Origin of the sequence: Enterococcus sp. DIV1537a (assembly GCF_051712085.1) — a bacterium.
In the GTDB taxonomy this organism is placed as follows: domain Bacteria; phylum Bacillota; class Bacilli; order Lactobacillales; family Enterococcaceae; genus Enterococcus; species Enterococcus faecalis.
Window position 1 is genome coordinate 2,305,830 of sequence record NZ_JBIOOE010000001.1, and the last position, 57,671, is coordinate 2,363,500.

At 37.5% G+C, this 57,671-nt stretch carries 58 protein-coding genes, 1 tRNA gene, 2 pseudogenes and 2 riboswitches (2 of these 63 cut by a window edge); of the genes and pseudogenes, 9 read left to right on the forward strand and 52 right to left on the reverse strand.

Going from position 1 to position 57,671, the window contains the following annotated elements; all coding sequences use genetic code 11:
- From ahpC to IGJ41_RS11380, 13 genes are all read right to left on the reverse strand, one after another.
- Positions 1 to 45: the 5' end (the start) of an alkyl hydroperoxide reductase subunit C gene (gene ahpC, locus IGJ41_RS11320; protein WP_002367212.1), read on the reverse strand. Its footprint begins 519 nt before the window's first position; only the first 45 of its 564 coding nucleotides appear in the window; its start codon is at positions 43 to 45; the stop codon falls past the left edge of the window.
- Between the two features lie 240 nt (positions 46 to 285).
- On the reverse strand, positions 286 to 975 hold the full coding sequence (locus IGJ41_RS11325) for an O-methyltransferase (protein WP_002381418.1): 690 nt from the start codon (positions 973 to 975) through the stop codon (positions 286 to 288).
- A gap of 613 nt (positions 976 to 1,588) precedes the next feature.
- Positions 1,589 to 2,593 carry a lipoate--protein ligase gene (locus tag IGJ41_RS11330; protein WP_002356394.1) on the reverse strand — a complete coding sequence of 335 codons (1,005 nt, stop codon included), beginning with the start codon at positions 2,591 to 2,593 and terminating at the stop codon, positions 1,589 to 1,591.
- Positions 2,594 to 2,625: 32 nt separating this feature from the next.
- Positions 2,626 to 3,366 carry an MBL fold metallo-hydrolase gene (locus IGJ41_RS11335; RefSeq protein WP_002356393.1) on the reverse strand — a complete coding sequence of 247 codons (741 nt, stop codon included), beginning with the start codon at positions 3,364 to 3,366 and terminating at the stop codon, positions 2,626 to 2,628.
- A gap of 145 nt (positions 3,367 to 3,511) precedes the next feature.
- Entirely contained in the window at positions 3,512 to 4,303 is a 792-nt protein-coding gene (locus IGJ41_RS11340; protein WP_002381417.1) for a DUF975 family protein, read from the reverse strand.
- Positions 4,304 to 4,323: 20 nt separating this feature from the next.
- Entirely contained in the window at positions 4,324 to 5,406 is a 1,083-nt protein-coding gene (locus tag IGJ41_RS11345; protein ID WP_002367214.1) for a M42 family metallopeptidase, read from the reverse strand.
- 212 nt (positions 5,407 to 5,618) lie between these two features.
- Positions 5,619 to 6,893 (reverse strand): D-alanyl-lipoteichoic acid biosynthesis protein DltD, encoded by a 1,275-nt coding sequence (dltD, locus tag IGJ41_RS11350; protein ID WP_002381414.1) that lies wholly within the window; start codon positions 6,891 to 6,893, stop codon positions 5,619 to 5,621.
- Entirely contained in the window at positions 6,893 to 7,129 is a 237-nt protein-coding gene (gene dltC / locus IGJ41_RS11355; protein WP_002356389.1) for a D-alanine--poly(phosphoribitol) ligase subunit DltC, read from the reverse strand. Before dltC ends, dltD begins: the two co-directional genes overlap by 1 nt.
- Before the next feature lie 32 nt (positions 7,130 to 7,161).
- Entirely contained in the window at positions 7,162 to 8,367 is a 1,206-nt protein-coding gene (gene dltB, locus IGJ41_RS11360; RefSeq protein WP_002382500.1) for a D-alanyl-lipoteichoic acid biosynthesis protein DltB, read from the reverse strand.
- A complete protein-coding gene (gene dltA / locus IGJ41_RS11365; protein WP_173963684.1) occupies positions 8,364 to 9,884 on the reverse strand; it encodes a D-alanine--poly(phosphoribitol) ligase subunit DltA in 1,521 nt (506 codons plus the stop codon). The genes dltB and dltA overlap by 4 nt, the downstream gene beginning before the upstream one ends.
- A 14-nt stretch (positions 9,885 to 9,898) precedes the next feature.
- A complete protein-coding gene (locus IGJ41_RS11370; RefSeq protein ID WP_002356384.1) occupies positions 9,899 to 10,048 on the reverse strand; it encodes a teichoic acid D-Ala incorporation-associated protein DltX in 150 nt (49 codons plus the stop codon).
- A 203-nt stretch (positions 10,049 to 10,251) separates the two neighbouring features.
- Positions 10,252 to 12,348, reverse strand: coding sequence for an ABC transporter permease (locus IGJ41_RS11375; protein ID WP_153854408.1), 2,097 nt, complete (start codon positions 12,346 to 12,348; stop codon positions 10,252 to 10,254).
- Positions 12,338 to 13,105: an ABC transporter ATP-binding protein gene (locus IGJ41_RS11380; protein ID WP_002356382.1), complete on the reverse strand. Its 768-nt coding sequence runs from the start codon at positions 13,103 to 13,105 to the stop codon at positions 12,338 to 12,340. The genes IGJ41_RS11375 and IGJ41_RS11380 overlap by 11 nt, the downstream gene beginning before the upstream one ends.
- A gap of 405 nt (positions 13,106 to 13,510) precedes the next feature.
- On the opposite strand from IGJ41_RS11380, the gene nrdD reads away from it, so the two are divergent.
- Together nrdD and nrdG are read left to right on the forward strand one after the other, a co-directional pair.
- Positions 13,511 to 15,694: an anaerobic ribonucleoside-triphosphate reductase gene (nrdD, locus tag IGJ41_RS11385; protein ID WP_438714461.1), complete on the forward strand. Its 2,184-nt coding sequence runs from the start codon at positions 13,511 to 13,513 to the stop codon at positions 15,692 to 15,694.
- Between the two features lie 32 nt (positions 15,695 to 15,726).
- Complete coding sequence (gene nrdG, locus IGJ41_RS11390) at positions 15,727 to 16,323, forward strand: anaerobic ribonucleoside-triphosphate reductase activating protein (protein ID WP_153854407.1); 597 nt, start codon at positions 15,727 to 15,729, stop codon at positions 16,321 to 16,323.
- A gap of 44 nt (positions 16,324 to 16,367) precedes the next feature.
- Here the strand turns inward: nrdG and dinB are convergent, their stop codons facing one another.
- The 14 genes and pseudogenes from dinB to IGJ41_RS11460 all read right to left on the reverse strand — a co-directional run bounded on the left by dinB (position 16,368) and on the right by IGJ41_RS11460 (position 27,468).
- Positions 16,368 to 17,483, reverse strand: a complete 1,116-nt coding sequence (dinB, locus tag IGJ41_RS11395; protein ID WP_438714638.1) for a DNA polymerase IV — start codon at positions 17,481 to 17,483, stop codon at positions 16,368 to 16,370.
- Positions 17,484 to 17,611: 128 nt separating this feature from the next.
- Complete coding sequence (locus tag IGJ41_RS11400; RefSeq protein ID WP_002356377.1) at positions 17,612 to 18,370, reverse strand: ABC transporter permease; 759 nt, start codon at positions 18,368 to 18,370, stop codon at positions 17,612 to 17,614.
- Positions 18,354 to 19,016, reverse strand: a complete 663-nt coding sequence (locus IGJ41_RS11405) for an ABC transporter ATP-binding protein (protein ID WP_002359439.1) — start codon at positions 19,014 to 19,016, stop codon at positions 18,354 to 18,356. The genes IGJ41_RS11400 and IGJ41_RS11405 overlap by 17 nt, the downstream gene beginning before the upstream one ends.
- Before the next feature lie 14 nt (positions 19,017 to 19,030).
- Positions 19,031 to 19,903 carry a 16S rRNA (cytidine(1402)-2'-O)-methyltransferase gene (gene rsmI / locus IGJ41_RS11410; RefSeq protein WP_002359438.1) on the reverse strand — a complete coding sequence of 291 codons (873 nt, stop codon included), beginning with the start codon at positions 19,901 to 19,903 and terminating at the stop codon, positions 19,031 to 19,033.
- 111 nt (positions 19,904 to 20,014) lie between these two features.
- A complete protein-coding gene (locus IGJ41_RS11415; RefSeq protein ID WP_002356372.1) occupies positions 20,015 to 20,362 on the reverse strand; it encodes a DNA replication initiation control protein YabA in 348 nt (115 codons plus the stop codon).
- Positions 20,355 to 21,194, reverse strand: a complete 840-nt coding sequence (locus tag IGJ41_RS11420) for a PSP1 domain-containing protein (protein WP_002356371.1) — start codon at positions 21,192 to 21,194, stop codon at positions 20,355 to 20,357. The genes IGJ41_RS11415 and IGJ41_RS11420 overlap by 8 nt, the downstream gene beginning before the upstream one ends.
- A gap of 116 nt (positions 21,195 to 21,310) precedes the next feature.
- Entirely contained in the window at positions 21,311 to 22,261 is a 951-nt protein-coding gene (gene holB, locus IGJ41_RS11425) for a DNA polymerase III subunit delta' (RefSeq protein WP_002384059.1), read from the reverse strand.
- A gap of 1 nt (position 22,262) precedes the next feature.
- Positions 22,263 to 22,592, reverse strand: a complete 330-nt coding sequence (locus tag IGJ41_RS11430) for a cyclic-di-AMP receptor (protein ID WP_002356367.1) — start codon at positions 22,590 to 22,592, stop codon at positions 22,263 to 22,265.
- 19 nt (positions 22,593 to 22,611) lie between these two features.
- Positions 22,612 to 23,250 (reverse strand): dTMP kinase, encoded by a 639-nt coding sequence (gene tmk, locus IGJ41_RS11435; protein ID WP_002356366.1) that lies wholly within the window; start codon positions 23,248 to 23,250, stop codon positions 22,612 to 22,614.
- A gap of 207 nt (positions 23,251 to 23,457) precedes the next feature.
- Positions 23,458 to 24,054, reverse strand: a complete 597-nt coding sequence (recR, locus tag IGJ41_RS11440; protein WP_002356363.1) for a recombination mediator RecR — start codon at positions 24,052 to 24,054, stop codon at positions 23,458 to 23,460.
- A gap of 175 nt (positions 24,055 to 24,229) precedes the next feature.
- Positions 24,230 to 24,892, reverse strand: a complete 663-nt coding sequence (gene tenA, locus IGJ41_RS11445) for a thiaminase II (RefSeq protein WP_438714464.1) — start codon at positions 24,890 to 24,892, stop codon at positions 24,230 to 24,232.
- Between the two features lie 11 nt (positions 24,893 to 24,903).
- Positions 24,904 to 25,559 (reverse strand): annotated as a pseudogene (locus IGJ41_RS11450) (CbiQ family ECF transporter T component).
- Positions 25,550 to 26,908: an ABC transporter ATP-binding protein gene (locus IGJ41_RS11455; RefSeq protein WP_438714467.1), complete on the reverse strand. Its 1,359-nt coding sequence runs from the start codon at positions 26,906 to 26,908 to the stop codon at positions 25,550 to 25,552. The pseudogene IGJ41_RS11450 and the gene IGJ41_RS11455 overlap by 10 nt, the downstream one beginning before the upstream one ends.
- Positions 26,905 to 27,468, reverse strand: coding sequence for an ECF transporter S component (locus tag IGJ41_RS11460; RefSeq protein WP_153854190.1), 564 nt, complete (start codon positions 27,466 to 27,468; stop codon positions 26,905 to 26,907). The genes IGJ41_RS11455 and IGJ41_RS11460 overlap by 4 nt, the downstream gene beginning before the upstream one ends.
- Positions 27,469 to 27,572: 104 nt before the next feature.
- Positions 27,573 to 27,663, reverse strand: a riboswitch (TPP riboswitch).
- Between the two features lie 178 nt (positions 27,664 to 27,841).
- Here IGJ41_RS11460 and IGJ41_RS11465 point away from each other — a divergent pair.
- Both IGJ41_RS11465 and IGJ41_RS11470 read left to right on the forward strand, forming a co-directional pair.
- Positions 27,842 to 28,627, forward strand: coding sequence for a TraX family protein (locus IGJ41_RS11465; protein ID WP_002356353.1), 786 nt, complete (start codon positions 27,842 to 27,844; stop codon positions 28,625 to 28,627).
- A 163-nt stretch (positions 28,628 to 28,790) separates the two neighbouring features.
- Entirely contained in the window at positions 28,791 to 30,152 is a 1,362-nt protein-coding gene (locus tag IGJ41_RS11470; RefSeq protein ID WP_438714469.1) for an MFS transporter, read from the forward strand.
- Between the two features lie 68 nt (positions 30,153 to 30,220).
- Here IGJ41_RS11470 and IGJ41_RS11475 read toward each other — a convergent pair whose 3' ends face one another.
- Positions 30,221 to 31,393 (reverse strand): MFS transporter, encoded by a 1,173-nt coding sequence (locus IGJ41_RS11475; RefSeq protein ID WP_153854191.1) that lies wholly within the window; start codon positions 31,391 to 31,393, stop codon positions 30,221 to 30,223.
- 144 nt (positions 31,394 to 31,537) lie between these two features.
- Here IGJ41_RS11475 and IGJ41_RS11480 point away from each other — a divergent pair, with 144 nt between their 5' ends.
- The gene (locus tag IGJ41_RS11480; RefSeq protein WP_002356348.1) at positions 31,538 to 31,894 is read left to right on the forward strand and encodes a winged helix-turn-helix transcriptional regulator; all 357 of its coding nucleotides are present in this window, start codon (positions 31,538 to 31,540) and stop codon (positions 31,892 to 31,894) included.
- 93 nt (positions 31,895 to 31,987) lie between these two features.
- Here the strand turns inward: IGJ41_RS11480 and thiD are convergent, their stop codons facing one another.
- From thiD to galE, 8 genes are all read right to left on the reverse strand, one after another.
- Positions 31,988 to 32,818, reverse strand: a complete 831-nt coding sequence (gene thiD, locus IGJ41_RS11485; protein WP_104855892.1) for a bifunctional hydroxymethylpyrimidine kinase/phosphomethylpyrimidine kinase — start codon at positions 32,816 to 32,818, stop codon at positions 31,988 to 31,990.
- The gene (gene thiE, locus IGJ41_RS11490; RefSeq protein WP_002387208.1) at positions 32,815 to 33,450 is read right to left on the reverse strand and encodes a thiamine phosphate synthase; all 636 of its coding nucleotides are present in this window, start codon (positions 33,448 to 33,450) and stop codon (positions 32,815 to 32,817) included. Before thiE ends, thiD begins: the two co-directional genes overlap by 4 nt.
- Positions 33,447 to 34,265, reverse strand: coding sequence for a hydroxyethylthiazole kinase (locus tag IGJ41_RS11495; protein ID WP_438714472.1), 819 nt, complete (start codon positions 34,263 to 34,265; stop codon positions 33,447 to 33,449). Before IGJ41_RS11495 ends, thiE begins: the two co-directional genes overlap by 4 nt.
- Entirely contained in the window at positions 34,249 to 34,737 is a 489-nt protein-coding gene (thiW, locus tag IGJ41_RS11500) for an energy coupling factor transporter S component ThiW (RefSeq protein ID WP_002356342.1), read from the reverse strand. Before thiW ends, IGJ41_RS11495 begins: the two co-directional genes overlap by 17 nt.
- A 140-nt stretch (positions 34,738 to 34,877) precedes the next feature.
- Positions 34,878 to 34,966: riboswitch (TPP riboswitch) on the reverse strand.
- Positions 34,967 to 35,113: 147 nt separating this feature from the next.
- Complete coding sequence (locus IGJ41_RS11505; RefSeq protein WP_002384048.1) at positions 35,114 to 35,428, reverse strand: YbaB/EbfC family nucleoid-associated protein; 315 nt, start codon at positions 35,426 to 35,428, stop codon at positions 35,114 to 35,116.
- Positions 35,429 to 35,448: 20 nt separating this feature from the next.
- Positions 35,449 to 37,209: a DNA polymerase III subunit gamma/tau gene (dnaX, locus tag IGJ41_RS11510; protein ID WP_002356340.1), complete on the reverse strand. Its 1,761-nt coding sequence runs from the start codon at positions 37,207 to 37,209 to the stop codon at positions 35,449 to 35,451.
- A 71-nt stretch (positions 37,210 to 37,280) separates the two neighbouring features.
- Complete coding sequence (locus IGJ41_RS11515) at positions 37,281 to 38,531, reverse strand: UDP-glucose--hexose-1-phosphate uridylyltransferase (protein ID WP_173963686.1); 1,251 nt, start codon at positions 38,529 to 38,531, stop codon at positions 37,281 to 37,283.
- Positions 38,512 to 39,504: a UDP-glucose 4-epimerase GalE gene (galE, locus tag IGJ41_RS11520; RefSeq protein WP_002378649.1), complete on the reverse strand. Its 993-nt coding sequence runs from the start codon at positions 39,502 to 39,504 to the stop codon at positions 38,512 to 38,514. The genes IGJ41_RS11515 and galE overlap by 20 nt, the downstream gene beginning before the upstream one ends.
- Positions 39,505 to 39,771: 267 nt before the next feature.
- Here galE and IGJ41_RS11525 point away from each other — a divergent pair, with 267 nt between their 5' ends.
- Positions 39,772 to 39,939 (forward strand): DUF3042 family protein, encoded by a 168-nt coding sequence (locus IGJ41_RS11525; RefSeq protein ID WP_002356337.1) that lies wholly within the window; start codon positions 39,772 to 39,774, stop codon positions 39,937 to 39,939.
- A 162-nt stretch (positions 39,940 to 40,101) separates the two neighbouring features.
- Here IGJ41_RS11525 and IGJ41_RS11530 read toward each other — a convergent pair whose 3' ends face one another.
- From IGJ41_RS11530 to IGJ41_RS11565, 8 genes are all read right to left on the reverse strand, one after another.
- On the reverse strand, positions 40,102 to 41,940 hold the full coding sequence (locus tag IGJ41_RS11530) for an FAD/NAD(P)-binding protein (RefSeq protein WP_438714475.1): 1,839 nt from the start codon (positions 41,938 to 41,940) through the stop codon (positions 40,102 to 40,104).
- A 13-nt stretch (positions 41,941 to 41,953) separates the two neighbouring features.
- The gene (locus tag IGJ41_RS11535) at positions 41,954 to 42,304 is read right to left on the reverse strand and encodes a DUF488 domain-containing protein (RefSeq protein ID WP_002365077.1); all 351 of its coding nucleotides are present in this window, start codon (positions 42,302 to 42,304) and stop codon (positions 41,954 to 41,956) included.
- A 121-nt stretch (positions 42,305 to 42,425) separates the two neighbouring features.
- On the reverse strand, positions 42,426 to 42,824 hold the full coding sequence (locus IGJ41_RS11540; protein WP_002356334.1) for a rhodanese-like domain-containing protein: 399 nt from the start codon (positions 42,822 to 42,824) through the stop codon (positions 42,426 to 42,428).
- A 15-nt stretch (positions 42,825 to 42,839) separates the two neighbouring features.
- Complete coding sequence (locus tag IGJ41_RS11545; RefSeq protein ID WP_002356333.1) at positions 42,840 to 43,811, reverse strand: ROK family glucokinase; 972 nt, start codon at positions 43,809 to 43,811, stop codon at positions 42,840 to 42,842.
- A complete protein-coding gene (locus IGJ41_RS11550) occupies positions 43,812 to 44,030 on the reverse strand; it encodes a YqgQ family protein (protein WP_002356332.1) in 219 nt (72 codons plus the stop codon).
- Between the two features lie 17 nt (positions 44,031 to 44,047).
- Complete coding sequence (locus IGJ41_RS11555) at positions 44,048 to 44,758, reverse strand: rhomboid family intramembrane serine protease (RefSeq protein WP_002362481.1); 711 nt, start codon at positions 44,756 to 44,758, stop codon at positions 44,048 to 44,050.
- A 10-nt stretch (positions 44,759 to 44,768) separates the two neighbouring features.
- Entirely contained in the window at positions 44,769 to 45,311 is a 543-nt protein-coding gene (locus IGJ41_RS11560; protein ID WP_002397476.1) for a 5-formyltetrahydrofolate cyclo-ligase, read from the reverse strand.
- An 87-nt stretch (positions 45,312 to 45,398) separates the two neighbouring features.
- Entirely contained in the window at positions 45,399 to 46,169 is a 771-nt protein-coding gene (locus tag IGJ41_RS11565; protein WP_173961600.1) for an alpha/beta fold hydrolase, read from the reverse strand.
- A gap of 166 nt (positions 46,170 to 46,335) precedes the next feature.
- Here IGJ41_RS11565 and IGJ41_RS11570 point away from each other — a divergent pair, with 166 nt between their 5' ends.
- The 3 genes and pseudogenes from IGJ41_RS11570 to IGJ41_RS11580 form a co-directional block, all read left to right on the forward strand.
- Positions 46,336 to 46,911, forward strand: a complete 576-nt coding sequence (locus tag IGJ41_RS11570) for a DUF805 domain-containing protein (RefSeq protein WP_002356327.1) — start codon at positions 46,336 to 46,338, stop codon at positions 46,909 to 46,911.
- Between the two features lie 90 nt (positions 46,912 to 47,001).
- The gene (locus IGJ41_RS11575) at positions 47,002 to 48,555 is read left to right on the forward strand and encodes a hypothetical protein (protein ID WP_173961601.1); all 1,554 of its coding nucleotides are present in this window, start codon (positions 47,002 to 47,004) and stop codon (positions 48,553 to 48,555) included.
- A 252-nt stretch (positions 48,556 to 48,807) separates the two neighbouring features.
- Positions 48,808 to 48,988, forward strand: a pseudogene (locus IGJ41_RS11580) (glucosyltransferase domain-containing protein); the annotation flags it as partial.
- A 581-nt stretch (positions 48,989 to 49,569) separates the two neighbouring features.
- Here IGJ41_RS11580 and IGJ41_RS11585 read toward each other — a convergent pair.
- The 8 genes from IGJ41_RS11585 to thrS all read right to left on the reverse strand — a co-directional run.
- Positions 49,570 to 50,697: a lysozyme gene (locus tag IGJ41_RS11585; protein WP_002381389.1), complete on the reverse strand. Its 1,128-nt coding sequence runs from the start codon at positions 50,695 to 50,697 to the stop codon at positions 49,570 to 49,572.
- A gap of 92 nt (positions 50,698 to 50,789) precedes the next feature.
- Entirely contained in the window at positions 50,790 to 51,170 is a 381-nt protein-coding gene (locus IGJ41_RS11590; RefSeq protein WP_002362349.1) for a hypothetical protein, read from the reverse strand.
- A gap of 705 nt (positions 51,171 to 51,875) precedes the next feature.
- On the reverse strand, positions 51,876 to 52,940 hold the full coding sequence (locus IGJ41_RS11595) for an FUSC family protein (RefSeq protein WP_438714479.1): 1,065 nt from the start codon (positions 52,938 to 52,940) through the stop codon (positions 51,876 to 51,878).
- A 255-nt stretch (positions 52,941 to 53,195) separates the two neighbouring features.
- Positions 53,196 to 53,447, reverse strand: a complete 252-nt coding sequence (locus tag IGJ41_RS11600) for a hypothetical protein (protein ID WP_002393583.1) — start codon at positions 53,445 to 53,447, stop codon at positions 53,196 to 53,198.
- 89 nt (positions 53,448 to 53,536) lie between these two features.
- Positions 53,537 to 53,626: transfer RNA gene (locus tag IGJ41_RS11605), tRNA-Ser, on the reverse strand.
- Positions 53,627 to 53,721: 95 nt separating this feature from the next.
- Positions 53,722 to 53,871 carry a 50S ribosomal protein L33 gene (gene rpmG, locus IGJ41_RS11610; RefSeq protein WP_002356321.1) on the reverse strand — a complete coding sequence of 50 codons (150 nt, stop codon included), beginning with the start codon at positions 53,869 to 53,871 and terminating at the stop codon, positions 53,722 to 53,724.
- A 125-nt stretch (positions 53,872 to 53,996) separates the two neighbouring features.
- The gene (locus IGJ41_RS11615) at positions 53,997 to 56,132 is read right to left on the reverse strand and encodes a peptidoglycan D,D-transpeptidase FtsI family protein (protein ID WP_002359399.1); all 2,136 of its coding nucleotides are present in this window, start codon (positions 56,130 to 56,132) and stop codon (positions 53,997 to 53,999) included.
- Between the two features lie 164 nt (positions 56,133 to 56,296).
- Positions 56,297 to 57,671: the 3' portion of a threonine--tRNA ligase gene (thrS, locus tag IGJ41_RS11620; RefSeq protein WP_002359397.1), read on the reverse strand. The gene runs 563 nt beyond the window's last position; the window shows 1,375 of its 1,938 coding nt (coding positions 564–1,938); the start codon falls outside the window, past its right edge; its stop codon occupies positions 56,297 to 56,299.

Here is a 57,671-nt window from a genome sequence, read left to right on the forward strand (position 1 = left end):
GGCATCACATTCAAAGTCAAAAAGTTTTTGATTAATTAAATTCATTGTCGTTCCTCCTCTGTTTTTTTACTCTTTAAGGATAACAGTTTATAATTATTCCGTCAATAGAATAATTATAAACAAACAAGGTTTTATTAACACATAATACTGTCCTATTGAGAATTTTATGATTATCATTCTCAATTAGAAATAGTGAGATAACTTTTTAAATAACATAAAAAAGAAAGCGAATCATTAAAAGAACTTGCTTTTTAATGATTCGCTTTCTTTTTGTGAAGACATTCTTTAACTATCTAAAATAATCGTTTCTTTCTCTTTGGTAATTAAAATAACTCCATCACCAAGAGGAACTAAAGTAGAAGTTAAATCAGGATGCGCCATGACTACATCTAAAAATTGGTTTAATTTACGATGAATCGCTCGATTTTTTTTCGGTACTTCCTCAGCAGGGTCTAAAATTGTCCCAGCTTGAAATACATCATCCACCATTAAAACGCCGCCAACTGGCAGCAACCGTAAACATTCAGGTAAAAATTCAATGTATTTTGATTTGGCACTATCCATAAAAATAAAGTCATAAGGTCCTTCCAACGTTGGTAGAATCTCAGCTGCTTGTCCTTCTAAAAGAGTGACCTTTTCTTCTAAGTCTAGGCGTTGGTAGGTTTTCTTCGCTTTTTTTATCATTACGTCAAAACGATCAATCGTGGTCACGTGACCATCTTCACCAACAAATTGGGCCATCAAGCTTGAAGAAAAACCAATTGCTGCCCCGATTTCTAAAATATTTTTAGGCTTTAGTTGTCCTAGCAAAAATTGTAGAAAAACTACTGTTTCGTGCGGAATAATCGGCACCCCTGCTTCATTGGCTTCCGCCTCCACTGCACCTAATTCTCCGGGAAGTTTCTTTTGTTTTGTACGCATATACTCAACCAATTCTGGTTTAACGACTGGTCGATGCATCATTTCGTTTCTCATCACTTTCGCTCCTTTTCGTCCCTTTATTATACGAAGTCCTTGTTCCTCTGTAAAGGATTGAAATAGGATTCTTAGTATTTGTTTGAAAATAATCTACACATTCTTAACTTCCTAGCTAAGTGCGGATTACTTTTTGTAAGCACATTTTTTCTTTGTTTCCGCTATTTTTTATTAAGTTTTAATTAGAAAACGTCAAAAAGTAGCCCTCAAGAACATACTTATTGATTTTTTCTCGTTATTTCTTATAAAAATACTTCTACATATGTTAATATTTTCCCTTAAATCACTCTCAATTCTTGCTATTTCAAGCCCCAAAACAAGCCTATAACCTTGCTAAAATAAGAAACGTCAAATTTTACTACTTTGTCTGTAAAAATTTGGTATCACAAAAGAAAGGAAATCTTGTATACTCTTTACAGATAGTGATTTATAGTGAAGCACATAACCAAATTCCCGGACTTGACTTGGTTCAAGTACATATGCAGGCGAGCTATTTGATAGTTCCCTGATAAAAATCGTTTCGACGATTTTGCACATAGTACTACCTTTCTAAAAGCTAAAAATTATTTTTTAGCTAGAAAAAAGACAACCGTTTGAAACGGCTGTCTTTTTTTTAATAAATTAACCCAAGCAAATCTTCTTTTTCGATATTGCCAAAGTATTTTTTAACGTCAATTTGATCAATGGCTTCTTCTAAAGAAGCTTTATCATATTTCACGCCGGTTAAAATATCTTCAACATCTTTAATTTCACCAAGCCCAAAGAAGTCCCCAAAGATTTTAATTTCTTGAATGGCACCATCCGCCACATTCATTTTCATTTCAATTGAACCAATTGGGAAACGATGGCGACGTTCTAAGTTAAATGCAGGTGATTTACCATAATTCCAATCCCAATTGCGATAGTATTGCTCTGAAATTTTGTTAATAGCCGCCCAGTCTTGATCAGTTAATTCATACGTTTTAACTTGGTCGATCGAATCTACGCCGAAAATTTTCAAAAGAATTTCTTGGCGGAATTCTTCCGTTGTCATCTCTTGTTTATCTTCAGATAAAAATGGTTTAATGTTTGTTACCCGTGAACGAACAGACTTGATACCTTTAGATTCGATTTTATCTTTCCGTACTTTCAATGTATTTACAACTTCATCAATATCACTATCAAACATTAAGGTTCCATGTGCAAACATGCGGCCGTTGGTAGCGTACATCGCATTTCCTGAAAACTTCATATCATTAATCACTAGGTCATTGCGCCCTTTTAATTCGGCACCTTCAACGCCTAAGTCGTGCAATGCTTGAATAATTGGTTGGGTAACTTTCGCAAAATCACGGAAAGAGTTGCCGTCATCTGGCATAATAAAACTAAAATTCAAATTACCATGATCATGATAAACGGCGCCGCCGCCACTTAAGCGACGAACAACATGAATGCCGTGCTCATCTACATATTCTTTGTTAATTTCTTCAATTGTATTTTGGTTACGGCCAATAATGATTGACGGCTCGTTAATGTAAAATAAAAGGATGGGCTCATCTAAAGGCATTTCTGTTAACAAATATGTTTCAATTGCTAAATTCACTCGTGGATCATTATTTTCATTCGGTACAAAAATCACAATCGGTTCTCTCCCTTGGTATAGTTACTTTTTTAAATCTCAACTGTTAAATCTGGTTGGGCTAATGTCACTGGAATTTCCGTTCCAGCATAGTTTTGCGCTTCTTCACGTAGTTGTTCCAATGACCCATGTTGTGGTAAATGGGTCAACATCAATTGTTTGACTTGTGCGGCTTTGGCAATTTCACCCGCTTCTCTTGATGTAAAATGTGCATGATGTCGTTCATTACCTTCAAATAAGTACGTATCCGCTAAGAATAAATCCGCGTCTTTTGCAAAGTCTTCAAAACTTGCTAAGTAACCAGAGTCTCCTGTAAAGACAAAGACTTTGCCGGTCGCTTTTTCAACAATCCGCATCGCGTAACAAGTGACAGGATGAATCGTTTCCATGAAAGTAATTAAAAATGGTCCTACTGCCAACTCTTCTGCTTCAAAATACTCTTTCCCTTCGGAAACGTTAGGAAGCGTTAGTTCTTTGAAATGCATTTGATCTTGTGTATGGCCATATATTGGCAAAATAGGAGTCGGTTCCAGCGTTGGATAAAGCTGACGATAATATTGTAAAACGCCTAAATCTGCGATATGGTCATGATGATAATGCGACAGAATGACAGCATCTAATTTCAATGGATCTAGATAGTTTTCTAAACGCACTAATGTTGTACTGCCTGCATCAATAAGCAAATGAAAGCCTTCAGATTCTAACAAATAGGAACTCGTTCCTTCTCCTTTGTATGGATAAGCACCTAAACAGCCTAAGACAGTCAATTTCATGTGTGGACAACCTCCTTCAATACGATACTTCCATGTTACCATAAAATAACGGAAAAACGAGGTTAAAACGCTTAAATTTTCACAAAAAGACCAAAGAAAAAACCTGAATCCTTTGTCGAGATAACAAAGGATTCAAGCTTCTTTTTTATTCTTCGGCTAAACCTTTTTCTTCTAAGGCAGTTTGATAAAAACTAGCTAACGCTACATGGTTATAAGGAATCACCCATAATAGACCGATACCAATAGCTAAAAAGCCCACAATATACCAACCAATAAAAGAAAATTGTAAACATAAATATTGCCAAAAACGATTTTTCATTAAATATAACGCCTGTTTCAACGCCATCATAATTGGCAGTTCTGGATTATCAAAACGTAGCCACACAGCAAATTGAAAAACGCCACTCACAAACAAACCAATTAAAAAGATCAAGATAGTGGCAACGCCAAACGCTAGGAAAAAGGAAAAATCATTTAAGAAAAAGGTTTGGATTTCCTCTGGTGTAACTGTACTAAACATCAATTTGAAATACAAGGTTGTCCCTGCACCAAATAAAATTGGTAACAAAAATAACAAACCAATTACACGTTCAAGTACTTTTTGAAGTAGGTTGACCACGAATAGCGGACCATAATATTTTCCTTGAAAAACACTCATTAAAATATTGACCCGCACCTTTTCACCACGCAACACCTTCAAGGCTGCGTAATATAGCGCATAACTTAACGCGAATAAAACAAAAATTTGCAGTAATACTGCGGCAAAACTACTTTGAAAAACTTGATTTTCACCAGAAAATAAATTTTGCACAATCGATGTTAAGAAGCTCTGTAAAACCACTCCTAAGAAAGTTAACCAAGCCATGATCCCCCATTGCCCATCAAGGGCTCTGCGAGCATTGGCACGATGTTGCGAATTTGTTACTAAACTTTTCATTCATTCCATCCTTTCTGAAACTAATAACTAGTCAATTTAGCGACTGTTTCTTTATCTAGACGTTTCACCACTTCTGTGACTAATTTGACTGTGTTGAAATAATCATCTTCATGAATAACTGAGGTATGTGAATGCAGATATCTAACAGGCACCGTGATGGCTAATGATGGAATCCCATTGCGTGTTAAATGCATGCGGCCAGCATCCGTACCTCCCCCTGTAATCACTGTATATTGGAAGGGAATGTTATTTTCTTCCGCCACTTGAATAACAAAATCACGTAATTTTTTATGCGGAATCATTGATGCATCATAAATCAAAATTTGTGGTCCTTCACCTAAAACAGAGTCGGCTTCTTTAGGTGTCATTCCTGGTGTGTCACCAGCTGTTCCTGTGTCTAAAGCAAACGCTATGTCTGGATTCACAAGATGCGTACTTGTTTGCGCACCGCGTAGCCCGACTTCTTCTTGCACATCACTGCCTGCAAATAAAATATTGGGGTGCCCTTCTGTCGCTAAATTTTCTAAAACTTTTAATGAAACGGCCGTACCAATTCGGTTATCCCACGCTTTTGCCAATAAAAATTTTGTATCATTCATGCGACGATAGTCAATATATGGTGTCACCATATCCCCTGGATGAATCCCCCATTCTGCAACTTGTTGATCGCTACTTGCACCAATATCAATAAACATATCTGCAATCTCATAGGGTTTGTTACGAACTTCCGCTGTTAACACATGCGGTGGTTTAGACCCAATGACACCATGGTAAACCTTACCAGTCGTAGTTTTAATCTGAACTTGTTGGGCCAACATCACTTGCCCCCACCAACCGCCAACGGTTTGAAATTTTAAAAAGCCTTTTTCTGTGATTTGGGTAACCATGAAACCGACTTCATCCATATGCCCAGAAATGTAGACTTTTGGTCCTTCTTTATCACCAACATTTTTTGCAATAATACTGCCAAGGCCATCATATAAAAATTTATCCGCATACGGTGCTGCATACTTTTTAAATAACGAACGTACTTCGTCTTCATTCCCAGCAATCCCTTTAGCACTTGTTAAATCAATTAACATTTTTTCTTCTTTTGCATCCATAAAAATAACTCCCCTCAAAAACCAATTTTATCCATTATACCACGAACTAAAAAAATACTTACAAAAAATAAATTGAGCAACGTTCTCCACTAAAAGTAAACGAAAAAACAGCCTGCACGCTCGTTATTCAACGGCAGGTACAGGCTATTTTCATTGTTACGAAGCGTTTCTAGTCCGCTTCAGATAATTGGTACTTGATCCATCTTGCCTTCTTAAAATTGAGGTAAGACCAATGGATTTTGTTGTTGCCAATCTGTCTGATAAAAACGATCATCAATTTGATACGTTAACTTTTTAGACACAGGTTGTTTCATAAATTCATCTACTTGACGATCAACAGCGAGCCAACCACGCCAACCTAAATGAATCGTGTCTGCCATAAAGTAGCGTTCATTACTACATGTTGAGAAGTCAGCAATGTTAGTAAACCCTTGCTCTTGAAGTTGATATTTCAGCTTGCGTGCTACTTGTTGCAACATATCTTGTGACAAGCCCGTATAGTCCGACCAACGTTTGTTAACAGGTGGGATTACAAATAAAACATCGACATTTTTTTCTGCTAACTGTTCTAACGCAGCTTGGAAATCACCATATTCTGGAGAAAAACGATAATCCCATTTCTTTTGTGAATGAGCTAATTTCGGTAAAACTGGTTTAATCCGTTGGCGATAAAAACCGTTACTAATTTCAAATTTATTATTATTAATGGCTTTTGCCGCAATTTTTCCAGCTAGCTGATCTAATTCATTAAAATTATACGTAGCGGGTAATTGTTTCATATCTTTTTCAACAATTGGTTCTCTGCTAACCATGCCAATTTGGCTAAACAATTCATCCTCACGATTCAAGAAACGGAGATTCATTATAAAATAATCTCGTTGAGAGCGTTGGGGAAGTTGCCCTGCCTGCAGATTTGCCAAAGTTTCCATTAAGACTTTGTCTTTTTGAACAACTGGAAATTTGGTCAAACGTTGTGCTAGATATTGGTCACCGCTGGTTAATTCGGTTAAATTAGCTAACCATTGGTAGGTTTGTAATTGTGAATAGTGTGCACCAAAACTATCATTAGGTACACCCTTTTTGACAAACCATTGCGGAGATAAAATAAAGACCGCTTTTTTATTGGCGATCGCATCGCCCATCGAATGAATGACCATCGCTTGGGTTAATGACTGTGTGCCCGCTTCTCCTAGTAAAAACGGTCGGTAGTTCCGTTGATACTTTTCAGAGAGCACACTAGGGTGGAAAGCACTAAATCGACTTAATTCAGAAGAGCCAAAAAAAGGAACATATTTACCAGAAGCCACTGCTTTGTTTTTAATCACATTGCCTTTTAAAACGTTCGGTGCCATTGACGTTGATGCTTCCTTCAACGTTTTTTCGGAAGTTAAATTGATTCTGAACGGTGCAAAAAAGAACACTGCAACCAAGACCGCTGAACAAAGCACTGGACCTAAGATTCTGATTAGTCGTTTTTTTCTAGACATTATTGTAAAGCTTCCACTTGTTGAATGATTTGTTTTGGTGTTCCCCATACTTCACGGTCAAAGTCTGATACAGGAACTTGGATTCCTAATTGTCCTTCAATTTCTACTAATAATTGAACCGTTGCTAAAGAGTCCAATAATCCTTCTTCAAATAATTGAATATCTTGATTGTTCACAACTTCGTCTGTTCCTGTAATATCTTCTAAAATGTTTAATACTGTTTCTTGAATGTTCATTGTAAATTGCCCCTTTATATTTTTATTTTTGTTTATTTAAACCATAGTTTGTCTAAAAATCCTGAGAAAATCAGGAAGCTGACACAAACCGCTTGGAAAGTTAAAAAGACTGCAAATGCATGTGTAAATTTGTTTGATGGTATCTTGTCTTTATGTTTTTTCTTAAAACGTAGCCAAGCATCTGTCACACAAATTAGTGTTGCATGGTAGAGCCCATAAGCGATGTAGAACCACGTTAATCCATGCCAAATGCCCATGATTAAGAACAACGCAAAGTAACCAATATTAGAAGTCACAATCCGACTCTTAAAGACTTTCTTTTTCATTAAGAAAAACATTAAGCGCATGTAAATGTAATCACGGAACCAAAAAGATAAGGTCATGTGCCAGCGATTCCAGAATTCTTTAATATTCCAACTTAGGAACGGTTTGTTAAAGTTCATTGGTGTATCATAGCCCATTAAATAACTTGTGCCAACGGCCAGTAAACTATAGCCTGCGAAATCAAAGAATAGATACAAACTGTAATTATACATATAGCCGACTGTCCACCAGGATAAACCACCTTGTGCCAAGGCCATTTTTTCCACATGTGGTAAAAAGACACCACCAAGATAATGACTGATAATAAACTTATATAAAAATCCTAGAAATAAATAAAAAATTCCTTTTTCTAAAAAGTCTAAATATTTCTCCGCACTCGGCGGGTTTTTCAAATCTTTTTCAAAGCGCCGATAACGATCGATGGGTCCTGAAGAAATAGTCGGGAAAAACAAGAGAAACTGAATGTAACGAAACGGATGATATTCTTTCATTACGCCATCCCGTAAATCCATGACCACTTGGACCGCTTTAAAGGTTAAATAAGAAATCCCTAAAAAGCCAAGTAAGGTTGTTTTGCCTGTCATGAAGGGAGAAACTTTCACCCAAACAAGCGGTAATATAGCTAAAAAGACAGCCAGATAAAAGACCCAACCTGCATTTTTATTTTTTCGATAAGCCGCATAGCCCCACGTTAGTAACGTTTGATAAATAACATATACAATCAGAGCGACTCCTTGTTGCCAAAATTCGCCACCAAAACTGATATATAGAAAGACCAGTGTCACGAGTGTTTGGTACCAAGGCCAACGTGTCCCTTTAATGGCTAAGGTTAAAATCATTGGCAACAGAGCCGCAATTAGCAGAACGAAGTAATACGGTGCATTATAGGGAATCATATGAGGAAAATTCATCATGTGGCATTCACCTCATTCATCAACCCTTTCCGATCAATTTTGCCATTACTTGTCAAAGGTAATTGTTCAACATATACAAATTTTTGTGGAATCATGTAGTCCATTGTCAACGTGGCTAATTCTTGTTTAATTGCCTTAGTTAATTGAAAATCACTTGAAAATTCATGTGCTTGCGGAACGACATAGGCAATTAATTGTTGGACTTTATTTCCTTGATATTTCGGCACAACAACTGCTTGTTTCACGTAGGAAACATTCGTTAAGTGATGATCCACTTCTTCTAACTCAATGCGGTAGCCATGCAACTTAATTTGAAAATCTAAGCGTCCCTCATACTGCAATAGGTTATCGACTAACTTTCCAGCATCGCCTGTGCGATAAGCTGGTACGCCATCTAATTGGAAAAAAGCTTCCGCTGTTTTCACAGGATTATTTAGATAGCCTTTGGAAACACTTGGTCCAGCAATGACGATTTCACCAATTTCACCTGCAGGTAATTTTGACATGCCTTCCATAATATAAATTTGCGTATCCTCTTTCACATACCCGATTGGTAAACGTTGGACACTTTTTAAAACTTCTTGAGTGATTTCAATGGCACTAATCGCTACAGTCGCTTCTGTCGGCCCATACGTATTATAAATATGCGCCGTTGGGAAACGAGCGGCTAATTTCACAGCCGTTGGTTTTGGTAATTCTTCTCCACAGAATAAAAACGTGCGCAGTGCTGGTAGATGTTCACCATCGAAGCTTGGTTCCATTAGACACAATTCAATAAATGACGGTGTTGAAACCCAGACGTCGATTGTTAATTGTGGCAAACGCGTAAATAATTGTTTAAAATCGTTAATGATTTCATTGGGTAACGGAGTTAATGAGCCGCCTAACGCCAATGCGGGATAAATAGACATCACCGATAAATCAAACGAATAAGGTGCCTGTGCTAAAAAGCGGGCCCCTTCTTCTAAACCAAAATCTTGCAACAACCAATTCGTAAAGCTAACTAAATTATCATGGCTGATTTGCACACCCTTTGGTACGCCAGTTGTCCCTGAAGTGAAAATGATATAGTAATTACTTGCTCCTGTGACAGGCGTCAACGCAGGCGCATGTCGAGGTGCATGCATCATCATTTCTGTTAATTCTTCCGCCGTAATTACTGGCACTTCGGTGGCTAACTCAGGCCATTCATGCACAGCAATCACTGCGGTTGGTTTGGCTACGTTTAGAATTAGTTCAATGCGTTCTTTTGGTGTATGTGCATCAATGGGGATATAGCTAAAACCAGCTTTCGATGCGCCTAGAAAACTCACAATCATTTCAAAATCTAATTCTCCGTATACGACAATCGCTGACTTGTCCGTTTTCAGCTCAGCTAAATAAGCGGCTAGATTGTCTGACTTTTCTTTTAACTCTCCATACGTAGAGACTTTTTCTTCGGTTAAATAAACAGGACGTTGGGGTTCTTTACGTGCCCATTCATCAATCGTTTGAATCATATTAATTACTTTTTCCATGTATAGCCGCCTCCTTAAAACTCGTTATAAATGAAGGTTCCTCCATTGATATTCTTGTAATGATAAAGATAAATTAATGCAATGACAATGAAAGAATAAAATAACGTTTTACCGATGAATTTAAGACTTTCGTTATTGAGAATTTTCTGAAAAGTTGTTTTCATTATCATTCACCTCCTAAGGTTAATCGCTATCCATTATTTTATGCTATATTTCAGCAAAGTCCATTGAAATTTCTTACAATTTAATAAAAAAACTAACAATTTCGTCACTTCTTAAATTTTCATGATTTTCATAAAGGGAACTCTCATAATTTTTTCGCATAAAGAAACTGTAAAAACCGCTTCACAACGGCTTTTACAGTTTTTTAAAAATGGATGTGTCGAATCATCCGCGCATAAATGGCAGACGTTAAAATATAAAAAATTAGATAAACAATTATTAAGATTCCACAAGAAAGATATACTAACAAATATCCTGGACTCTTAATAAATTGGCTTAACAAATAAATAGCAAAGGTGGTATGCAAAATCCCAATGACCATCGGCGGAAAGAAAATCAAACTATTCTGTCGATAAATTTGCTTAGTTATCGCTTTACTAGAAACACCCATCCGTTTTAAAGTCACGTAATCTTGACGCTCACTTACAGCGGAAAACAGTTGTCGTAACATCAAAATACTGCCCGTAATAAACAACGCTAAAATCGCCACAAACATGGAGACATATAAAGTCAAGCCGTTAATTTTTCGTTCATAGCGTAAAGAGGCGTAGCGATCATTCATATTTAGCCGCCAAGTTTCTGTGACATCATCTTGCGTATTCTTTGCCTCTTCGTTAGGCATTTGTTTGGCAAAACCACTCAACTGCTGGTTATTTTTTTCATACTTATACAAAATTGGCGTTTGCCATTCTGTGGCAATCTGTTTATTTACGGCTTCATAAAGTTTTTCAAGGCTTTTCGTGTCAACATTTACGGCGTTAATCTGATATTGAATGGAATTTTTTGTCACTTTCTGATAAAGGGCATCGGAAACGACAATCGTTGGTAAGGAATATTGCAATAAAAAATTGCCTAGATAGTTTGGCAGCACTTGTTGCAGTTGTGCCGTCTCTCCTTCAACAAATTGCAGTTTCGCGCCATAACGAGACATACCACTTAAGATATTGGTAAAGCTATCCATATAGATTACACTTTGGTCATTTTTTAAATGCAGATCTTTCAAATAAGGATTAATTTTTTGATAGTTACGATAATTGGAGAAGGATAAAACATTAACTGCTTCAATCGTTTCTTGTTCCTCTGGCGCTTGACCAATTCGCAAGGTGCGTTCAATTCCAGTAATTTTATAAGAAAGTGTCACTTCATTTTTTATTTTGGTGTCCTTCGCTTCATCGAGAACTTTCTTCAATTTAGGATAGCTTTCCTGTGAAACTAAAAAGTCCACGGGGCCATCACTGTTGACCGTGTGCATACTAATCGTATACACAAAAACCATCACGCCGATTCCACTCAAGGCTGTCGCAATTAATAAGGTCAAACCAGTGAGTGTTTTGCTACTTTTAAATAAGTAGCGTTTGGCATTGCCTAAAGTAATCATGCGTAAATCTTGGTAATACCATTTTTTTCTATGATTAAATAAGCGAATGATAAAATACATGGTATAACGGAAAAATAAATAAGTTCCCACCACACATAGACCCAAAATGATAAAAGGGGTCAACGTAATAATCATTGGAATCGAGATATCCAATGAATCATTTAATTGTTTATACACAATACCTGTCGCTAAATTCCGAAAATCAAACGCAATAAAATAACCGGCCAGTAAACAAATAGGACCTAAAATACCTAGAAACTGCCGCCGTTTCGTTAAACGACTATAATTAATTTGACCAATTTTTTCTTGGTGCATAAGCTGCGACAATGGATAACGATAAATCATCCAAATACTTCTTAAGCAGACAATCAGAATCATAAATGCAAAAGCTACACCGGTTTCAATAACGGAACGCCAAGAAATATAGAAGAAACTGGGCACTTCTAAAAACATAACTTTGGCTAAAATCATTGAAAACAACTTGGTGAAAATCACTCCTAAAATAATCCCATTAATTAGTGAAACAAAGCCTAAAACTAAATTTTCCACTAAAAAAATTAGTGAAACTTGGCTCTTTCTCAAGCCAATTAATCGATACAATCCAATTTCTTGGCTACGTTTGCCTATAAAAAAGCGATTTGCTGCCAACATAAAGCCTAAAATAATAATGGTGACTAAGGTACTACCGAGTCCTAAAGATCGCTTAATTTCGATATCACGGCCTGCACCTGCGACAAGAGGCTGGTTGTAAGCAATCGCACGGAAACAATAATAAACGACCGCTGCAAAAGTCATACTAATGTAATAAACCAGATAATTAGGTACATGAGCTTTTAAATTTTTTAATGATAGTTTAAAAATCATTTGCGCGCCCGCCTCCACCAATCGTTGCTTGCATATCTATCACACGATTAAAAAATTCCTTACGTGATCCTTGACGAACAACTTCTGAGAAAATCGCACCGTCTTTAATGAATAAGATGCGATTGCAAAAACTGGCCGTGTACGGGTCATGTGTCACCATCAAAATTGTGGCATCATCATGCAGATTAATTTCAGCTAAATATTTCAACAATTCTGTTGCTGATTTTGAATCCAGCGAGCCAGTTGGTTCATCTGCAAAAATAATTTTAGGGTTCGTAATCAAAGCACGAGCAGCTGCTACCCGTTGTTTTTGTCCCACAGATATCTCTGGTGGATAAGCAGATAAAAGCTCCTGAATCCCCAAAATCGAAGTCACATGTAACAAACGTTTATCCATTTCTTCTAATGAAACTTTTTCTACAGCTAAAGGCAACAGAATATTGTCCTTCACATTTAACGTATCAATTAAGTTAAACGATTGAAAAATAAACCCCATTTCGTTTCTCCGAAAATCACTTAATTGATTATCTCGCATTTTTAAAATATCTTGTCCGGCGATACGCACGATTCCTGCGGTTGGCAAAATAATCGAGGATAAGACATTCAACAGTGTCGATTTCCCAGCACCGCTGGGACCCATAATCCCCACAAATTCGCCTTCATCAACGGTAAACGAAATATTATCTAATACTTCTGTTTTATTATTTAAACGACCATATGTCTTGCTGACATGGTTTACTTCTACAATTTTTTTCATTTTTCTCGCTCCAACGTTTTGTTATTACTCTTATTTTACCAAGAAAAAATCTGAATGAACATCGTTTTATCTTACAATATCGTTCGGTAGTCAAAGAATAATTGGCATTTCGTGAATAAATCCGCAAACAATTATTATTTAATAATTGTTATTTTTTAGTGTTGCTTTTAGCAATTTGGCAAAAAACTCTTTGCTGTTTTTTAATTTGGACAAAGAATTTTTTTCACACAAAAAAATTTGCTCAATCCTTTTCTTCATTTGTTTTCATATTTTTTCAAAACAGCGCAAGCACAATATATAGTGTTTGTCTAGTGATATTTTACTAAAAATACGCAATATATCGATTGAATTTAGCCGACCTTTGTATTAGGATAGTTACTAACGAGATATAAGGAGCTGGATAAAATGATGAAGATTACTGATGAAAAAGCCGAGGATGTTAATCTCTCAACAATTAAAGTCGTCAAACGAGATGGTCGTTTAGTGACTTTCGATGATCAAAAAATATACGATGCTTTGATCAAAGCTGAACAAAAAATACATGACCAAGTCACTCCTTTGACACATCAAAAAGTCCAATCGATTGTTGCCGATGTCAATCGAGAAATTGCCGAACGTTTTACCAATAACGTAAAAATTTATGAAATTCAAAATATTGTGGAACATACTCTGCTATCCAACAATGAATATGCCTTAGCCGAAGAATACATTCATTACAGAACCCAACGTGATTTTGAGCGTAGTAAAGCAACTGATATTAATGTATCTATCGGCAAATTAATTAATAAAGATCAGACTGTCGTGAACGAAAATGCCAACAAAGACAGTGACGTTTTTAATACGCAACGTGATCTAACCGCTGGGATTGTTGGAAAATCAATTGGTTTAAAGATGTTGCCTTCACACGTGGCTAATGCCCATCAAAAAGGCGACATTCATTACCACGATTTAGATTATCATCCATATACGCCCATGACAAACTGCTGTTTAATTGATTTTAAAGGCATGCTAAACAATGGCTTTAAAATTGGGAACGCTGATGTCGAATCACCAAAATCAATTCAAACAGCCACTGCACAAATTTCTCAAATTATTGCCAATGTAGCTTCCAGTCAATATGGTGGATGCTCTGCCGATCGGATTGATGAATTATTAGCGCCTTTTGCGGAACGTAATTATGAAAAACATTTAGCAGATGCGCAAGAATGGATTGAAGGAGAAGAACGCCAAAAAGCATTCGCTCGGAAGAAAACGAAAAAAGATATTTTTGATGCCATGCAAAGTCTTGAGTATGAAATTAATACTTTATTTACTTCCAATGGACAAACCCCTTTTACTTCTCTGGGATTTGGTTTAGGTACCAACTGGTTTGAGCGAGAAATTCAACGGGCGATTTTACAAATCCGAATTAATGGTTTAGGGATTGAAAAACGAACAGCTATTTTCCCAAAACTGATTTTCACAATTAAACGCGGCGTCAATGCGCAACCTACTGATCCAAACTACGATATTAAACAACTGGCACTGGAATGCGCAACGAAACGCATGTATCCTGATGTTTTAAACTATGATAAAATCGTTGAACTAACAGGTAGTTTTAAGGTACCAATGGGCTGTCGTTCCTTTTTACAAGGATGGAAAGACGAACAAGGTGAAGAAGTAAATGTTGGCCGAATGAATTTAGGCGTTGTGACCTTGAACTTACCAAGAATCGCTTTAGAAGCGCAAGGAAGCCAAGAAAAGTTCTGGCAAATTTTAAATGAACGTTTGGCGATCGTTAAAGATGCTTTGGTTTATCGGGTTGAACGTGTTAAAGAAGCTAAACCAGCGAATGCACCGATTTTATACATGTATGGTGCATTTGGAAAACGTTTAGCTACACAGGATGCCGTAGATGAACTGTTTAAAAACAAACGTGCCACGGTTTCGCTTGGCTATATTGGCTTGTATGAAGTGGCTTCTGCCTTTTACGGCGGTGCTTGGGAGGACAATCAAGAGGCCAAAAACTTTACACTGGATATTTTAAAAGAACTGAAAAAAAATGCCGACAACTGGGGCAACGAATACGGCTATCATTTTAGTGTCTACTCTACACCGAGCGAAAGCTTGACTGACCGTTTTTGCCGTTTAGATACTGAAAAATTTGGCATCGTCGAAAATATTACAGATAAAGAATATTACACAAATAGTTTCCATTATGATGTACGCAAAAATCCAACGCCTTTTGAAAAACTTGATTTTGAAAAGGACTATCCAAAATACTGTTCTGGTGGTTTTATCCACTACTGTGAATACCCCATGTTACAGCAAAATCCCAAAGCACTTGAAGCTGTCTGGGATTACGCTTATGACAAAGTTGGCTATTTAGGAACCAATACGCCAATTGATCATTGTTATGCCTGTGGTTTTGAAGGGGAGTTCCATCCAACTGAACGTGGCTTTGAATGTCCAGAATGTGGCAATCATGATCCTAAGACTTGTGATGTCGTTAAACGGACTTGTGGTTATTTAGGTAACCCGCAAGCTCGCCCAATGGTACATGGTCGTCACAAAGAAATTTCCTCTCGTGTTAAACATTTAAAAAATTAAACTCGATTATTCTATAGAAAGAAGTTTTGCTGATGCGTAATCCGAAACCACAAGAATGGAAAACCGAAGACTACAGCCAAAAAAAGATTGCCGATTACAAAGCGTTCAACTTTGTTGATGGCGAAGGTGTACGCAATAGTTTATATGTGAGCGGCTGTCTCTTTGCTTGTGAAGGTTGTTTTAACAAAGCTGTCCAAAATTTCAATTACGGTACGCCGTTTACAGAATCTTTAATGAATCAAATTATTGAAGATTTGTCCCATGACTATGTCCAAGGTTTGACTCTTTTGGGTGGTGAACCTTTTCTGAATACAGATGTTTGTCTTAGTGTAGTCAAACGTGTGCGGGAAACATTTGGCTCAGCCAAAGATATCTGGTCTTGGTCTGGGTATACCTTTGAAGAACTACTTTTAGAAACGCCTGATAAGCTTGAACTACTCCATTCAATTGACATTTTAGTCGATGGGCGTTTTGAACTGGCAAAACGTAATTTAAATTTACAATTTCGTGGCAGTAGTAATCAACGGATTATTGATGTACCCAAATCACTTGCTGCTGGCAAAGCTGTTATTTGGGAAAAATGTCATGACGCCGAAACGTCTTATGAACAAATCAAAAAAACAATTTAAAAAAGTTAGCCCTTTAGCCATCTCTTGAGGATGTGTCTAAAGGGCTAACTTTTTTCCCATAAAGGTAAAACAATGTTTTCATACGCTAGTGGATCTAAATTCGTTAAAGTAATGCCTAATAAACGGATTCCTTGTTCTAAACCTAAAATATCTTCCCAAATTAAATTCGCTTGATAGAAAAGTTCTTCTTTTTTAGAAATATATTCAGGTAATGTCACACGTTTCGTAATCGTCGTATAATCAGTATAACGAACTTTTAGGACTACTGTTTTGCCATGTTTTTGCACTCGTTGCAATGCACGCTCAACCCCTGCTGCTAATTGTCTCAATTGAGCCGTAACCTGCTCTTCCGTCGTTAAAGGGGTGCCGTAAGTATGTTCCTTGCCTACCGACTTACGATCTCTAGTCACTTGAACTGGCGCATCATGGATACCACGGACTTTACGATACAATGAATAACCCATTTTACCGAATAACCGAATCAACGTCATCTCATCTTGCTTGTATAAATCTGCTCCAGTAAAAATCCCTAGTTCATGCATTTTAGGCACTGTTTTTTTCCCGATTCCGTGGAAATCTTCAATCGGTAATGCTTTCAAAAAATCTTCGGCCTCTTCTGGTAAGACAACCGTCAGGCCCTTTGGTTTCTGGAAATCTGATGCTAACTTGGCTAAAAACTTATTGTAACTAACACCTGCCGAGCAAGTTAACTGCAATTCATGCCAAATATCATACTGGATCATTTTCGCAATTTTAATAGCCGACTTACTGTTGACCTTATTTTCAGTTACATCTAAATACGCTTCGTCAATAGATACTGGTTCAATCACATCTGTATAGCGGCGAAAAATTTCACGGATTTCTTGAGAAATTTCACTATATTTCTGATAATTACCTGGCTTAAAAATGGCACTTGGACATAGTTCATACGCCTTTTGAGCACTCATAGCCGAGTGAATACCGTACTGTCGAGCAATATAATTCGCTGTGGTCACCACTCCTTTGCCCCCAGTATCACCTGGATGGCGCGCAATAACTAACGGATGTCCTACTAGCTCTGGATGATCTCGTTCTTCAACTGAAGCAAAAAACGCATCCATATCTATATGTATAATTTTTCTCGACGTATCTTTTTTTAAGGGAAAACGTAATTCGCTCATCATTTTGATTCGCCTCCTCCCTCCATTATATACGAACGTCCGTTCTTTTTCAAATTGAAACTTCTTTATTTCAACCAGAAAAAGCTGAAAATCCGTGAAGTTATAAACACAGATTTCCAGCTTTTTAATTAAACAACCAATTGTTTTTGTTGATTATAGTAGCCTTTATAGGCAAGATAAGTTGCAATCACTGAACCAATACTTGTTGCTGATAGCAACATAAAAGTCACCATAATCTGATATTTTATCGCATGGACAGGATCAACGCCCGCAAAAATTAAGCCTGACATCATCCCAGGCAAACTAACAATTCCGACAGTTTTGGCAGAATCAATCGTCGGCGCCATCCCGGTTTTCACACTTTGTTGGATGATTGGTAAAGAGGCGAGTTTGATAGTTGCACCTAATGCTAGTTTCTCCATTACCGCTTGCCGTTGGTTTTGAAAAAGAGTATCTAAATTGCGATAGCATAAACCAATTGCCACCATCGAATTGCTGGCAATCATCCCACTGATAGGAATGATTTGAGAAGGAATAAATTTGATAGAACCAGAAAAAATCAAAATACCAATGGTAATTCCTGTACTACAACCAATTGCAATGAAAGAAATCAAAAAGCCCTTTTGTAATTGCTGGCTGCGTTTTTTTGCATTAAAGGCTGCGTTGGAAACAATCACCAAAACCATGATGAGCGTTAAAATCAGGTTATTGACTTGAAAAACATATTTTAATAAATAGCCGACTGCGACTAATTGAATGACTGCTCGAATCACACTAATAATAATATCTTTGGTAAAACCTAATTTTTCTTTAGTACTAATAATTAATGCGACCACTACTAGCATGGCTGAAAAAAATAAGGATAAATTATTAACTGCTAAATCCATCTGTCGGCGCCACCTTTCCTGCTACAATACGAATCACTTGCTGTGCTTGCTGAATTTCTTCGGTATCATGCGTGATACGAACCAGCGTGACTCCTTGCTCTTTGTTTAATTGGTTTAACAATTGATTGACAATTTGTTTGCTTTCTTCATCTAATCCCGTTGTAACTTCGTCTAATAATAAAACATCTGGTACAAAAATAATGTTTCGTAGCAAAGCAACCCGTTGTCGCTCACCACCAGAGAGTTCGGCTATTTTCTTTTCAAGATAAGCAGCGGGCAATTTCACTTGTTGGAGCAATGCCACGACTTTTTCCTGATTAAACGCTTCTTGTCTGACGGTAAATGGAAATAATAAATTATCATACACGGTTTCACCAAATAAAGTTGGCTGCTGAAAACAATAAGAAACCTTTTGGCGGTATGTTTCGATTGGCATTGTAGTAATTGGCGCTTCTTGATAAAAAATTTCGCCTTCTGTAGGACTTAATAATGAAGATAAAATTTTTAAAAATGTACTTTTCCCGCTACCTGAAGGACCAACAATTGTTGTATTGCTGCCTGTTTCAAATGACAAATCAATATCAGAAAGAATGCTACGACCATTTACTTGATAAGACACGCCTTCTGCTCGCAATAAATTACTCATGTTTCTCTCCTTTTTTAAATGGAATGATATTCTTTATATACTTCTTGTTTTTTTACATTTCTCAATTTGGCCACTTCTTTGATTGCCTCTTTTGAACTCCGTCCCTCTTCCTCCATTAAAACTTGTACATGTTCTTTGAGGGAAATAGCTGGCATTGCTGCTATTGTCTCTTTCTCACCAGTAAATCCGCTAACTAATAAACAACACTCGCCTTTTAGCGTATTTTCTGCTAAATATTCTGTTAGTTCTCCTAAGGTACCACGCAAATACTCTTCATGAAGTTTCGTTAATTCTCGACAAATCACAGCGGGACGTTCTTGACCATAGACTTCAGCAAACGTTGCGACCGTTTTAGCAATCCGATAGGGGGACTCATAAAAAATCTGTGTCGGCCGTTCTTCTTTTAATGCTGATAACACGTCTTTCTGTTCCTTTTTCTTTCTTGGTAAAAAACCATAAAACGTAAATGGCTGTGGTAAAAGGCCCGAGGCAATCAAGGCGGTCATTCCTGCCGTAGGTCCTGGCAAGGCAATCACTGCCAGTTCTTCTTCAAGACATGCTGTAACCAATTCATGACCAGGATCACTAATTGAAGGCATACCTGCATCGCTAACTTGGGCAATCGTTTCACCATTCAGCAATCGTGTAATCAGTTGAGGAATTCGCTCTTTGTAATTATGTTCGTGTAAACTAATTTGTGGCGTTGTAATCTCAAAATGATTTAGCAATTTTTGTGTGTTTCTTGTGTCCTCACTAGCAATCACCGTTGCTTCTTTCAATATGTTTAAACAACGAATACTCATATCTTCTAAATTGCCGATCGGTGTTGGGACAAGATACAATTTTCCTTTTGTTGTTTGCTTATCAAAACTTTTCTGTTTTTGCATAGCGCATCCCTCATTTTCCTTTTTCGTTCTATAAATAGATAAAGGTTTGATTTGACAATCGATTGACTGTCAAACCAAACCTTTCCTTTTTATTTGCAGTGTCCACTAGACTTAACGCGTACGTTCCCCATAAATAACATCAAGACAAAAGGCACATTCTTCATCATTTTCACGTCTTGAACCATATAAAATATTGCAGACATGGAAGCCCTCTTCATAAAGTTTTTCCAAATTCATACGTGATTTTGATAGCTCTTGTTTTTCAGTTTCAGTTGTATTTCCTGCTAACTTATTCAGTTCTTGGAGATGCTCCCGTAAGCGTTGGTTTTCGATTTCCAACGTGGTATTTTTTTCTACCAACTCATGGAGTGCTGCTTTAATTTCTCTTAATTGTGTCACGGAACTGTCTAAATCAGTTTCCAACGAATTTAATCCATCATAGAGCGAACGTTTATCCATTTTGATCACCTTTTTCAGCAGCAACTTTCGCAGTAGCTTCTTTGATTTCTTCGTAATCATAATCCGCTGCGATTTCACGACCATGCAGACGAACTTTGACAATCCGACTTAATAGATTCAACCCGACGACTTTACCTTTGCCATCTGGTGTTATTACTTCTTTTCCATAATCTGGTAATTCTTTTTTAGCGGCTTCATATTCGTCGTTTTCGTATTTCAAACAACACATTAAGCGGCCACATAATCCCGAAATTTTAACAGGATTTAAAGATAGCCCTTGATCTTTAGCCATTTTGATTGAAACTGGCATAAAATCTCCTAGAAATGTTGAGCAACATAGTTGTCTGCCACAAGGGCCAATGCCACCTAATATTTTCGCTTCATCTCGGACACCAATTTGACGTAACTCAATTCGCGTCCGGAAAATAGCCGCTAAGTCTTTGACTAATTCACGAAAATCAATTCGCCCATCTGCCGTAAAGTAAAAAATCATTTTGCTACGATCGAAGGTATATTCTACTCGCACTAATTTCATTTTTAAGTCATGAGCTCGAATTTTTTCATTGGCAATGCTTTTGGCAGCTTCTGCATCAGCCAAATTTTTTTGTTCTTTTTCTAAATCATTGGCTGTTGCTTTATTTAAAATGGGTTTTAGGTCCTCTGGTAAATCGTCTGAATCGACTGTTTTTTTAGGAATAGCAACAGTAGCTAATTGTTTTGACTGTTGAGATTCAACGAGTACTTTCTCATTATAAATATACTCAGATTTTCCAGGAGCAAAATAATAGATATGACCGGCTTCACGGAAGCGAACTCCTACTACTTCTACCATTTTATTCCTCCTAATCTAGTTCAAGTGAACGTCGCTTCAATCGGTTAAGGAACTTGCTGAAACAACTAAGTTCCTACTATATTATGAAACTGAATGCCACTTGGCACTTTTTTCCTTTATGATTTAGGGTGAATCATTTGGATAACTAATTGTTCACAAACATTTTGCCAACTAACATTGGCAGTCCATTTTTGGCGTGCTTTCAAAATTAGCGCCAACCGTTCCGCCTGCTCTTCCGTTACTTTTTTGGCTTGCTGTGTCGCAACACTTTCTTCCAATAATTGACGGTAATAAACCATGAGCAAGTCAAAGCTAAGCGCTTGTTGTTCTTTTTCCTTAAATACTTTGACCATTTTCTTCTGAACGTAGATAAATGCCTGTAAATCATTACTTTTTAGATAATTAAACCATTGCAAAATGATTTCCCTAGCTTCATTAAACCATTCATCTTGAGAGATTTCAACTGCTTTCTCAAAACTATTTGTCAGCTCAGCTAAAAGGGTTGCAGTCTTTTCACCAATCCCCTGTTTGATTAAGCGATCAATTAATGTTTTTTTGACTAATGGTTGAAAATGTAAGGTTTGGCATCGTGATTGAATCGTTGGTAAAATTCGAGAAAGCGAAGTGGTTTCTAAAATAGCTAAAATTTGTCCTTCTGGTTCTTCTAAAAATTTTAAGAGACTATTGGCTGCGCCAGTACTCATTTTATCTGCTTCTTGAATTAAGAAAACTTTTTTAGCAGTCTCGACCCCACTTTTAGAAAACTCCGCTTTTAATTCACGGATTTGGTTCACTTTGATGGTTTGCCCATCTGGCGCAATTCTTAAAACATCTGGATGTTCATTTTCATTAATCCGCACACAATTATGGCATTCGTTACAAGGCTGTTGATTTACTAAATTCGTACAAAAGACATGTTTCGCCATCCATAAGCCAAATTCTTGTTTTCCAGTTCCTGTATCTCCTTCAAAAAGATAAGCATGGGCAAGACGACCATGCTCAAAACTTTTTTGGAGTTGCTTGTACAGCAAAGGTTGCATTTGCTGTAGCTGTTGTGCTTCATTCATCTTAATATTGATGGAATCCTTCAACTGGTAAGACGAAGCAAGTAGCGCCGCCTACTTCAACTTCCACAGGATAAGGAATTTGGCCATCCATTGTGATATCTAAAGTCACAGGTGTTGAAACATATTGTTTTCTTGATTGACATGTTTCTTTAATTAAAGCTAATGTTTCGTCGACACGTTCATCATCAATCCCAATAATAAATGTGCTGTTTCCCGCTTTTAAGAACCCACCTGTTGAGGATAATTTTGTAGCACGAATATTGGCATCAATAAATTCGTTGGCTAATCGGTTACTATCTTTGTCTTGTACAATGGCTAAAATAATCTTCATGGTCTACACCTTCCTATAATTAAAAGTTTTCTGGATAACGTTCAATAATCGCCTGATACGTTGCTTCTACGACAAGTTCTAAACTCATCCGTGCATCAATCTTTTTGATACGTTGTGGATTTTCTTCTGCTAATTTCAAATATTCATGACGAACACGTTGATGAAATTCTAATCCTTCTGAATCTAAGCGATCAATTTGCTGTGTTCGATTTTCTTGAATCCGCCGTAAGCCAGTATCTGAGTCAACGTCTAAATAAATTGTAAAATCTGGTGAGACACCTTCTGTCGCAAACGCATTAATTGAAGCAATTGGTGCAATCCCAATTCTACGCCCAGCGCCTTGGTAGGCTAATGAGCTGTCAACAAAACGATCACATAGGACTAAATGACCTGCTTCCAAAGCTGGCAAGATTTTTTCCACTAAATGTTGACGACGAGCAGCTGCGTAAAGTAAAGCTTCTGTTCGCTCATCCATTCTGTCATTTCTTGGATCTAAAATAACTGTTCGAATCTTTTCGGCAATCGGTATGCCGCCTGGTTCTCTTGTAGTGACAATTTTTCGTTTTGACTCTTTAGCTAATCTTTCAGAAACTTCCTTCAAAACACTGGTTTTGCCAGCGCCATCTGGACCTTCAAATGTGATAAAAATACCCTGCACGTGCGAAAACTCCAATCAATTTTTACTTGTATCTATTATACTTCATCTTGCTCTATCAGTCTAATTGAAATCCTTATGTCCTATTTAAAGTGATGCATCCGCTGAAAAAAAAAACTGAAAAAGAAGTACGGAAAAGCTTGAACTGCGACATTTTCTCACAGAAACGACCTACTTCGATTTCAACTTCTTTTTCCAACGATGTTTCTTTTAAATTTCTCGACGTCCTTCGACTGCTTTTAGCAAGGTTATTTCGTCTGCATATTCAATATCGCTGCCGACAGACAAGCCGTGTGCCAAACGAGTAACGGTGATTCCGGCTGGTTTAATGAGCCGTGATAAATACATCGCCGTCGCTTCTCCTTCAGTGGTAGCGTTGGTTGCTATAATGACCTCTTTCACTTCATCATCGTGCAATCGTTTGATCAAAGAGGCAATATTAATATCTTCTGGTCCTGTTCCTTCCATCGGTGAAAGCACCCCGTGGAGTACGTGATACAAACCTTGATATTCACGCATTTTTTCCATTGCCATAACGTCTTTTGGTTCTTCCACTACTAAAATAATACTACGGTCACGATTTTTATCTTGGCAAATTTCACAAGGATCTTCTTCAGTAATATTTCCGCAAATACTACAGAAATGGAGATCTCTCTTGACACTAATTAGCGCTTTTGCAAAAGCATTAGCATCTTCTTCTTTCATATCAATTGTATAAAAAGCAAGCCGTGTCGCTGTTTTTTGACCAATTCCTGGTAATTTCATATAACTTTCAATCAATTTTGCAATCGGTTCTGGATAATTCATGAGGCTTCTACAGTCCTTTCTTAGCAAGGCGTTTCTGTTATTACTGAGCGAGTTACAACAGATTTTGCGTCACTGAATATCTTATCACGCCCTGTCAAAAAAGCAACTGACAATTACTGCTTTCTAATACAAAAACAAGTCGTTAGTTACGAGCACTAAACGACTTGTTTTTGTATTAACCAATCCAGGTTTCGTGTGTATAGGCCATTTCCCAAAAAGCGTATTCCATCTCACTGCTGATAACAAAAGCGGTAATCATAGCTGCTTGTTCTTGTGATGAACTTTCTTCATATAATTGGTCTAACAGTTGGCGTTCCTCTTGGACGTGTTGGTACGCTTCCTCCCCAGCATAGGTTTCAATCCAACGTTGGTACAGTGGCTCTGGTGAGTGTTGTTTGACTAACTGTGCACCAATTTCTTGATAGAGCCAAGAACAAGGCAACATACTTGCTGCGGCCGTCTTAGGCGTTCCTTCAATAAGTTGGCGATACATATGAGAAACATAGTGATAAGCGGTTGGTGCAATCGGTGTCGCTGCAACTTCTTCTTCTGTAATCGCTAGTTCTTCAAAAAAAGTTTCACGAATAGTTAATTCACCCAACGCGAGATTTTCCGCATTTGTTAAGAGTAATTTTTTCAATCGAGGTTGTTGCGTTTGTGCCGCAATCAAGCGATAAAATTGACTAAAGTGTTTTAAATAGTAATGATCTTGAATTAAATAGTAGCGAAAAATCATTGGACTCAAGGTTCCTTCATGTAACTCTGTGATAAAAGGATGCTGAAAACTCCCTTGCCAAGAAGCTTGCGCTTGTTCTTTGGCTTGTTCTGTAAATGTCATAGGTTTCTCCTTTACGTTAGAAAAATAAACAAATTGGTAAAAATGATGATCAAAATAGCAAGCCCAAGACTGACTTTTGCTGACACAAAATGCTCTTTTCGACTTCTAGTGGCTCCTTCTTCATAGCCAAGGGCACAGACATTGCTTCCGTATATTTATCTCGCCAAGAAACAGCAACGAGCAGTGTTTTAACATAAAGCATCGGCGACCAAAAATGAAACGTTTTGCCACGGAGTAGGCTTGCTTCTTTTAAATCATTAATTTCTCTTTTCACTTCCGGTAAGGCGTGAACCACCACTAAAATTCCATAAACAAAGTTTGGTGCTAGCCCCTTTTGTTCCAATAACAACAATAATTCTTCAAAATCAACGCCTACAGCAAAAGCTAGTCCTAAACCGGCAAAGGCATACGTTCGACTAAACAAAAGCCAGGCTTGTTGACTACTCGTACCATGCAAATAAATAGACCAAAACGTCCCGATTGCTGGTAAAAGTGGCAAGAAAAATAACCAAAGCAGTAAGCGGGATTTTCGCTGGCCTATTAAAAAAATGATACAACCCATAAAAACCGCCAAATTTGCCAAAATTGACTGAGAAAAAGATAATTCAAAGGTCAAAATAAGAATCAAAGAAGCATAAATTGCTGCATTTGTTTGCTTTATTTGCATGTGGTTCCCTCCTGCCAGATAATCAGTTGTTGCTGCAGCAATTCTATTCGGTAATTGCTCACGCCAGAGAGAGGTTCTAGCCGATGCGTGACGATTAGAAAATCTTGTTGCGCACTTTTTTCTTTGATCCATTCAACAAAATAATTGCATGCTCGCTCATCTAATCCAGCAAAAGGTTCATCTAAAAGTAAACAGTCCAAATCTAAGCTCAGCAAACTAATTAATTGCACCATCTTTTTTTGCCCTTCACTTAGTTGAAAAACACTGTGCTCTAGTTTTTCTTTTAAACCTAAAAAAGTTAAGGCTTCCTCTTGTTTTCTTCTTTTTTCTGCTGTCATGTTCTGACCAAACAAAAGCTCTTCTCGTAAAATCAACGTGACAAACTGACGATTGGCTTGTTGCACCGCTAATGTCATGTGTTGATACAATTTTTTTGAAGCCCGCAAGCGGCGGCCCGCCAAGAACATTTTTCCTTGATATTTTTGTCTCTGAACGATGGCTTTTAATAAGGTGGATTTCCCCGCCCCATTTGGCCCCGTCAACGTGGTAATTCCTTTAAACAAAAGCGCTTCTTTTTCTTCAAGTAGCACTCGTTTTCCCTGAGACAAACGAAAATTTTTCAATTGGAGCATTGGTTGTTTTACCACAGAAGTTGTAAGCTGAAATGTCTGCGGTTTTGTTTTGATAAACGTCAACGGTTGCTTTTCAAACTGGCCATTTTTCAACGTGACGACTTGGTCCACAACATCAGCGTAATCGCTGAAATCGTGGTCGCACACCAAAATCGTTTTGCCTGCTTGATGGAGTCTTGCTAAAATTTGAATAAATTGTTTTCGAGAGGTTGGATCAATGCTTGCAAAAGGTTCATCTAATAAAAAAATATCTGGGTTCATTGCTAGCAGAACTGTCAACGCCGCTTTTTGTTTTTCACCACCAGATAACGTCGCTAATTCTCGTGTGAATAAGGTTTGAGTCTGAACAAGTTGAAGCGCTGTTTGGATTTTTCGGTTCATTTCTTCAGGCGAGATTCCTAAATTTTCTAAAGCAAAAATCAGTTCTCGTTCCAAGGTTTTCATTGTAAATTGTTGACTGGGGTTTTGAAACAGCATGCCAATTTTTTGCGCCTTTTCACGAGTTGATAATTGTCGGCGTTCCATTCCTTCAATCAAAATTTCTCCTTGGTAATCAAGCGGAGCAAATCCGGCAATCAAGCGTAAGAGCGTTGATTTTCCACTACCACTATCGCCAATTAATAAGGAAAACGTTCCTTGAGAAATTGCTAAATTTGTCTTTTCAAACAAGGGTTGTTCTCGTGAAAAGGACACAGCTTTTAATTGGATACTATTCATTTTGCCTTCACAGCTAACCCTTGCGCAGACTGATACATTCGTAAAATAACTTTCGTTAAGAAAATACCAAAGAAACAAATAGAAACGAACCGAACGCTAATTAAAGCAATGTTCATCCCCAGTCCGTAATTGCCATAACCAAACTTAAAGTATTCATACACATAACTAAAAATAGTCGTCCCAATCGCACTATAAAATAACGTGAGTGTATCGTACCGTTTGTAGCGTGTCGCAAAAAAGCCACTTTCACTACCTAGGCCTTGAATCACACCAGAAATTAATACACTAGGTCCGAAATACGAACCATAAAGCATTTCTGCCAAAGCGGCTAAAACTTCCGCCAAAACAGCACTTCCCGCTCGTGGAATCAGCATCGCTGCAATTGGTGCCACCATGGTCCACATTCCAAATAAAAGCTCATTGGCAAATGGACTCAGTCCTAATGGTAACAGCGCAGCACTCAATAACGCATAGAGGAACCCTGCCCCCATAAAAACACCGCCAAACAAAAAGGCTAAAAAAGCGAGTAAGACGACTTGTTGCAATGACCATTTTTTCAATAAAAAAACTCCTTTCTCTTAACAAAAAGCAAAAGGAGTGACTTAAATAAACCCTGATAAAAGAAAACACACTCATCCTAGGACAGAATGAGTGCGTGAAAAATCAAAGTAAATCGGCATTTCCCTGCGACAGTACTAACTGCATCAGGTTCAATGGGTATCATCTCAGCCATAACAGCACCCCAAATGTTTTTTATTAAAATGTACTTTTACTATAGCATAGAATAACTATAAAAACTAGTCTTGGCACTTTTTTCTTTCATCAAAAGCTGAAGAAATCAAACAATTTTGTAAGATAACTGTTAGGCAAATAAATGGTTGATTTTTCTGGACTTTGTTATATTGTTCTTTATGAAAGAGAGGCGTTTATACTATGGGTAAAACATTAACTGGCTTTCATTTGAAAGTCATTGGGGTTATTTCAATGGTCTTTGACCACCTATTGCAGTTTTTTAGTTTTTTAGGCGTGCCTGGTTGGTTCGGATGGATTGGAAGAATTGCTGCACCTATTTTCTTATTTGAAAGTTCTGAAGGCTTCATTCACACAAGCAATCGGCGAAAATACATGTTCCGGTTGTTGTTAGGCTTCTGGATTATGGGGATTCTGAACGGCATTTTAAATGCGTATTTTTCAACAGGTGGCTTAATTATCAATAATATTTTTGGGACGTTATTTTTAGGTACGGTCTACATGCAGTCTATGGACTATTTTAAACAAAAACAAATTGGTAAAGGGCTTCTTTGGTTTATTGTGCCTTTATTAATCAGTGCTCTACCTCTCGTTGTTTTTAGTTCTCCAGACATATTAAGCAACCCTGCTATCTTAATTGGTTTCCAAATTTTCAATCTGATTGTGCCATCACTAATGATGACAGAAGGTGGGTTTTTATTTGTTCTCTTGGCCGTGGCTTTTTATTTATTCCATGGCAAAAAGTGGTTACAAATTTCAGCAATTGGCGTTGTTGCGTTGATTTCAGCAGCCAGCTATAATTTCCAAGAACTATTCGGGGTGAACCACCAATGGATGATGATTTTAGCAGCGATTCCAATTGTTCTTTATAATGGTGAAAAAGGCCGTGGCATGCGGAATTTCTTTTATATTTTCTATCCAGCTCACATTGCTATTTTTGCAATTATTAGTTTCTTCATGCAACGTTAATTATTTTCTGCTTGACGATTGCCTAAAAAGTGTTTACAATGCAACATGTAAACAAATCGTACAGATAACACGCAAATTGCGTGTCGAGAGAGAGGCGGTTTCTATTCTTATAGAAACTGCTTCTATTTTTTTACGAAAAAATGAAAACTATAGAGGTGATTAAATGGAACAAAAAAACGTACGATTATTCCCTGCCGTTTTAGCGACAGGAATTATGTCTTTTGCTGGCGTATTAATTGAAACAGCAATGAATGTAACTTTTCCGACATTAACAAAGGAATTTGGTGTTTCCACCGGTACCGTGCAGTGGGTGACAACGATTTATTTATTAGTTATTTCTATCATGGTGCCCTTATCCAATTATTTATTAAAAACCTATTCGCTAAGACGCTTATTTATCGTTGCGAATCTTTTCTTTTTGATTGGTTTAGCGATTAATGTCTATTCGCCATCTTTCAGTATCTTGTTATTAGGCCGACTCTTCCAAGGGGCTAGCACTGGGATTGCTTTGCCACTGATGTTTCATATTATTTTGAACTTTACCCCGCTGGAAAAACGAGGAACGATGATGGGGGTAGGCACATTGACCACTTCAATTGCTCCAGCCATTGGTCCAACGTATGGTGGAATCTTAACATCTTCCCTGTCTTGGCACGCCATCTTTTTATTCTTAATTCCTATTTTACTACTTTCTTTGTTTATGGGATTATCTGCTATTCCAGAAATACCTGTTAAAAAAACCACCACTCTTGATTTGGTTAGTTTAATTGGTATTGCCCTGTTATTTAGTGGTTTGTTGATGTTTTTAAGTAAAATTGGCACATTGTTTGGCTGGCTTTCACTTCTGGCAGCCATTATTGGCTTTGTTATTTTTTATAAACGAGCAACGACGGCTGAACAGCCACTAGTTCGTTTGACAATTTTAAAAAATCCCGCCTTCGTTTTATTTTTATGTGGCTTTTTAGTTTGTCAATTCTTATTGTTAGGTATTTCCTTTGTCTTACCAAACTTTGTTCAAATCGTCCTTGGAAAAAATGCGTTTGTAGCTGGGCTAGTCATGCTGCCAGGTGCTACAGTCGGGGCCATTTTGGCACCACTTTCTGGACGAGTGTTGGATCAATACGGCGCTAAAAAACCTATATTATTTGGCTTAAGTTTGGCGACAATCGGTTGGCTAGCTTTAACAATTTTACTAGAGATGCCTGTTTTATTAGGATTCGTCGCTGGACATGTTACCTATATGATTGGTCTAGGTTTTGCATACAGTAATATGATGACGACTGGTATGAGCTTGTTAGAGGAGAAAGATTTTGGCGACGGCAATACGTTATTTAATACACTTCAACAATTTTCTGGCGCTATTGCGACGGCCATTGTAGCGACGATTATTAATATCGCTCAAGACCACGCAGATAATTTTGCTCAGGGGACAACGATGGGCTCACTCATTTCTCTGATTTTCTTGCTAACCTTATTAGTGATTGTTTTGATTGCTTGCTGGAATTATTTCCGCAAAAAAGCTTAAAAAAAAGCAACTGGTCAGTTCCATAGTGACCAGCTGCTTTTTTTAGTTTTCTAAAGATAGTTGTTTTTTTATGCTTCTTGCTTCCGAATATAAAGTACGAACAAGACAGCAATTAGCACGATAAAACCACCAAAAATCGGTGTATATGTTACTGATAAATGATCTGTGACCATCCCACCTGTCATTGAGCCAACGGTAATCCCAATATTAAAGGCTGCAATATTAAAAGCTGAGGCCAAAGTGATATCTTCTGGAACATACTTTTCCGCTAATTCTACAACATATAGTTGTAAACCAGGTACATTCATAAAGGCAAATAGACCCAACATCAAACTTCCTAATAAGCCTAGAAGACTGTTATCCATTAAAACAGTAATGAATAAAAAGACTAAGGACAGAATTAATAAGCTAAACATTTTTACTAACGAATCTAAAGGTTTTTTATTTGCCCAGTGACCACCTACTGTATTGCCAATTGCGACCATTACGCCATAAACAACTAAAATAATCACTACCGCATTGGCTGAAAAGCCTAAATTTTCCAATAACGGTGACAAGTACGTATATGCAGCAAACGTTCCACCATAACCAAAAGCAGTAATTAGAAAAGAGAAAACGAGGGGTTTGTTCGTAAAAATCCGCGTGATTCCTTTTAAGTCAACCTTCCCTGGTATCGGTAAATTTTTGGGAACTAAAAAATAACTAGCAATCAGTCCCACCAAGCCAATACTGGCTATAAAAAGAAAGGACATATGCCAAGCTGTTTGTTGCCCAATAAACGTCCCTAAAGGTACGCCAGTCACTGTTGCAACCGTTAAGCCCGTAAACATAATAGCAATGGCACTGGCTCGACGTGATGGCGGCACAACATCTGCGGCGATGACAGTCGAAACAGACATGAAAATGCCATGCGCCAATGCAGAAAGTATCCGCCCTACCAATAAAATAATAAACGTTGGCGCAAACGCAGCAATTAAATTCCCACTAATGAAAAGAATCATAATCCCCAGCATTAATGAGCGACGATTCCATTTTCCTGTCAAAATTGTTAATAACGGCGCCCCAATCGTCACACCTAAAGCGTACAAAGAAACAGTCAAACCTGCTTGGGAAAGACTAATATGAAAACTTTTAACAATCATTGGTAATAAACCCACACTAATAAATTCTGTTGAACCGATTGCGAAAGCATTGATAGCTAATGCAAAGAGCGTTAAATTTGGTGAAATTTTCTTTTCCATTCTCTTCCTCCTAAAAAACATTTGAATTTCAACAAAAATTACTATATACTAAGATTGAATTTTTGATAAGTACCTACTTTTTTGTATCATAAGTACCTTTTAGTAACTTTTGTTTATTATCAACCTATTAAGGAGGAATGTTTTTTGGAAACTCGTACATATGCGATTGGTGTCGAAGCAACGATGGATGTTATTGGCGGTAAATGGAAACCAATTATTCTGTGTAATTTACGGCACGGCGCCATGCGCCCCAGCGATTTAAAACGCGGTATTACTGGCATTAGTCAAAAAATGCTGACACAACAATTACGGGAACTCGAAGAAGACAACATTATCGAGCGGAAAGTTTACAACCAAGTTCCACCAAAAGTCGAATATTATTTAAGCGATTATGGTCAAAGCCTCTCTGCTGTCTTAGATAACTTATGTAATTGGGGAGAATCCCACGTGGCTCATTTGCAAGAACAAGGCCAAGAAATTTATTTAAAATGTGAAGATTAGTGAACAAAACGTTTATAAACTATATCAAAAAAGAGCTTTAAGCTATTTAAGAGCCTGGGGAAAAATCTAAAATGATTTTTCCCCAGGCTCTTCTTATGCTTTAATAACTTGAATATCTTGCGTTAATTGGGCCCAATGATTAGTAGGTCCGTGACCATGTCCAACAGAAATTGCTTGGCTAATGGCCCCTTGTATAAACTGTTTGCCAATCACAATCGCCGCTTCTAACGGCGTACCTTTTGCTAATTCGGCTGCGATACACGCTGAAAAAGTATCTCCTGTTCCATGAGTATTTTTCGTTACAATTCGTGGTGCACTTAGCCAAAAGCTCGAACCGTCTTCCATTAACACATAATCAGCCGCTTGTTGATTTGTGCTATGCCCGCCTTTCATAATAATATTTTTTGTGCCCAATTGTTGTAATTTTTTTGCTGCGGTCTGCATTTCTTGCTCTGTCTTGATGGTCGTCTCTAGTAAAACTTCCGCTTCTGGTAAATTAGGTGTCACGACCGCTGCTAGTGGCAACAGTTGCTCTTTAATTGTTTGAACTGCCTCGGCTTCTAACAAATGATGTCCACCTTTAGCCACCATTACAGGATCGACAATCAACGGACCAAAATCAACTTTCTGTAAATTACGAACGACAGCTTCGACACGCTCACTATCTGCTAACATCCCCGTTTTCGCTGCCCCAATTTTAAAATCAGCCGCCAGTGATTGAAATTGTGCATCAATAAATGAACTAGGAATCGGTAAGCTATCTTGTACGCCATACGTATTTTGTGCCGTCAATGCAATGACAATATTTAAGCCAAATGCCTGCCGTGCTTGAAATGTTTTTAAATCTGCTTGCATGCCAGCTCCCCCACCAGAATCAGAACCAGCAATCGTGACTACTTGTGGTGTCAAATTATATTCGGTCATTTTCTCGCCTCCAACATTCGCTCCGTTACACGCATCAACCCTTGAACTTTCTCGGTTATCTGTTCAGCCAGCATAATTTCACTGACCAGTGAAACACCAGCCACTCCCGTTCCCATAAGTTGTTCTATATTTTCTTCTTTGATTCCACCAATCGCTACAACAGGAATCGTGACTGCTGCGGCAATTTCAGAAAGTGTCTGCAAAGAAGTTAACGGACTGTCCTTAGTCGTTGTGGGGAAAATTGCGCCCACGCCTAAATAATCGGCGCCCTCGTTTTCCGCTTCAACTCCTCGTGCCACCGTTTTGGCTGAAACACCTACGATTTTTGTGGACCCAACCAGTTTTCGCACAAGAGCAACCGGTAATTCATCATCCCCTATATGCACACCTGCTGCATCCACTGCCAAGCAAATATCGACACGATCATTAATAATCAACGGAATCTGATACGCATCTGTTACCACTTTAACTTTCACTGCTAATTCGTAAAAGCGCCGTGTTGACACTTCCTTTTCGCGCAGTTGGACCAATGTCACTCCACTGCGACAAGCAGTTTCAATTCGTTTTAAAAATTCAGTATCACTAAAATCATACCGGCCTGTCACCAAATAAACTTTCAATTGCTCTCTCATAGCACTCGTCCTTTCACCGCCTCAAACCAATCCTTCTCCTTCATTAAAAGAGATAACTGATTTAACGTATTTTGGCGAAAATCGGCCAGCCCTTGGCTCTTAGTCTTGGCTTTTTCTCCGCAAAGATTAAAATAGCTCACTGCGGCTACTGCCGCAGTCATTGGCGCGTTGCCTTCACCTAATAAAGCGGCAACTAATGCGCCGACTAAATCGCCCGTGCCAGTGAAACAATCCAACTCAGGAACGCCATTTTGTAAGACAATCACTTGCTCTTGGCTAACCAAAACATCTTGAATCCCTGTTGCTAAAAATACCGTCTGGGGAAACTTTTGTGTTTGTTGACGTAAAGCTTGAATCAGCTCCTCAATTGCTTCTTCACTTTGATCCAAAGGGCTGACATCCACTCCTCGGCCATGACTCACCAACTGGCAAAAAGTCCGCATTTCTGAAAGATTCCCTTTCACAACGGTTGGCTGATTGTGCACCAGCTTTTCCCCGACTTCACTCCGAATATCACTGGCGCCATAACCGACTAAATCGACTACGGTCGGTTTATTCACTTGCCGAGCATAATCACTAGCTGCTAACAAGCTTTGCTCTCGTTCTTGTGATAAATGGCCTAAATTCAAAACCAAGGCACTGGTTTGCTGAAACAACTGCGGAAATTCCCGGGGATCATCTGCCATAATGGGCTTAGCATCAATATAAAGTAATGCATTCGCCATAGACTCACACGTAATTTCATTCGTAATGCACTGAATTAATGGTGCCGTTGTCAGTGGAAAAATCGTTTCAAACTTAACGCTTGTTTTCATAAAAGTACCCTCCCAAAAATAATTCCTGTGTTTGTTTAAATACCCGAGTTTCTTTCAGTTTTACTAAGACAAGCCAAGCAATCACTGAACCAATCAGTGTGGCACCAATAAATCGTGGTGTATAAATGAACCAATAAAAATTCTGCTTACTGCCAGTAAACCAAACCATTACAGGATAGGACAATAACGAGCCAATGATGCCTGTACCAAAAATTTCCCCTAGCATCGACCAGCCTAATTTTTGTCCCCATTGATAAAATAAACCAGCAAAAAACGCGCCAAAGACGGCACCTGTTAACGCTAATGGCGGAATACCTAAGAATGTCATACGGATTAAGCCGCAGACAAGTGCCATGAGCGTTCCGTAAAGAGGACCTAATAAAACTCCGGCAATAATGTTCATGACACTGGACATAGGGGCCATTCCCTCAATTCGCATTAACGGCGATAATACGACGTCCATCGCAATCATTAAAGCTAGTAACGTAACTCTGTGGATTCGATTTTTTTCCACGTAAAAAAACTCCTTTCTGCGAGAAGCAAAAGGAGGCGCGACTGAAAAAGACAGAAAAACCCAACCACAAATAAACGTAGTTGGGTGCAATAATCGGTCAAAATTTCAAGACATTTCCCTGCGCCAGTCCTAACTGTTTCAGGTTCCATGGGTATAATCTCAGCTAATAGCACCCCAAATGTTTCTCTTCAATTGGCTTTAGTATAGCATAGTTTTTTGGAAGCGACTACTAAAATTGCCAAAGAGTTTTCCCACAAAAACAGAAAAAACATCATGCCCAAAAAGTTCGATTTTTTGGGCATGACGTTTTTCATACTTTCGTTTGTCTTATTTTTTAGAATCCTGGCATTCCTTTGGTGTATTTGCCTAAAGTTGCTTCGGTTTCTTTTTCAATTTTTACTAACGCGTCGTTGACAGCCATAATGACTAAATCTTGTAGCATATCAACGTCTTCAGGATCAACCACGTCTTCTTTAATGATCAAATCTTTCATTGTGCGATCACCAGTAAAGGTCGCTGTCACAAGTTGATTGGTGGCTTCACCGATAAATTCTTTTTCATTTAGTGCTTCTTGCGCTTTGGCCATTTCTTTTTGCATTTTTTGTACTTGTTTCATCATGCCTTGCATGTTGCCCATTCCTCGCATCATAATTCCTCTACTCCTTCGTATTAATCATCTAGTACTTCGACAAGCTCTTCACCAAACATAGCGATTGCTTCATCTACTACTGGATTTTCTTGTGAATGTTCATTTGTTACAGGCGGTTCGTCCGCTAGACGAGCCATTTCATTTTCAGGTTCAGAATGATTCAAACTGCCCTGATTTTGGTTAATAAAACTTTGTCTTAGTTTTGGCCAGCTTTCTCTAGTAATGCAGACCATTTCTGGTGTATAGTCCATCAAACGGCTTAAATTATTATTGAAAGCTAACTGCATCTCTTCATCGTCTGTTGCACGAGCACAAACAATCTCATAGTCAAATGCCACCACGATGCCCTTAGGACTCGCTGCGACAGGTTCACTAGCTTTGAGCATCGCTCGTTGAGTCACAGATAATGTTTGCAGTAAGTCTTCCCAGACATTTTTCACATTCATTAAATGTGTTCTAGTCGCTTCGTTTAAGACTTGATATACCCGTTCTGTGGGTACACGGAACGAACTTTTTGGCGCTTGTGGTCGTGCTTGTTGACGTGGCGCATCTGCTTCTTTGGCAGCTACACCGTGTTTCTTTAATTCAGCCAGTTCTTTCTTCAGTTGCCCGATTTGATTTTGTAAATCTGCTAATTCTGGATTTCCCTCTGCACTACCATCTTGATTAGCTGTTTCTGGCGTGTTGTGTTTATTGGGTTGCACCGTTTTAGCTAATTTGACAGTGGCTACTTCCAGATAGATATTCGCATTGTTGGTAAAGCGGATCTCATTTTGTGTGTCACTTAAAATTTGGATTAGTTGGTAGATTTTTTCAGCAGGCGTTTGTGTAGCTAGTTCCTTAAATGCTTCTGTCAAAGTTCCTGCTTTTTCTGCTAATAACTTCGGTGCTTGCTGATACATCAGCAAATCTCGACAATATAATAACAAATCTTCTAAGAAACGGCGCGCTTCTTTGCCTTCGCCTAAAATACTTTCCAAGCCTTCTAATGCTCGTTCAACATCACCGGCGACACAACACTGAATATAATGATCCATCATTTCATAGGTTAGGCTGCCTGTCACTTGCATTGCATCTTCCAGTGTTACTTTTTCATCACTAAAGGAAATCGTTTGATCCAAGATACTCAAGGCATCTCGCATCCCACCTTCCGCAGCACGCCCAATCACATAAAGGGCTTGTTCCTCATAATCGAGAGCCATTTCCTGCATGATATGGGCCATATGATCGACGATATCTTGCGTACTAATTCGCTTAAAATCAAAGCGTTGCGTCCGTGAGATAATCGTTAACGGAATCTTGTGTGGTTCAGTCGTTGCTAAGATAAAAATAACATTTTGTGGCGGTTCTTCCAAGGTTTTTAAAAGTGCATTGAACGCGCCTGTTGATAGCATATGAACTTCATCAATAATATAAACTTTGTACTCGGCTTGTGTCGGTGCATACTTTGCTTTATCACGAATATCACGGATTTCTTCCACGCCATTATTACTCGCCGCATCAATTTCAATGACATCATTTAAACGACCTTCCGTAATGGCTACACAGGTTTCACAAACATTACAAGGTTCACCATCTTGACTATGTTTACAGTTAATCGCTTTAGCGAAAATTTTTGCGGCACTGGTTTTACCTGTACCACGAGGGCCAGTAAATAAATAGGCATGAGATGTTTTCTTTTGCACTATCGCATTTTTCAGTGTCTGAGTAATTGCTTTTTGTCCTACTACGTCATCGAAACGTTGTGAACGCCAGACCCGATAAAGTGCTTGATAAGCCATTTTTTACCCTCCCTTATTTTTCATTCTTATCTATTATACGTGATTTTTAGTCATTCGGCATCTTTTTTCTTTTAATGAGTCACTGGCGCAACCATTGCTAAAAAAGCCGCTTTTCCTTCACTTGTTTCTGCAAACGCACTGGCTTCTTTTAATCGCTGTTGATACGCTGAAGCGACCGTTTCAAGTGCCTGCGTTTTCTGGTTGTTCCAAGTCGTTAAACCTTGGACTTCTGCTAACGTTAACGAAGGCTTTGCTTGAGGTCGACTAAAAATTAAGTCCATGACATATAAAAGTTCTTTTCGTCGGGCAACGATTTGTATCTCATCCGTTGGCAGTTTTAGCATTTGCCACTGCTCAAAAATAGCATTTGCGGCTTGGGCAACTTCTGACGCATTCGGTCCCTCTAGACGAAATGTCGCAACTGGCCAATTCACCATTCCTGCGTTGATTAAAGGATAGTTAGCTAACTCAACATATTCTGAAATGCTCGCTTCGGCTAATGGAAATTGTTTCAGCCCCGTTTGATAATAGACATGCTCATTTTGTTCAAAGTCAGCATCAATCCCAGCAAAATAATGAGGAAAGACCTCAACAATTTTCAACAATTGCTGAAAAGTCTTAACTGAACGTTTCGCTGCCTGATGTTTTTCAAACGCAATCACACCTTGTTGCTGATATTGTGCCTGTTTTACAAAGGAAAACCCCCAGCTTTCGCCATCTAAGTTCATTCGAATCACTCGATGGTTCGTAGTCGCAGGAAATTGCTGACTTCCCTGGTAGCCTTCTGTTGCCATGCACCATTCACAGCGGGGATAGTTTTGTGCAGAGAGCGTTGCTTTTGGCGCCTCACTGTGGACCTTATTTGCTAAAAAATCACCATAGACTGTTGAAAAAACAACAGGTTTTTCCTGTTCAATGACCGTACCGTTTTTTTGACAAAGTTGGTAAAAATACTCGGTAGCCTCTTGTGGCTCTTTAGCATAATGTTGTGCAAAAAAAGCATTAACCACAGAAGGTGGCGGTGTTAACAAATCCATCAATTGCACCATGAACTGTTCTTTTTGTTGCTCTGTTTTTACAAGTTGGTTGGCACTCGCAATTTGACACAATTGTTCCGCCAAATCAGCGGCGGGTGTTGCCACAGGCCGTATGTCTACTTCGCCTAATTCTTGTTCACCAATCATTGATAATAAACGGTTCTGAAGATATAAGCGGTCCAATTCCATCCAACCACCTGCTTGAATAGCAAGTGTGGTAAAATCGGCAATCATTTGACTCGTGGTCATCGATTCATTCCTCCTATTACTTTTCTTGATATCCATGTGGATGAGCTTGATGCCATTGCCAAGCGGTAGCGATAATGTCCTTGACCTCAGTTACTTCTGGTTGCCAGCCTAAAACTCGTTTGGCTTTTTCACTAGAAGCAATTAACGTACTAGGATCCCCTGCTCGGCGTGGCGCGATTGTCGCAGGGATTTCTTGACCTGTCACTTCGCGTGCAGCATCTAACATTTCTTTAACAGAATAGCCGTTGTTGCTACCCAGGTTAAAGACGTCACTTTCGCCGCCATTTTTCAAGTATTCTAAAGCCAAAATATGTGCTGCAATCAAGTCTTCAATGTAAACATAATCTCGAATGCACGTGCCATCTGGTGTATCATAATCATCCCCAAAAATGCTTAGCTCTGCTCGTTGGCCCAATGCCACTTGTAAAATAATTGGCACAATATGCGTTTCTGGCGTGTGATCCTCACCAATTGAGGCATCTTTTTTTGCTCCTGCAACATTAAAATAACGCAAAGCAACATATTTCATTCCATAAGCGTTGTCGCACCATTTCATGATTTTTTCCATCATTAATTTACTTTCCCCATACGGGTTTTTAGGATTCGTTGGGGTTTCTTCTGTAATAGGCATTGCTTTTGGTTCTCCATAAGTGGCCGCTGTGGAAGAAAAAACAATGTGTTTCACTCCGAATTCTTGCATGACTTCCAAGGCAATTTGAGTGCCATGAACATTGTTATTGAAATACATTAACGGTTGCTCCACGGATTCTCCTACTAAAGAATTGGCCGCAAAGTGCAACACCCCTTCAATTGATTCCTTTTCAAAGACACTACGTAAAAAAGCTTTATCACGAATATCGCCTTCATAGAAAGTCGCTTGTTCATGAACTGCTGAACGATGCCCCGTTAATAAATTATCAACAACCACAACGGCATATCCTTTTGAAATTAATTGATCGACGGCATGTGAGCCGATGTAGCCTGCGCCACCTAATACTAAAATAGACATAAATACGCTCCTTTTTCTCTCTAATTTCTTTTTCTATTGTACCATTAAATAAGGTTTACTTCTGAATTATTTCATTTTGTAAACAGGATTTAATTTGGCCATTTCTCCTTATTCATTTTTCCTATCAAAATACAGAAAAGACTTGGTAAATTTTAACAAATCTCTAAATTAGTCGTAGAGTTTATGAAAAATCATTGTAACTATTGGATTTTTTTGCTTTTTTCCGTCATAATAGAAACAAATACAATTTGAAAGAAGGAATGAACGATGAAAAAATTTGTATCAGGTATGTTAGTCGGTACTGCTATCACAGTTGCTGCTTTAGCCGGTGTGGCTACAACTATTAAAAAAACAGTCATTGATCCAATTGAAGAAAAAGAAGATATGATTGAAGAAAACCGTAAAAAAGCGATGCGTAAACGTATTGCACGTTAAAAAATAGCTGTGACGTTGAGATAAAAAATCTAACGCCAAGAAATCAACAGAAGCGCTTCTGGCTCTGTTGATTCTCTTAAGCATAACAAGTGGTCATCCATCAAAGCGATGGATGACCACTTGTTATGCTTTCTTTTTTACCAAAGGAGCTGACTATTTTTCTTAACTATTAAAAATAGTAGCAGCAATCCGATCCATATCGCGCATATTCCAAGGATCCACACCAGGACGAGCTGCAGCGGCTGTTAACCAATGAATACCTTCTGTTGGAATACCACAACTAAAAAGGCCTGTCGCCACCTGTCCATCTTTTGTGATGACTTGATTCGTGGCAGGCACAATCAAGAGTGCACCTGTTTTGACTATTTGACCATCGGCTAATGCCAGTTGATGGAGCGTAGCTAGCTTATCGGCTAACAACTGCCTCGTTAAAGGATTCAAACTTTTTTCATTATTAACTTTGGGAATGCGTGCTTCAATTAAAAAGTGACTATTATACCGATTTTCCGGAAACAAATTAGCATAAGTAATAAATTGACCCGCTTTCATTTCGACACGCATTTCTGGCCCCAGAATCGTGACCAATCCCAGTTCAACTAACGCCTGTAGCTCTTCTGTTCTTTCAACAGAAGGTCCCACTGACAAAAAGGTATTCAACGGGGTAAACCAATGCCACAACCACTTTTGACTCTCGTCATTCGTTAATAATCCTTCATCCAAAACAAAGCGAATCTGATCTCTTAAATCTTTTAAACTGTCTAAAGCAGTGGTCAAAGGACCGCTAAGATTGCCTTTCTCTGCTTCTTGAATATCCCATTTTAAATACTCTAGTAAAAACGAACGAAAACTTTCATGAGTGGTTTTCTTTGTTTCAGGATGTTCTAACGCTTGCCAATCAAACCAATCTTGTTTTTCAAAGTGGTCTAAGCTTTCCGACGCTCCCTTGGTTTGAATAAACAGCTGTTGAAAGGCCTCTTTAGAAAGATGCGGATATTTTTCTTCGATTAAGCAAGTGTAATACACATATTCCACTTCTTTTTTTAAATACCAAAAAAACTCTGCACCTGTAACCTGTCCTTTTTTACGACATTCAGCTAAATACGTTTCGGTTAAAAAAACAGGCTGATAGGTTTCCCCGTAACCTTTTTGATTAATCCCTCGAGGATGAGAAGGAAAACCGCGACCAGAACCAGCAATAATAATAGGCTCTCTTCCAGAAGGTTCATAACGTAAGCGGCCATTTTGACGAGAAAAAACACCCCCGCGGCCAATCGTCAAGGCAGATAAATAGTCAAAAAATGCCAAACCTAAGCCTTTTAACACAACGGGTTGTTTTGCGGGTATATTGGCAAGTGCCAATAAAGCATCCGCCGCATTTTTAGGAGAAGAATAAAACAAACGATGCTCCTTGGCGTAGTCCGCAAGCTCTTGTTCAACAGTCGTTAATTCATTTTCTTGGTGACCCAAAGCTAAAATTACTTTGTCTGCCGTAAACTCAATGGATTGGGTATACACATAATAGTTATCCTCTCCTGCTCGCACAGCAGTTACTGGCTCTTTAAAAAACGTCAGCGATGTTTGTTCGTTACACCGCGTGGCTAAATACGTATAAAACCATTTTTGGTACATGCCATAAAAAGCCCTCGAGCAGTGATCATTCGGTCCAAGGCGATGACATTCTTTCAACAACTTAAGATAATTATAGGGTTGTTGCTGTTGAATGTACTGCGCAGCTTCTGTTTGGGTCCATTCATAGAGAGTGGGGCCCTTGACAATTGGTCCTTCGCCACTAAAAGATTCATCTGTAAATAAAGTGACTTGACTAATCACGGTGTTCATTAATAAATAATTAGGTTGCTCTGCTCGCCAAATTTTCCCACCTGGACCGTATGGATCAAACAATGTGAGCTGAACATTTATTTCCGTTTTACGAGCCCATTCAATGACTCGTTCTGCAGCTGATAAGCCTCTGGGTCCAGCACCTACAATTGCAATTTTCATCCAATCACCTACTCTATTTTTCTAATAATTCTTTTAAGACAACCGCTTGATTATGCACTGTATCTTTCGCCCCATAGACCAGCGTGACTACTGGCTGATTTTTTACAATCGTCTGTAACTGCTTAAATGCTGTGGCAGTTGGCTCGTGTTTCAATTCTTCTTGGTATTTTTGTTTAAACTCGGGATATTTATTTACTTCATGATTAAACCATTTCCGTAACTCTGTACTTGGGGCCACTTCTTTGAGCCATTCATCTAACTTTTCAGATTCCTTGGATTTTCCTCGTGGCCAAATACGGTCAACTAAAACACGGTAGCCATCTTGCTCTGTCGGTGCTTCATATGCTCGCTTGATTTGAATCATCTGCCTTCACCTCTTCTCTTTATTGTAGCTCAAAAAGTGAGGACTGACAAAAAGCAACATCTCTATTAAGCTTTCCTATACAAAAAGAGTTGGTCTCAATGAAGACCAACTCTTTTTGTTATTAACTATTTCTCTTTTTCACTTTCCCAGTCCAGCCATCATAGCCGCCTTTTAAAATATAAATATCAGTATAGCCATTTTTGCGTAATAAATTAGCTGCTCGGATACTTAAAGCTTTCTTCTGATCATAAAGATAAACAGGTTGATCCTTACGAAGAGAACCAATTGTTGTTTTTAACATGCTGTATGGCATGCTGCGCGCCCCTAAAATATGCCCAGCATCAAATGTATCTTTCTCACGAACGTCAATCACTTGTGCTTTACGCATTGTTTCTTTAAATTCTTCTTCCGTCAGCATTTTTGCTGAACGTTTCACCATAATTTTCAAATATAATTCATTGAATACCATCGCTAGTACAATAACTAGCAAAATGCCATTGATTACCCATAAAATACTCATTCTAAAAAGCCCTCTCTATTTCTCTTTTGAAAATTGTAATGCTAGTGAAGCGGCACCAATGACGCCGGCCTCATTACCTAGCTCTGCTAATTTGATTTTTGTACTATTTCGAACTTGTGGGAAAGTAAATTCTTGGAAATATTTTTCGACACGACTACGTAAAAATTCTCCTGCTGCAGAAACACCTCCACCGATAACCACGCTATCTGGATTTAACGTGTTACCTAAGTTTCCTGTGGCTAAGCCTAAATAGAAGCAAACACGATCCACAACCATTAAAGCAAAATGATCGCCTTTTTCGGCAAATTCAAAAACGTCTTTACTTGAAACATCCTGTCCATCATCAATCGCTTGTTTCAGTTCAGAGTCACCTGCAAACTCTTCTGATAAATGACGTGCAACACGAACGACACCAGTGGCACTAGAAACGGTTTCTAAACAGCCACGTTTCCCACAGGTACAGTCAAAGCCGTTAGGATCAACCGTCACATGCCCAACTTCACCAGCACAGCCAGCAACACCGTGGAGCAATTCTCCTGCTGCAACAATGCCTCCGCCGACACCTGTTCCTAAAGTAATAAAAATCACGTCGGGATTGTTTTCCCCCGCGCCTTTCCAACGCTCACCTAAAGCGGCAACATTGGCATCATTATCTAAGGCAAACGGAATTCCTAAAGCAGATTCGATTTGTTCTTTGACAGGCTGTACAGTCGTCCAGTTTAAATTATAGGCACCTACAACAGTTCCTTTTTCAATGTCGACACTTCCTGGTGTTCCCATACCAATTCCCACAAAATCTTCTTTTTTCATATTATAAAGATCTATACGGTGACGAATACTTTCAATAATTGATGGCACAATGTGCTTGCCATCTTCTAAAATATTCGTTTCAATACTCCATTTTTGTTGAACAACGCCATCGGTTGTTAAAATAGCAAATTTGATGGTCGTTCCACCTAAATCAATCCCAATAATCTTCTTATCCATTTAGTCGATTCCTTTCTGCTTCCCTCTAGATTCTTCTATTCGATGCTCTCTTTGCAAAATATGCCGGGCCTGTAAATACGTATCTCGGTCTACCAATTGACCTTCATACAATTTTTTTAATTCAATCATCATTAACTCAATATCATAAATCCGTGCACCGACATAAATATACATCCCAAACTGTTTAAAAAGTTGTTGTACATCATATAACGTTTCCATACGAAAACACTTCCTTATTATACAGGTAAACCGTATTTTTTAAAACCCAATAACAGACAAATTACGACAAGAAAAATAAAAATTAACGTGGCCATAATTCGCTCGTGCTTATTAAATGCTTCTTCACGATTTGGAACAGCAAAAGCCGTCGCTACTAATAGTCCACCAATTAGACCGCCAACATGACCCATCATATCTACAGAGCTACTAAACAAGTTAAATAACAAATTAATCACAATAAACATTGAATAGCGTTGCACCATATACATAATCGCTGGATTGTCTCTAAAATGGCGTCCTAAAATAACAAATGCGCCAAACAAACCAAAAAGCGCTGTACTAGCACCCGCTGAGACACTGTTGGGTGTCCCAAAGGCAAAACTGGCGATATTTCCAGCAATCCCACTCAATAAATAAATTCCCAAATAGCGCCAATGTCCATAAATTGCCTCAACCTGTGCGCCGATATAATAAAGAGTAACCATATTCAAAATAATATGCATAAACCCAATGTGAAGAAACATTGGCGTGATAAACCGCCAGTATTCATGATTTTGAGCTACCAGTGGACGAACCATTGCCCCCCAATTAACTAAGTTTAAAATATTTTCTGATCCTCCAGTTAATTCCAATCCAAGGAAAACAATGATTGAAATACCTAAAAGGGCATACGTAATGAACGGCTGATTTTTTAGCCGTTTCAATTTCATTTCTGTTTGATAATTCATTCCATTCCTCCTATTGTATAAATAATTGTTCGATTGGCTGATCAAACGCTTCTGGTTGCCATTGTTCATGGAGTTGTTCACTAAAAACTAAACTACATGAATGGCCCAAAAAATGTTCCAAATAACGATCATAAAAACCACCGCCGAAGCCTATTCGATAGCCAGCACGATTGAAAACAATCCCTGGCACAATCAATAAATCAATCGCTGTAGCTGTTATTTCTGCCGCTGTTAACGGAGGTTCTTCCACGCCAAATGCACTGGTGTCATAAACCGTCTCTGGAAAGACTTGATAAAAGTGCATTTTGCCTCCTTTAAATGTTCGTGGCACCGCCACTTGCTTGCCCTCTTGCATGGCCCGTTCGAAAATTGGCTGTGTTGATAATTCTAGCGGTAACGACCGAATCATTCCGATTGTTTGTGCTTGTTGCCATTGCTGACTAGCAAACAACTGTTCATAGAGACTTGATTCTTTATGTTGTTTAATTTCTGGATGTTGTTTTAGCCATTCCAGGGCAGTTAAGCCCACTTTTCTCAACTTGTTTTTCTCCATGTACACCTTCAACCCCTTTTCTGTTAAGTTTATAGAAAGTGTTCTTAAAAAACAAGCTGATTCCCCTTTTCTCTTTGAAAAATCCCGTTATTTTTCTAACGTTTTTGACGCTTCTTTAAAAAAGTCAACAACCAAATCCATTGTTTCTCCTTTCACTAAATGCCGCTCACCGATTTCCGTTATAAATTGCGTATTTCTCGCATACGTTTTCCCAGACACTAATTGTTCAAAATCAGCCATGTCTTCATAGGGAATTTTTTCATCTTCCGTTCCATGCCAAAACAGCATCGGTCGTTCTTGCAGTCTTTCTGGCGTTTGTGATAAATCGTATTGATACACCCAACTTAGCAACAGTGGCAAGTCTTTAGGCACAAAAATAGCAAATTCTTTCGCCCGTTGAATCACTCGCTGAATATAGCGCGCCGGATAGGGTGTTCCCATTAAGCAAGCAGCAGCTTCAATCTCAGGATGTTGGGTCATAAGAGCGCTGGTAGTAATACCGCCCATGGATACACCACCTACGCCAATCCAATTTTCTTTAATCAACCCTAATTTATGAAAATGATGGATAATTACTGGAAATTCAATCAAATTATATTGAATGCTACTCCAAAATGTAATCGAAGGAATCGTGGAAATAGGTCCTGTTTTTCTTTCTCCATGGTTCATGGCATCTGGTAAAATGACCCGAAACCCCTCGTGTGCTAATTTTCTTGCTTGTGTTAAAGATAATTCTTTAGCTGATTGCCAACCATGATAGTAAACAATTAAAGGTAATGCTTCGTTTTTTTGCTCTTCTGTTGTCACTTCTAATGCTGGAATTTTTGCTATGTAGCGATGTCTAATACTGATTTTCATTCATGATTCCTCCATTATAAAATATCTTCTCTTATTTTACCGTTTTTTGATAAAACCTGCTCTTTATATGATTTATCAAAAAAAATCACAAAATATGCGAATTCGCATTTTCCTATTTTATTACTTTCCGTTATAATCATTTTATTAAATACAAAGGGGTGTTTTTATGGTTAAAATTGAGGAAAAAGGCAAAGTAACATTTGGACAAGCTTTTAAAGATTATTTTCGTGGATATGTTGATTTTAAAGGTCGGACCACACGTGCTGGTTATTGGTGGATGACATTGGTATTAAGCATTTTAGCACTTATTTTTTATATTGCCATTGTCGGCAAAGCCGTGTCAGCAATTTTAGCAGCTGAATATTTTGAAACCTATGATTTTGGAAACTTATTACCGTTGATGCTTTTTGCACTTGTTTTATGGTTAGCTTTATTATTACCAACGTGGGCAATGTGTGTACGTCGGTATCGCGATGCTGGGATGACAGGTTGGGGCGTGCTTGTTTTATATCTACTTTCTATTGCCTGTAGCTATACACAAGTTTTCTCTGTTATGTCAACACTGAAATATGATGTTCAAACAGATACTGTGATAACAGGTGGCAGTCCCGTCTTCTTATTTTTCACTCTTGTGATTAGTCTGTTTTTCTTCTTACTAACAGTCTTACCGACAGATAAACTAACAACAACTAGCCAAAATAGCGTCTTACGCTTCTTCTTCCGTTACAAAGAAGTGAAGTAAGGAAAAGTTTTAAGCCTTTCTTTTAAAAGAAGGGCTTTTTTCTTATTTTAAAATCTTTATGATAAAATAAGAACTAGTCTAGCTAAAAAAATGGAAGGAGAAAATATGACTACTTTTAAACGGATTCTGAATCTAGAAAATTATATTTTTACTTTTTTTATTTTATTTGTCTTTTACGGCGCAATTAACTCTCCCTATTCGCTGGTAAAAATTCTTTGGGAAAAGCCTAAGCACTTGCTTGTTTTACTTCTTCTATTAATTATTCTATTGTTGATTATTTATAAAAACAAAAAATTTCTTTACACTAAGATTCAAGCGCTCTGGCACTTAATAAAAACCCATGATCGTGTGGTTATTATTGGTAGTTTGATCAGTTTATTTTTACTGCAACTTTTACTCCTGAGGCAGATTACTGTGCCGATTGGTTGGGATGTTTTTGACAACTTTCATAGTATTACCACTGAAAATAAGGATTATTCAAAAATCGTACTTTCTTTAAACCCCAATAACGAATTTTTCTTTTTCATGATGTATTACCTTAATAAATTTTTGCGTTTCATTGATGTAACAGGGAGCTGGAGCAATACTTGGTTTAGTTGGCAAGTGGTTAATTGCTTGTTTATTAATAGCAGTTTACTTCTCTTTTATCATGCCTCTAAACGTGTCTTTAATCCATTAACGGCATTCGTTGCTTACAGTTTATTTTTTCTTTCTTTCGGATTGTCTCCATGGTTACTCACGCCTTATACAGATACGGCCGTCTTATTATTCATCAACCTAATCTTTTTTGCATATAGCCTTTTTGACCAAGTTTCCCATCCCTTCGTAAAATATTGTTTATTACTGTTTATTGGAATTGGCTTAGCTTGGTGTTTCTTAATGAAACCTTCGTCTATTATCTTTTTTATTGCATTTAGTTGTATAAAAGTGCTGCAACTTCTTTTAGTAAATCGGAACAAACAGTCTATCGTAAAATTAACCGTGGTTGCTCTCTTTTTACTGACTGGTTTCGCCAGCGCATATTATAGTTTTCAATTTTTTGTGGAAAAACAAACGATTACGGAAATCGATAAAGAACAAGCCAAACCTTGGACACTTTTTGTAATGATGGGTTTGACGGGAACTGGCGGTTACAATGATGCAGATACACAAGCAGTAAATCAGTTGCCTACACAAGAAGCCAAAAAAGCTTATACCATAAAAATGATTCAAGACCGTTTAAAAAATAAAGGATTCTTCGGTTATCTCCGTTTTCTGGCTCAAAAAAATCGTCATAATACTGCCAATGGTGATTTTGACTGGGGTTGGGATGGCGGTGATTTAATCCCAGAAACACCTTCTAAAAATCGTTGGCAAGAACACTTGCGGTCACTGTATTATCCGCAAAATCCCAAAAGTAACTATCTACGAATTTATATGCATTTTTTCTATTTACTCACATTACTAGGTTTATTGTTCAGTATCCCTCTAAAAGATTCAAAAAATAACTACGCGATTTTAAAATTAGCTTTCATTGGAGCTATTCTGTATTTATTGCTCTTTGAAGGCGGCCGCTCTCGCTATCTAATCCAGTTTATGCCGTTTTGGTACTTGTTATCAGCGAGTGGTTGGCTGGGGTTGAGAGATAGGCTGGATAAAAATTAAGTAAAGATAAGTTATTTATATATTTCAAACTACTTAAATGATATTTTTCAATCAAAAAATATTCATTTTGTACAGTGAATTAGTATTTTTCATTTATTAATAGTATAACTTTTCGAGATATAGTAACTATATGATTTTAGTCTAGTCATTCATTTATTTAAAAAAGGGCTTTAATCATTATTCCAAACGTTTTTCCAACCAGTCAATTATTTAGTGAACAATTTTACTTCGTTCTAAAAAATTTTCTAATCATTTGGATTTTTGTTACTGATATTTACGTTTACTATGTACCAATCATTTTTTTGTATTTGCGTGCACCTTAATTTTATTCAAGATTTTAATGGCATTGTATTTTGCTCAGTTAAATAATCTTAAAATTTCTTTTACAGACTATGCATTCAAAATTGACCATTTTATTCTATTCCTATATTCTTTTGTTTTCGAAACTACTATAATATAGCAGTTCTATTATCATCAGAAAATTCAGCTACCGTTTCACACTATTCAGCTTCTCTTTCAAATGAATTTTCTTCAGATATATATTCTTCACTTCTCCTAGCGAAATTATAAATCTGAATTGTATTATGTCCTAGAAATCGACTTCATTTCCGCCAATCAGGGCAACGTCTTTTTTTATTTTAGATATTAGTCTAGTAAACTCCTTTAACCTTTAGTAATTAATATGTTCAAGTTTATTTACATCACACTTACCTACTTTCATACCTACGAAAAAAAATGAGTCAAACTATGCTTGTCAACTTAAATACGATAGTTCATCCATTCTTTTTCCTCAAAAAAAAGAGCCCCCATATCCGAGCATAACTGTGCTTTCGGAAATGGAGGCATTGCCGTCTATTAATTACAATATACTATTTAGAGAATACATCGACCATAAAAAAAATTGAATAATAAGCCAGCGCGCACAAGATATTGTGCTTAAAAAAACTTAAATTACAACTTAAGTAAATTTGTTGAATAGAACTTAAATAACTTTATCAAAATTGTTTTACTCAATTATTTAGAATTTTTGTAAGATGGGAAAATGTTAATTAATTTTTCGTATTCAGCAGTATTAATATCATCATTAATTGGTTTAATTTTACCTTGTGATTCCATCAATCTTAATTTTTGATAAACAATGTTATAGTCTCCCGTATTTCCACCTACGATAAATCGACCATTATATAGATAGCCTTTTGTTCCCTTATATAGTCCTTCTACAACTGTTAATTTAATCATTTCGTCTTCCTCCTCTGTATTTAGTATTGAACTAGAATCTTCATTACTCACTGGTGTATTAAATAAGTTAATTTCTTCTTGACGACGTCGCCGCAATCCTTCCTCATATTCAGTTCCTTTATTAATATAATTTGCAAATGATTCAGTGATATAGCTATTAGAAACATCTCTATCCCAATTCCAATTTGCAAATACTCCCGTACCATTGTTATAAGTAAAACTTACCATTGCGTCAAATTGATTTTGATTAAAAGAACGGATAAAGTAGCTATTTACTGCACTTTCATAAACTTTTATATCTTTCCAAAACTGACTATCCGCTTGCGCTTGTGACCATCTAGTTACTCCTGGGATTAAACTTGTTTGCCCTTTTGGTTCAGCGTGCCCCCAACCAATAGTAATCATACCATCGCCAAGATCATAGGCTGTAAGTCGACAACCTTCAAATTTTTTAATTAGCGCTTCTCCATTTGATCCTAAGGTCGTAGCTTTTTCTTCATCAACCGGATTACTACCTGTTGAAATCCATTGATCTAAATTTAAAATGTCTGTAATAGGATCTTCACCAACATTTTTCTTTACGGGTCTGCCAGCCCAATTTGCTTGCCAACTATCAGAACCAATTTTTACCCAAACGTGTCCGTATCCGCTACCGCCATAGCGATTAACTGCTATATTTAGTGTTCCTAAGCCTGTTTTCGCAATACCTTGAGGAACATACGTAGACGGAATATCTTTTGCATGTCCTCTTGCAGCATATGGATTAGGCGCTCCGAGAAATTCTAGTAAATTCTTAATTAAACTTACGCATTGGCCATCAAGAGAACGGTCTGACTTATCAATAGTTATTGTTCCAATAAGACTATCTAGATAACTCCGTACTTCTCCAATTGTTTTTACCACTTATATTTACCTCCTTAAATCATTATTCCGTGCGTCCACGGCGAACATATGTTCATAAACCTAGTATAGTTGAATTGACCTGTTTCGTTTTGTCAAATTTCGTACCAACCCAGTCGATAAGCAATTTCATGGATAAATTCTGTATCTCGTCGAGCAATTGTAGACTCGCTCAAAAACGTCTCACAAGCAACAAATTCATTCTTTTTATATGGATAACCATTTTTATATTTCACTAAAAAGATATCCTGTACATCCCTTGTAGAATCAGCTAAGATATCTTCTACCGTTTGTAAAAATAATTTATGAAATGCAATTTGACTGATAGTTATTTTTTCAGTTGGTTGCTCTACAGGGTATTCTAAAAAAGGATTACGATTCATTAACATAACATCCTCGTACTCTTGTAATTTTTTTTCAATATGTTGATAATCCCATAATAATTGTCGAATATGTTTTTTTATTCCAGCTTTCATTGTACCTCTCCTCTAACCACTTAATATTTTATTTGTAGAACTTTTACAGATAATAGAAATAGTATGTTCATCCTCCATGTATTCCTTTTATCCATCTACTCTTATTTTTGATCACATTCATTTTCAAAATCTAACTTATTCGTTTGTACCTCTCCTATTTTTCCCATTTATCAATAACTGTCCACCTCCTAGATTATTTTATATACAAAAATAGACCACTCCTTAAGCGATCTATAATGACAAAACTTATTCTTTTTCTTAGATTTAAGCGATTCTGTTTTTCCACTTAAATATACTTAACTTGATTTAAAAATATTGAACATTCTATTTTTGAAAACTTAGCTATATAAACAAGCATCTATAGTGTTGATAATTCATTTTCAGCGATTCTTTATACTACTAATTTATCATGTTGACTATACTAAAATTTCCCAATAAATTCCCAATATGAAGTTACTTCTACTTATCTTCCAAAAATACAATTTTACTACGTAACTTGTGTTCACTGAATTCATTTGTTTATATCCTACTTTATACTCACCTATACTATCCTTACCTATACTATCCTGTATAGCCATTTGGTAGCCAAATTAGTAACCAGCTTCTGCCATTTTTAAACTCTTATTTACCAAAAATATAGTCAATGATTCTATTTAAAAATAAAAGGAGCCTAACATTCTTTCAAGAAAGAATGTTAGGCTCCTTTTATTCAGACAATTTCAGCCACTCTTTGCGATTGCAATAGGACATAGTTTTTACAAAGACAAAATGATAAAGCAAACCGTAAGCTAGCCCCAACATATTTAACAAAATTCTTAAGTAAAAACTTGTTTCTAGCCCAAATATCATAGAAGCTGCCATGATAGCACCAACACAATTGAAAATCGTTTTACTTTTATAAGATGTGCATAAGCCTAAACAAAGTCCACCTAAAATACCAAGTAGGTTCGTTGGTAAATAAAATAACAAGATAGCCGATACTAGAGAACCAATAACGACCCCTACTATTCGTTCTTTGGCTCGTTCAGACAATTTAAACGTATCATACCCAGAAAATAATGACGAACTAGCAAATGTCGCCCACATAAAGCGGTCAATCTGAAGGTGCGTTCCTATAAAAAGTAATAAGCTAATGCCTAAAGCATAATAACCAAACCAAATATTTCTTTGATTAAAAAAACCATTTTCTGTAACCATCTGTATAAAAGTAATCTCTTGATCCAATTTTTTATGTTTCACATGATAAACAAAAGCTAAAAGTAGATAAGCAAACACTAATACAAAGAAAGTTTGTTCTAATTGCTGAAACGATTGATAGTGAACCGTGCCAACTAAATATAAGTAGGAGAACGTATACAAGCCCGGATTACCCATTTTAGGGTTTTTACCAGTTAAGAAAAACAATGCCAGCAAGCAGATAAAATGAAGGCCCAATTGTAAAAATGATACAGAAATCAGTGAAATTAGTGGACTAACACCTAGAATTGTTAACACGATTCCTAAACTAAGCAAGGCCTGTTTTTCCCTGTAGCCATATGAGACGAAACGGATACTCAACAGCAAACAAAATAATACAATTGAAAAAGGCGCTACAGCTTTTCCAAAGAAAAAAGTAATCGTCGACACCCATAAAATCGCAAACGAAACTAATAAAATATCCCTTATTAACAAGGCGCGCCAAAAATATCTCCGCTGTTTTTTAGTGTCCGCTTGATGAATTTTTTGTTTTAAAATAAATGGATCTAACTGCAATAATTGATAAAAAGTCACCTAAAATCATCTCCTAAAAATCGACTCTTCTCAATTCATTATTCCAACTTTTCCTTCTATGAAATCATAAGAAAAGTAGTTGTGACGAACATTTTACTACAACTTTTTTTCTGAATCAATACATGCTTTATTTCTTAATTCAATACCTCTCCCGATACGATTTGCTTACTTCATAAAAAATAAGCCTAGAAAAAATCAAAACGATTAATTCTAGACTCAAACTTAAATAACTGTTGAACAAAAGCTAGCGCTTTTTTACATAAACTTTTCCAACAGATCCATTTCTTTTTCTAATTCTTTTTCATCATACTTGTCATACTTACCAGCTTCGTGTGCAATTTTTTTAATCTCATGAATGGCTTTTTTTTCAACAATCCATCTCTTCATACTATGTTTTTTTGTATCCTCATCTAGCGAGCCCAACTCTTCTAAACTTGCATCCAATTTGTTCAAAACGTCAGCAATTTTTACTAATGCTTGCGCTTCTTTTTCTTCATAGTTTGACATAATAGACACCTCTTCTTAAGTATTTTTCTACTTTAAGTGTACGTCTCTGTCGTTTTATTTGCAACTAATAACTCAACTGCTTCTCGGTACGGAGGATAAGGGATTCGAACCCTTGCACGATGTTACTCGCCTAACGGTTTTCGAGACCGTCCCCTTCAGCCAAACTTGGGTAATCCTCCCTCTACATTCCATCTACAAATGAACATGTAATGAATCAATAGATAAAAAGCCTAGACCCTTACACAACAAGGATTCTAGGCTCTATCTAACTAAATTATTTAGTTTCACGGTGTAAAGTAACTTTTCTTTCACGTGGGCAATATTTTTGTTTTTCTAAACGATCAGGATTGTTACGTTTATTTTTATTTGTTAAGTAGTTACGTTCTTTACAAGAAGTACACTCTAAAGTGATGTTTACGCGCATGTTTTCCCCTCCTACTAATAATTGATCTTTCCAAGAGATTTCTTAGACTTGAATATCATACCATTTTTTTTGTCATTTGACTACCCTTTTGGGCAAATTTGTAAAGTAGTTCTACTTTACAAATTTTATTTTTTGTACATTTCCATATACGCTTCTAAAACTTCTTTGGCAATCGTTTGATTTGGTTTGGAAGATTCATCATTTAAGTGTGGTAAAACAACGCTAATTGCAATTTCAGGATTTTCGTACGGCGCATAAGCCACCAAGTTACTATTAACCGTTGTATGGTTTACTCCATTAGCATCTGTTGCTTGCGTTTCGGCGGTCCCTGTTTTAGCAGCAATCGAAAACTTGTCTGATTTTAAACCACGTGCAGTTGTAAAAGGACTAGTTCCATTTACCACATTATAGAAACCTTGTTGAAGAATTCCTATCTGGTCTTCAGAAATATTCACCTTATTCAAAACTTTTGGTTCAATTTCTTTTAAAATTTTTCCTAAAGCTCCATTTTCATCATTGCCATAGATTCCTTCTACCACATGGGGTTGCACGCGGATACCATTATTTGCGACAGTGGAAACGTACTGTGCTAATTGTAACGCGCTATAGGTATCATATTGTCCAAAAGATAGGTCAAGAAGATTACCGCCTTGTGGCGCAGAAGACGAATCCTTAAAGTCCTTGTTTTGAATTCCTGTTGTTTCTCCTGGTATATCAATTCCAGTTTTCGTTCCCATACCATATTCTGCAAAAGCTTTTCTTAATTCTTTAAAGACAGTGTCATCTCCTACTTCATAAGGGAAAATCATATTGGGATAATAATTCACACCCATCATTTTAAAGACTAATTTCATCATATAGGCATTCGAAGAATATTCTAACGCTTGCTCCGCAGTTAATTGCATGGTTGTTCCGCCAGAAGCATTCCACCAAGAAGCTTTTGGATTACTACCTGCTAGTAAAATAGCTTCATCTGTTAAAACGTCATTGCCTTTAATGACGCCTGTTTCATAACCAGCTGTTAAAGTACCTGCTTTCACAACTGATCCAGGAACTTCAGAATTCAAAATAGGTGCTAAAGGATTAGGTGTGACTTCCCCAGTTGCTAAATCATGATGAAATCCGGACATCGCTAAAATAGCACCTGTTTGAGGGTTCATAGCAACGACATATGCATTTTCTGAGTATGGTCCAATGGTTTTGACTATTTGTGAATAGTTTCGTTGTAAAATTTCATCAACTTTGTTTTGGAAATTTGAATCAATCGTTAATTTTAAGTTGGAACCTTTTTCCCCTTTGGAAATTGGGGTTTGTGAAACAATCTTTCCGTTATTGTCTAAAACGACTTCTGATTTTGCTTTTTTACCTTGTAGAACGTCTTCATATTGTTTTTCTAAATAGCTAGTCCCAACACGGTCATTTCGTGCATAGCCTTTTTTCAAATATTCATCGACTTCTTCGGCTGGCAATCCTTGTTTTTCAGTTGAAACGGTGCCCAACAGGCTACGTAATGCACCACTTTGAGAATAATCACGCGTCCAATCAGTCCCTGTTGAAACACCAGATATTTCCGCTGTGTGTTCACCAATTGTCGCAATTTCACCTTCTGTTACCCCTTCATTCTTGATGAAGACCGTGTTCATTTGTGACGCGGCATTCATTCGTTTAAAAATCGTCACTGCTTGTAAGGTTCGGTCATCAAACGCAATTTCTTCAGGGGTGACTTTTTCAACGGCTTTGGCATATAATGTGCCTTCGTCCGTAATTTTGTTGCCTTTTTCATCTTCTTTATCTTGATCGGTTAAACGGGCTTGGGCTGCTTTTAAATTTTCAGGATTCGCTAACCAATAATCTTTTTTATCACGGTCCGTTAAGTTTGGATCAACTGGAACGTTAATAAGTTCGTTGACTTTATTCGCAATCGGTAAAATATCTTTTCCTTCAATATTTTTTCCTCGTGTGTAAGTGATTGCTAAATTGGCTTTGTTAGAAACCAAGACTTTTCCTTGTGAATCATAAATTTGTCCTCGAGGGGATGGTGTCGTGATTTGTAGTGAAGAATTGGCAGTGATTTTTTTGTTAAACTCTTCTCCTTCTACAATCTGTAAATACCCTAAACGGACAATTAATGAAACAAATAAAGTGAATATCACAAAAAATAATAAGTTCAATCGAAAAGGAATATGTGGCTTTCTACCTCGTTGACTCTTTGCTGCGGCATCTGTTTTTTTTATTTTATCTATAAATGAGTTTTTCTTCATACCTCTAGTCCCTTCACTAAAAAGTTTCGCATTCTCATTGTAACAAAAATTAGTCAAAAAATCAGGATTATTCCTAGCTCTAAGGAAATATTTAATTATTTTGTTGTTGAAAAAAGTCAAAAGGACTTCTGAATTCAGAAGTCCTTTTGACTTTTTCTCTTTTTTTAACGGCTGTAATTGTGAACTTCAGCAGCCATGCTGTCAATGAAAATTGATAAATCTTCGACAGAAGTTTCTTTGCTTCCATAACGACGGACGTTCACCGTTGCATCTTCCATTTCTTTGTCCCCGACCACTAATTGATAAGGTACTTTTTGTGTTTGAGAGGCCCGAATTTTGTAGCCCATTTTTTCGTTACGATCATCGACTTCAACACGTAAGCCTTGTGCTTGTAAACGTTCTTTGATTTCATAAGCATACTCAGAATGCGCTTCTACAGAAACTGGGATAATAGTTGCTTGAATTGGTGCTAACCAAGTAGGGAAAGCGCCTTTGTAAACTTCTGTTAAGTAAGCCACAAATCGTTCCATTGTTGAGACGATACCACGGTGGATAACAACTGGGCGATGTGTATTTTCACCATCTTCGCCAACATAAGTTAAGTCAAAACGTTCTGGTAATAAGAAGTCTAATTGGATGGTTGATAATGTTTCTTCCATTCCTAAAGCTGTTTTTACTTGAACATCTAACTTCGGACCGTAAAAGGCAGCTTCACCTTCTGCTTCAAAGTAATCTAATTCTAATTCATCCATGGCAGCTTTTAACATCGCTTGCGCTTTTTCCCACATCGCATCATCATCAAAATATTTGTCTGTATTATTTGGATCACGATAGCTTAAGCGGAAACGATAATCCGTAATGTTAAAGTCAGCATAGACTGCCACCATTAACTCCAAAGTACGTTTAAATTCGTCTTTAATTTGGTCAGGACGAACAAAAGTATGGCCATCGTTTAAAGTCATTTCACGAACACGTTGTAACCCTGATAATGCGCCAGATTTTTCATAGCGGTGCATCATCCCTAATTCAGCGATTCGAATTGGTAATTCGCGGTAACTATGAATGTCATTTTTATAAACCATCATATGGTGTGGACAGTTCATTGGACGTAATACCAGCATTTCGCCATCGCCCATATCCATTGGTGGGAACATATCTTCATGGTAATGATCCCAGTGACCAGATGTTTTGTATAATTCCACATCTGCCATAATTGGTGTATACACATGTTGGTAACCTAAGCTAATTTCTTTGTCCACAATATAACGTTCAATTGTACGACGAATGGTTGCGCCTTTTGGTAACCAGAAAGGTAACCCTGAACCAACTTCTTGTGAAACCATAAATAAATCTAATTCTTTTCCTAATTTACGGTGGTCACGTTCTTTGGCTTCCTCGCGCATTTTGATAAATTCTTTTAAATCTTTTTTATCGAAAAAGGCAGTGCCGTAAATCCGTTGCATCATATGATTGTCAGAGTTTCCGCGCCAATAAGCACCAGCTACTGAAAGTAATTTAAAGACTTGAATCCGTCCTGTT

Bases quoted from the DNA above. Each gene is read 5' to 3' on its own strand.
- dltB (WP_002382500.1), bottom strand. From the start codon at position 8,367: ATGATGAATTTTCCTCATATGATTCCCTATAATGCACCGTATTACTTC.
- IGJ41_RS11420 (WP_002356371.1), bottom strand. From the start codon at position 21,194: ATGGTAGAAGTAGTAGGAGTTCGCTTCCGTGAAGCCGGTCATATCTAT.
- IGJ41_RS11345 (WP_002367214.1), bottom strand. From the start codon at position 5,406: ATGGATGCAAAAGAAGAAAAAATGTTAATTGATTTAACAAGTGCTAAA.
- IGJ41_RS11405 (WP_002359439.1), bottom strand. From the start codon at position 19,016: ATGAGTAATTTATTGCGAGCAGAAGGCGTGTCTTATCAAGTAAATGGT.
- IGJ41_RS11570 (WP_002356327.1), top strand. From the start codon at position 46,336: ATGGTTAAAATTGAGGAAAAAGGCAAAGTAACATTTGGACAAGCTTTT.
- IGJ41_RS11575 (WP_173961601.1), top strand. From the start codon at position 47,002: ATGGAAGGAGAAAATATGACTACTTTTAAACGGATTCTGAATCTAGAA.
- IGJ41_RS11560 (WP_002397476.1), bottom strand. From the start codon at position 45,311: ATGGAGAAAAACAAGTTGAGAAAAGTGGGCTTAACTGCCCTGGAATGG.
- IGJ41_RS11335 (WP_002356393.1), bottom strand. From the start codon at position 3,366: ATGAAATTGACTGTCTTAGGCTGTTTAGGTGCTTATCCATACAAAGGA.
- dltC (WP_002356389.1), bottom strand. From the start codon at position 7,129: ATGAACATTCAAGAAACAGTATTAAACATTTTAGAAGATATTACAGGA.
- IGJ41_RS11535 (WP_002365077.1), bottom strand. From the start codon at position 42,304: ATGATTCAAATCAAGCGAGCATATGAAGCACCGACAGAGCAAGATGGC.
- IGJ41_RS11565 (WP_173961600.1), bottom strand. From the start codon at position 46,169: ATGAAAATCAGTATTAGACATCGCTACATAGCAAAAATTCCAGCATTA.
- galE (WP_002378649.1), bottom strand. From the start codon at position 39,504: ATGTCTATTTTAGTATTAGGTGGCGCAGGCTACATCGGCTCACATGCC.
- IGJ41_RS11375 (WP_153854408.1), bottom strand. From the start codon at position 12,348: ATGATTTTTAAACTATCATTAAAAAATTTAAAAGCTCATGTACCTAAT.
- IGJ41_RS11515 (WP_173963686.1), bottom strand. From the start codon at position 38,531: ATGGATATCAAGAAAAGTAATAGGAGGAATGAATCGATGACCACGAGT.
- IGJ41_RS11380 (WP_002356382.1), bottom strand. From the start codon at position 13,105: ATGAAAAAAATTGTAGAAGTAAACCATGTCAGCAAGACATATGGTCGT.
- nrdG (WP_153854407.1), top strand. From the start codon at position 15,727: ATGCGTAATCCGAAACCACAAGAATGGAAAACCGAAGACTACAGCCAA.
- thiW (WP_002356342.1), bottom strand. From the start codon at position 34,737: ATGATTGCGATGGACGTCGTATTATCGCCGTTAATGCGAATTGAGGGA.
- dltA (WP_173963684.1), bottom strand. From the start codon at position 9,884: ATGGAAAAAGTAATTAATATGATTCAAACGATTGATGAATGGGCACGT.
- holB (WP_002384059.1), bottom strand. From the start codon at position 22,261: ATGAATGAAGCACAACAGCTACAGCAAATGCAACCTTTGCTGTACAAG.
- IGJ41_RS11545 (WP_002356333.1), bottom strand. From the start codon at position 43,811: ATGGATAAGAAGATTATTGGGATTGATTTAGGTGGAACGACCATCAAA.
- dnaX (WP_002356340.1), bottom strand. From the start codon at position 37,209: ATGGCTTATCAAGCACTTTATCGGGTCTGGCGTTCACAACGTTTCGAT.
- IGJ41_RS11470 (WP_438714469.1), top strand. From the start codon at position 28,791: ATGGAACAAAAAAACGTACGATTATTCCCTGCCGTTTTAGCGACAGGA.
- IGJ41_RS11455 (WP_438714467.1), bottom strand. From the start codon at position 26,908: ATGAATAGTATCCAATTAAAAGCTGTGTCCTTTTCACGAGAACAACCC.
- IGJ41_RS11475 (WP_153854191.1), bottom strand. From the start codon at position 31,393: ATGGAAAAGAAAATTTCACCAAATTTAACGCTCTTTGCATTAGCTATC.
- thiD (WP_104855892.1), bottom strand. From the start codon at position 32,818: ATGACCGAATATAATTTGACACCACAAGTAGTCACGATTGCTGGTTCT.
- IGJ41_RS11430 (WP_002356367.1), bottom strand. From the start codon at position 22,592: ATGAAGATTATTTTAGCCATTGTACAAGACAAAGATAGTAACCGATTA.
- recR (WP_002356363.1), bottom strand. From the start codon at position 24,054: ATGAATTATCCAGAACCGATTGCAAAATTGATTGAAAGTTATATGAAA.
- IGJ41_RS11400 (WP_002356377.1), bottom strand. From the start codon at position 18,370: ATGGATTTAGCAGTTAATAATTTATCCTTATTTTTTTCAGCCATGCTA.
- IGJ41_RS11370 (WP_002356384.1), bottom strand. From the start codon at position 10,048: ATGAAAACAACTTTTCAGAAAATTCTCAATAACGAAAGTCTTAAATTC.
- IGJ41_RS11340 (WP_002381417.1), bottom strand. From the start codon at position 4,303: ATGAAAAGTTTAGTAACAAATTCGCAACATCGTGCCAATGCTCGCAGA.
- thiE (WP_002387208.1), bottom strand. From the start codon at position 33,450: ATGAGAGAGCAATTGAAAGTTTATTTGGTGACAGGCCGGTATGATTTT.
- nrdD (WP_438714461.1), top strand. From the start codon at position 13,511: ATGATGAAGATTACTGATGAAAAAGCCGAGGATGTTAATCTCTCAACA.
- IGJ41_RS11505 (WP_002384048.1), bottom strand. From the start codon at position 35,428: ATGATGCGAGGAATGGGCAACATGCAAGGCATGATGAAACAAGTACAA.
- IGJ41_RS11555 (WP_002362481.1), bottom strand. From the start codon at position 44,758: ATGAATTATCAAACAGAAATGAAATTGAAACGGCTAAAAAATCAGCCG.
- IGJ41_RS11525 (WP_002356337.1), top strand. From the start codon at position 39,772: ATGAAAAAATTTGTATCAGGTATGTTAGTCGGTACTGCTATCACAGTT.
- IGJ41_RS11530 (WP_438714475.1), bottom strand. From the start codon at position 41,940: ATGAAAATTGCAATTGTAGGTGCTGGACCCAGAGGCTTATCAGCTGCA.
- IGJ41_RS11540 (WP_002356334.1), bottom strand. From the start codon at position 42,824: ATGAGTATTTTATGGGTAATCAATGGCATTTTGCTAGTTATTGTACTA.
- IGJ41_RS11590 (WP_002362349.1), bottom strand. From the start codon at position 51,170: ATGAAAGCTGGAATAAAAAAACATATTCGACAATTATTATGGGATTAT.
- IGJ41_RS11495 (WP_438714472.1), bottom strand. From the start codon at position 34,265: ATGAAAACAAGCGTTAAGTTTGAAACGATTTTTCCACTGACAACGGCA.
- IGJ41_RS11550 (WP_002356332.1), bottom strand. From the start codon at position 44,030: ATGGAAACGTTATATGATGTACAACAACTTTTTAAACAGTTTGGGATG.
- IGJ41_RS11600 (WP_002393583.1), bottom strand. From the start codon at position 53,447: ATGTCAAACTATGAAGAAAAAGAAGCGCAAGCATTAGTAAAAATTGCT.
- rsmI (WP_002359438.1), bottom strand. From the start codon at position 19,903: ATGCAAAAACAGAAAAGTTTTGATAAGCAAACAACAAAAGGAAAATTG.
- IGJ41_RS11615 (WP_002359399.1), bottom strand. From the start codon at position 56,132: ATGAAGAAAAACTCATTTATAGATAAAATAAAAAAAACAGATGCCGCA.
- tenA (WP_438714464.1), bottom strand. From the start codon at position 24,892: ATGACATTTACAGAACAAGCCAAAGAACAAGCGCAAGCTTCTTGGCAA.
- IGJ41_RS11465 (WP_002356353.1), top strand. From the start codon at position 27,842: ATGGGTAAAACATTAACTGGCTTTCATTTGAAAGTCATTGGGGTTATT.
- dltD (WP_002381414.1), bottom strand. From the start codon at position 6,893: ATGTCTAGAAAAAAACGACTAATCAGAATCTTAGGTCCAGTGCTTTGT.
- IGJ41_RS11325 (WP_002381418.1), bottom strand. From the start codon at position 975: ATGAGAAACGAAATGATGCATCGACCAGTCGTTAAACCAGAATTGGTT.
- IGJ41_RS11415 (WP_002356372.1), bottom strand. From the start codon at position 20,362: ATGGATAAACGTTCGCTCTATGATGGATTAAATTCGTTGGAAACTGAT.
- rpmG (WP_002356321.1), bottom strand. From the start codon at position 53,871: ATGCGCGTAAACATCACTTTAGAGTGTACTTCTTGTAAAGAACGTAAC.
- dinB (WP_438714638.1), bottom strand. From the start codon at position 17,483: ATGAGCGAATTACGTTTTCCCTTAAAAAAAGATACGTCGAGAAAAATT.